General features: G+C 63.9%; 56 protein-coding genes and 6 tRNA genes (2 of these 62 running past the window's edge). 44 read left to right on the top strand and 18 right to left on the bottom strand.

The features are described 5' to 3' along the window. The 3 genes in view from AWB77_RS20765 to AWB77_RS20755 are tightly spaced (each overlapping or abutting the next) and all read left to right on the top strand, a layout consistent with a single transcriptional unit that may run on beyond the window. Positions 1-94, top strand: partial view of a (Fe-S)-binding protein gene (locus AWB77_RS20765; RefSeq protein ID WP_061136315.1) — the final stretch only. It extends 650 nt beyond the left edge of the window; only the last 94 of its 744 coding nucleotides appear in the window; its start codon lies off the left edge, out of view; the stop codon is at positions 92-94. After that, positions 91-1,482 carry a lactate utilization protein B gene (locus AWB77_RS20760; protein WP_061136314.1) on the top strand — a complete coding sequence of 464 codons (1,392 nt, stop codon included), beginning with the start codon at positions 91-93 and terminating at the stop codon, positions 1,480-1,482. Before AWB77_RS20765 ends, AWB77_RS20760 begins: the two co-directional genes overlap by 4 nt. Continuing rightward, a complete protein-coding gene (locus AWB77_RS20755; RefSeq protein ID WP_061136313.1) occupies positions 1,479-2,060 on the top strand; it encodes a LutC/YkgG family protein in 582 nt (193 codons plus the stop codon). The genes AWB77_RS20760 and AWB77_RS20755 overlap by 4 nt, the downstream gene beginning before the upstream one ends. 4 nt (positions 2,061-2,064) lie before the next feature. Here AWB77_RS20755 and lpxO read toward each other — a convergent pair whose 3' ends face one another. The 4 genes from lpxO to fdxA form a co-directional block, all read right to left on the bottom strand. Then, a complete protein-coding gene (lpxO, locus tag AWB77_RS20750) occupies positions 2,065-2,967 on the bottom strand; it encodes a lipid A hydroxylase LpxO (RefSeq protein WP_061136312.1) in 903 nt (300 codons plus the stop codon). Between the two features lie 179 nt (positions 2,968-3,146). After that, a tRNA-Asn gene (locus tag AWB77_RS20745) sits at positions 3,147-3,222 on the bottom strand. A gap of 78 nt (positions 3,223-3,300) precedes the next feature. Further along, positions 3,301-3,376 (bottom strand) — tRNA-Asn (locus AWB77_RS20740). A 126-nt stretch (positions 3,377-3,502) separates the two neighbouring features. Continuing rightward, positions 3,503-3,826 (bottom strand): ferredoxin FdxA, encoded by a 324-nt coding sequence (fdxA, locus tag AWB77_RS20735; protein WP_061136311.1) that lies wholly within the window; start codon positions 3,824-3,826, stop codon positions 3,503-3,505. Between the two features lie 291 nt (positions 3,827-4,117). On the opposite strand from fdxA, the gene pncB reads away from it, so the two are divergent. From pncB to AWB77_RS20710, 5 genes are all read left to right on the top strand, one after another. Further along, positions 4,118-5,308, top strand: a complete 1,191-nt coding sequence (pncB, locus tag AWB77_RS20730; RefSeq protein WP_061136310.1) for a nicotinate phosphoribosyltransferase — start codon at positions 4,118-4,120, stop codon at positions 5,306-5,308. Positions 5,309-5,442: 134 nt separating this feature from the next. After that, positions 5,443-6,114 carry a LutC/YkgG family protein gene (locus tag AWB77_RS20725; protein ID WP_061136376.1) on the top strand — a complete coding sequence of 224 codons (672 nt, stop codon included), beginning with the start codon at positions 5,443-5,445 and terminating at the stop codon, positions 6,112-6,114. A gap of 5 nt (positions 6,115-6,119) precedes the next feature. Then, a complete protein-coding gene (locus tag AWB77_RS20720) occupies positions 6,120-7,532 on the top strand; it encodes a sodium:proton antiporter (protein WP_061136309.1) in 1,413 nt (470 codons plus the stop codon). A gap of 9 nt (positions 7,533-7,541) precedes the next feature. Beyond that, the gene (locus tag AWB77_RS20715) at positions 7,542-8,525 is read left to right on the top strand and encodes a 2-hydroxyacid dehydrogenase (protein WP_061136308.1); all 984 of its coding nucleotides are present in this window, start codon (positions 7,542-7,544) and stop codon (positions 8,523-8,525) included. Further along, complete coding sequence (locus tag AWB77_RS20710) at positions 8,522-9,982, top strand: DNA recombination protein RmuC (protein WP_061136307.1); 1,461 nt, start codon at positions 8,522-8,524, stop codon at positions 9,980-9,982. The genes AWB77_RS20715 and AWB77_RS20710 overlap by 4 nt, the downstream gene beginning before the upstream one ends. 13 nt (positions 9,983-9,995) lie before the next feature. On the opposite strand, the gene AWB77_RS20705 is transcribed toward AWB77_RS20710, so the two are convergent. The 6 genes from AWB77_RS20705 to AWB77_RS20680 form a co-directional block, all read right to left on the bottom strand. After that, complete coding sequence (locus tag AWB77_RS20705) at positions 9,996-10,415, bottom strand: GNAT family N-acetyltransferase (protein ID WP_063936530.1); 420 nt, start codon at positions 10,413-10,415, stop codon at positions 9,996-9,998. 56 nt (positions 10,416-10,471) lie between these two features. After that, on the bottom strand, positions 10,472-10,747 hold the full coding sequence (locus AWB77_RS20700; protein WP_061136305.1) for a hypothetical protein: 276 nt from the start codon (positions 10,745-10,747) through the stop codon (positions 10,472-10,474). Positions 10,748-10,813: 66 nt separating this feature from the next. Next, entirely contained in the window at positions 10,814-12,118 is a 1,305-nt protein-coding gene (gene moeA / locus AWB77_RS20695) for a molybdopterin molybdotransferase MoeA (protein WP_061136304.1), read from the bottom strand. Between the two features lie 114 nt (positions 12,119-12,232). Then, positions 12,233-12,787: a molybdenum cofactor guanylyltransferase MobA gene (mobA, locus tag AWB77_RS20690; RefSeq protein ID WP_374728705.1), complete on the bottom strand. Its 555-nt coding sequence runs from the start codon at positions 12,785-12,787 to the stop codon at positions 12,233-12,235. Positions 12,788-12,869: 82 nt separating this feature from the next. Further along, complete coding sequence (gene moaA, locus AWB77_RS20685) at positions 12,870-13,976, bottom strand: GTP 3',8-cyclase MoaA (RefSeq protein WP_061136303.1); 1,107 nt, start codon at positions 13,974-13,976, stop codon at positions 12,870-12,872. A 215-nt stretch (positions 13,977-14,191) separates the two neighbouring features. After that, positions 14,192-17,539, bottom strand: a complete 3,348-nt coding sequence (locus AWB77_RS20680; protein ID WP_061136302.1) for an Rne/Rng family ribonuclease — start codon at positions 17,537-17,539, stop codon at positions 14,192-14,194. A 482-nt stretch (positions 17,540-18,021) separates the two neighbouring features. Between AWB77_RS20680 and AWB77_RS20675 the strand changes: the two genes are divergently transcribed. Genes AWB77_RS20675 through AWB77_RS20655 form a run of 5 tightly spaced genes read left to right on the top strand, consistent with a single transcriptional unit; the run spans position 18,022 to position 21,469 of the window. After that, complete coding sequence (locus tag AWB77_RS20675; RefSeq protein WP_157694846.1) at positions 18,022-18,459, top strand: hypothetical protein; 438 nt, start codon at positions 18,022-18,024, stop codon at positions 18,457-18,459. Further along, positions 18,452-19,450: an RluA family pseudouridine synthase gene (locus AWB77_RS20670; protein ID WP_061136300.1), complete on the top strand. Its 999-nt coding sequence runs from the start codon at positions 18,452-18,454 to the stop codon at positions 19,448-19,450. The genes AWB77_RS20675 and AWB77_RS20670 overlap by 8 nt, the downstream gene beginning before the upstream one ends. Then, positions 19,451-20,110 carry an HAD-IA family hydrolase gene (locus AWB77_RS20665; RefSeq protein ID WP_061136299.1) on the top strand — a complete coding sequence of 220 codons (660 nt, stop codon included), beginning with the start codon at positions 19,451-19,453 and terminating at the stop codon, positions 20,108-20,110. Continuing rightward, positions 20,107-20,481, top strand: coding sequence for a Rieske (2Fe-2S) protein (locus AWB77_RS20660; RefSeq protein ID WP_061136298.1), 375 nt, complete (start codon positions 20,107-20,109; stop codon positions 20,479-20,481). The genes AWB77_RS20665 and AWB77_RS20660 overlap by 4 nt, the downstream gene beginning before the upstream one ends. A gap of 25 nt (positions 20,482-20,506) precedes the next feature. Beyond that, positions 20,507-21,469, top strand: coding sequence for a S49 family peptidase (locus AWB77_RS20655; RefSeq protein ID WP_061136297.1), 963 nt, complete (start codon positions 20,507-20,509; stop codon positions 21,467-21,469). 3 nt (positions 21,470-21,472) lie between these two features. On the opposite strand, the gene AWB77_RS20650 is transcribed toward AWB77_RS20655, so the two are convergent. Further along, positions 21,473-22,192, bottom strand: coding sequence for an SAM-dependent methyltransferase (locus AWB77_RS20650; protein ID WP_061136296.1), 720 nt, complete (start codon positions 22,190-22,192; stop codon positions 21,473-21,475). Then, positions 22,189-22,809, bottom strand: a complete 621-nt coding sequence (locus AWB77_RS20645) for a Maf-like protein (RefSeq protein WP_061136295.1) — start codon at positions 22,807-22,809, stop codon at positions 22,189-22,191. The genes AWB77_RS20650 and AWB77_RS20645 overlap by 4 nt, the downstream gene beginning before the upstream one ends. Before the next feature lie 317 nt (positions 22,810-23,126). Here AWB77_RS20645 and AWB77_RS20640 point away from each other — a divergent pair, with 317 nt between their 5' ends. From AWB77_RS20640 to nagZ, 22 genes are all read left to right on the top strand, one after another. Next, positions 23,127-23,750 (top strand): DUF177 domain-containing protein, encoded by a 624-nt coding sequence (locus AWB77_RS20640; protein WP_061136294.1) that lies wholly within the window; start codon positions 23,127-23,129, stop codon positions 23,748-23,750. A 119-nt stretch (positions 23,751-23,869) separates the two neighbouring features. Next, on the top strand, positions 23,870-24,049 hold the full coding sequence (rpmF, locus tag AWB77_RS20635; protein WP_035501683.1) for a 50S ribosomal protein L32: 180 nt from the start codon (positions 23,870-23,872) through the stop codon (positions 24,047-24,049). Positions 24,050-24,187: 138 nt separating this feature from the next. Continuing rightward, complete coding sequence (gene plsX, locus AWB77_RS20630) at positions 24,188-25,360, top strand: phosphate acyltransferase PlsX (RefSeq protein WP_061136293.1); 1,173 nt, start codon at positions 24,188-24,190, stop codon at positions 25,358-25,360. Further along, complete coding sequence (locus AWB77_RS20625) at positions 25,360-26,349, top strand: beta-ketoacyl-ACP synthase III (RefSeq protein WP_061136292.1); 990 nt, start codon at positions 25,360-25,362, stop codon at positions 26,347-26,349. The genes plsX and AWB77_RS20625 overlap by 1 nt, the downstream gene beginning before the upstream one ends. A gap of 120 nt (positions 26,350-26,469) precedes the next feature. Continuing rightward, on the top strand, positions 26,470-27,402 hold the full coding sequence (fabD, locus tag AWB77_RS20620) for an ACP S-malonyltransferase (protein ID WP_061136374.1): 933 nt from the start codon (positions 26,470-26,472) through the stop codon (positions 27,400-27,402). A gap of 11 nt (positions 27,403-27,413) precedes the next feature. Continuing rightward, the gene (gene fabG / locus AWB77_RS20615) at positions 27,414-28,154 is read left to right on the top strand and encodes a 3-oxoacyl-ACP reductase FabG (protein ID WP_061136291.1); all 741 of its coding nucleotides are present in this window, start codon (positions 27,414-27,416) and stop codon (positions 28,152-28,154) included. Between the two features lie 249 nt (positions 28,155-28,403). After that, positions 28,404-28,643, top strand: a complete 240-nt coding sequence (gene acpP / locus AWB77_RS20610; RefSeq protein ID WP_004197638.1) for an acyl carrier protein — start codon at positions 28,404-28,406, stop codon at positions 28,641-28,643. 143 nt (positions 28,644-28,786) lie between these two features. Continuing rightward, on the top strand, positions 28,787-30,025 hold the full coding sequence (fabF, locus tag AWB77_RS20605; protein ID WP_061136290.1) for a beta-ketoacyl-ACP synthase II: 1,239 nt from the start codon (positions 28,787-28,789) through the stop codon (positions 30,023-30,025). Between the two features lie 31 nt (positions 30,026-30,056). Further along, positions 30,057-30,512 carry a protein YgfX gene (locus tag AWB77_RS37325; RefSeq protein WP_061136289.1) on the top strand — a complete coding sequence of 152 codons (456 nt, stop codon included), beginning with the start codon at positions 30,057-30,059 and terminating at the stop codon, positions 30,510-30,512. Positions 30,513-30,607: 95 nt separating this feature from the next. Next, positions 30,608-31,207 (top strand): RNA polymerase sigma factor RpoE, encoded by a 600-nt coding sequence (gene rpoE / locus AWB77_RS20595; protein ID WP_008342103.1) that lies wholly within the window; start codon positions 30,608-30,610, stop codon positions 31,205-31,207. A gap of 80 nt (positions 31,208-31,287) precedes the next feature. After that, positions 31,288-31,923 carry a sigma-E factor negative regulatory protein gene (locus tag AWB77_RS20590; RefSeq protein WP_061136373.1) on the top strand — a complete coding sequence of 212 codons (636 nt, stop codon included), beginning with the start codon at positions 31,288-31,290 and terminating at the stop codon, positions 31,921-31,923. Between the two features lie 4 nt (positions 31,924-31,927). Then, a complete protein-coding gene (locus AWB77_RS20585) occupies positions 31,928-32,971 on the top strand; it encodes a MucB/RseB family sigma factor regulatory protein (RefSeq protein ID WP_061136372.1) in 1,044 nt (347 codons plus the stop codon). Positions 32,972-32,993: 22 nt separating this feature from the next. Further along, the gene (locus AWB77_RS20580; protein WP_061136288.1) at positions 32,994-34,541 is read left to right on the top strand and encodes a DegQ family serine endoprotease; all 1,548 of its coding nucleotides are present in this window, start codon (positions 32,994-32,996) and stop codon (positions 34,539-34,541) included. A gap of 5 nt (positions 34,542-34,546) precedes the next feature. Then, on the top strand, positions 34,547-34,807 hold the full coding sequence (locus tag AWB77_RS20575; protein ID WP_061136287.1) for a glutaredoxin family protein: 261 nt from the start codon (positions 34,547-34,549) through the stop codon (positions 34,805-34,807). A 133-nt stretch (positions 34,808-34,940) separates the two neighbouring features. Next, a complete protein-coding gene (gene lepA, locus AWB77_RS20570; protein ID WP_061136286.1) occupies positions 34,941-36,731 on the top strand; it encodes a translation elongation factor 4 in 1,791 nt (596 codons plus the stop codon). 44 nt (positions 36,732-36,775) lie between these two features. Further along, complete coding sequence (lepB, locus tag AWB77_RS20565) at positions 36,776-37,669, top strand: signal peptidase I (protein ID WP_061136285.1); 894 nt, start codon at positions 36,776-36,778, stop codon at positions 37,667-37,669. Between the two features lie 162 nt (positions 37,670-37,831). Then, on the top strand, positions 37,832-38,944 hold the full coding sequence (gene rnc / locus AWB77_RS20560; RefSeq protein ID WP_061136284.1) for a ribonuclease III: 1,113 nt from the start codon (positions 37,832-37,834) through the stop codon (positions 38,942-38,944). A gap of 59 nt (positions 38,945-39,003) precedes the next feature. After that, on the top strand, positions 39,004-39,903 hold the full coding sequence (gene era / locus AWB77_RS20555) for a GTPase Era (protein WP_061136283.1): 900 nt from the start codon (positions 39,004-39,006) through the stop codon (positions 39,901-39,903). 3 nt (positions 39,904-39,906) lie between these two features. Continuing rightward, entirely contained in the window at positions 39,907-40,794 is an 888-nt protein-coding gene (gene recO, locus AWB77_RS20550) for a DNA repair protein RecO (protein WP_061136282.1), read from the top strand. Further along, positions 40,791-41,564, top strand: a complete 774-nt coding sequence (gene pdxJ, locus AWB77_RS20545) for a pyridoxine 5'-phosphate synthase (protein ID WP_061136281.1) — start codon at positions 40,791-40,793, stop codon at positions 41,562-41,564. The genes recO and pdxJ overlap by 4 nt, the downstream gene beginning before the upstream one ends. Before the next feature lie 12 nt (positions 41,565-41,576). Continuing rightward, positions 41,577-41,993, top strand: coding sequence for a holo-ACP synthase (gene acpS, locus AWB77_RS20540; RefSeq protein WP_061136280.1), 417 nt, complete (start codon positions 41,577-41,579; stop codon positions 41,991-41,993). 38 nt (positions 41,994-42,031) lie between these two features. Next, complete coding sequence (gene nagZ, locus AWB77_RS20535) at positions 42,032-43,063, top strand: beta-N-acetylhexosaminidase (protein ID WP_061136279.1); 1,032 nt, start codon at positions 42,032-42,034, stop codon at positions 43,061-43,063. A 680-nt stretch (positions 43,064-43,743) separates the two neighbouring features. Here nagZ and AWB77_RS20530 read toward each other — a convergent pair. The 4 genes from AWB77_RS20530 to earP all read right to left on the bottom strand — a co-directional run bounded on the left by AWB77_RS20530 (position 43,744) and on the right by earP (position 47,908). After that, the gene (locus tag AWB77_RS20530; RefSeq protein ID WP_061136278.1) at positions 43,744-45,141 is read right to left on the bottom strand and encodes a sigma-54-dependent transcriptional regulator; all 1,398 of its coding nucleotides are present in this window, start codon (positions 45,139-45,141) and stop codon (positions 43,744-43,746) included. Positions 45,142-45,313: 172 nt separating this feature from the next. Continuing rightward, a complete protein-coding gene (locus tag AWB77_RS20525; RefSeq protein ID WP_061136277.1) occupies positions 45,314-45,673 on the bottom strand; it encodes a BON domain-containing protein in 360 nt (119 codons plus the stop codon). Between the two features lie 267 nt (positions 45,674-45,940). Beyond that, positions 45,941-46,498 (bottom strand): elongation factor P, encoded by a 558-nt coding sequence (efp, locus tag AWB77_RS20520; protein WP_061136276.1) that lies wholly within the window; start codon positions 46,496-46,498, stop codon positions 45,941-45,943. A gap of 252 nt (positions 46,499-46,750) precedes the next feature. Continuing rightward, the gene (earP, locus tag AWB77_RS20515; RefSeq protein ID WP_061136275.1) at positions 46,751-47,908 is read right to left on the bottom strand and encodes an elongation factor P maturation arginine rhamnosyltransferase EarP; all 1,158 of its coding nucleotides are present in this window, start codon (positions 47,906-47,908) and stop codon (positions 46,751-46,753) included. Positions 47,909-48,008: 100 nt separating this feature from the next. Here earP and uvrC point away from each other — a divergent pair, with 100 nt between their 5' ends. The 7 genes from uvrC to AWB77_RS20480 all read left to right on the top strand — a co-directional run bounded on the left by uvrC (position 48,009) and on the right by AWB77_RS20480 (position 52,209). Further along, positions 48,009-50,123: an excinuclease ABC subunit UvrC gene (uvrC, locus tag AWB77_RS20510; protein WP_061136274.1), complete on the top strand. Its 2,115-nt coding sequence runs from the start codon at positions 48,009-48,011 to the stop codon at positions 50,121-50,123. Between the two features lie 107 nt (positions 50,124-50,230). After that, positions 50,231-50,827, top strand: coding sequence for a CDP-diacylglycerol--glycerol-3-phosphate 3-phosphatidyltransferase (gene pgsA / locus AWB77_RS20505; protein ID WP_061136371.1), 597 nt, complete (start codon positions 50,231-50,233; stop codon positions 50,825-50,827). A gap of 164 nt (positions 50,828-50,991) precedes the next feature. Then, positions 50,992-51,067 (top strand) — tRNA-Gly (locus AWB77_RS20500). 89 nt (positions 51,068-51,156) lie between these two features. Beyond that, positions 51,157-51,232, top strand: a tRNA-Gly gene (locus tag AWB77_RS20495). Positions 51,233-51,321: 89 nt separating this feature from the next. Beyond that, positions 51,322-51,397: transfer RNA gene (locus AWB77_RS20490), tRNA-Gly, on the top strand. Between the two features lie 93 nt (positions 51,398-51,490). Beyond that, a tRNA-Cys gene (locus AWB77_RS20485) sits at positions 51,491-51,564 on the top strand. A gap of 150 nt (positions 51,565-51,714) precedes the next feature. Then, positions 51,715-52,209 (top strand): GNAT family N-acetyltransferase, encoded by a 495-nt coding sequence (locus AWB77_RS20480; protein ID WP_061136273.1) that lies wholly within the window; start codon positions 51,715-51,717, stop codon positions 52,207-52,209. Here the strand turns inward: AWB77_RS20480 and AWB77_RS20475 are convergent. Then, positions 52,204-53,073, bottom strand: a complete 870-nt coding sequence (locus AWB77_RS20475; protein ID WP_061136272.1) for a cytochrome c oxidase assembly protein — start codon at positions 53,071-53,073, stop codon at positions 52,204-52,206. The two genes, AWB77_RS20480 and AWB77_RS20475, sit on opposite strands and share 6 nt — an antisense overlap. Positions 53,074-53,075: 2 nt before the next feature. Further along, positions 53,076-53,690 carry an SCO family protein gene (locus tag AWB77_RS20470; protein WP_061136271.1) on the bottom strand — a complete coding sequence of 205 codons (615 nt, stop codon included), beginning with the start codon at positions 53,688-53,690 and terminating at the stop codon, positions 53,076-53,078. A gap of 263 nt (positions 53,691-53,953) precedes the next feature. On the opposite strand from AWB77_RS20470, the gene otsB reads away from it, so the two are divergent. Both otsB and otsA read left to right on the top strand, forming a co-directional pair. After that, on the top strand, positions 53,954-54,706 hold the full coding sequence (gene otsB, locus AWB77_RS20465) for a trehalose-phosphatase (protein WP_061136270.1): 753 nt from the start codon (positions 53,954-53,956) through the stop codon (positions 54,704-54,706). Next, a protein-coding gene (otsA, locus tag AWB77_RS20460; protein ID WP_061136269.1) for an alpha,alpha-trehalose-phosphate synthase (UDP-forming) crosses the window boundary here: on the top strand, positions 54,703-55,280 show its 5' end (the start). 802 nt of this gene lie beyond the right edge of the window; only the first 578 of its 1,380 coding nucleotides appear in the window; it begins with the start codon at positions 54,703-54,705; its stop codon lies off the right edge, out of view. The genes otsB and otsA overlap by 4 nt, the downstream gene beginning before the upstream one ends.

Here is a 55,280-nt window from a genome sequence, read left to right as displayed (position 1 = left end):
GTGTCTCATGCATCAGCAAGGCTGCGCCGAGCGCATGAAAGCCGATGCGAAGTTCATCCATATCGCGCAGGTTCTGAACGGAGCGCGCGCATGAGCAAGAGCGTACGAATCGATCACGCGAAGGCGGCGGGCGCGTTTCTGCAGAAGCCGGATCACGTCGCGTTCCATGACAAGCGTCTTTGGGACTTGCGCAGCAAGCGCGACGCGCAGGCGCACGGCATTCCCGAATGGGAGACGATGCGCGATCTCGCATCGGCGATCAAGGAACATACGCTGTCCAATCTCGCCGATTACATCGCGCAGTTCGTCGATCAGGCGGAGAAGAACGGCGTCGTCGTGCACTTCGCGGCGAACGCCGAGGAGCACAACGCGCTCGTCTACCAGTTGATGAGCGAGCGCGGCATGACCTCGCTCGTGAAGAGCAAGTCGATGCTCACCGACGAGTGCTACATGCGCGACTATCTGGAGCCGCGCGGCATCACGGTGATGGAAACCGATCTCGGCGAACGCATCCAGCAGCTCGATCATCAGGACCCGAGTCACATGGTCGTGCCCGCCGTGCACAAGCTGCGCGCGGACGTGGCGGAACTGTTCGGCAAGACCATCGGCACCGATCCGCACAACAGCGACATCCACTATCTCGCGGAAAGCCAGCGCATGAACACGCGGCCGTATTTCGTGCGCGAGAAGACGGCCGGCATGACCGGGTGCAATTTCGCGGTCGCGGAGACGGGAACGGTGGTCGTATGCACGAACGAGGGCAACGCGGATTTGTCGGCGAACGTACCGCCGCTGCATATCGCGTCGATCGGCATCGAAAAGATCATTCCGACGATCGCCGATCTAGGCGTTTTCGTGCGGATGCTGTCGAGAAGCGCGCTCGGCTCGCCGATTACGCAGTACACGTCGCACTTTCGCGCGCCGCGTCCGGGCACGGAGATGCACTACATCCTCGTCGATAACGGCCGCTCCGAGCGTCTCGCGATGGACGACTTCTGGTTCTCGCTCAAGTGCATCCGCTGCGGCGCGTGCATGAATACGTGTCCGGTGTATCGGAGGAGCGGCGGGCTGTCGTATGGCGGCACGTATTCGGGGCCGATCGGCGCCATCATCAATCCGACGCACGATCTGAAGCGCTACAGCGCGCTGCCGTTCGCCTCGACGATGAACGGCAGCTGCACGAACGTGTGTCCCGTTAAGGTGAACATCCACGAGCAGATTTACAAGTGGCGCGAAGTCATCGCCGAAAAGCACGAGGTGCCGTTCGTGAAGCAGGAAGTGCTGAAGATGGCGGGGCGTCTGCTCGCGAGCCCGACGCTTTATCGCGCGACGGTCGCATCGCTCGGCGGCGCGCTGAAGCGTCTGCCCAACTTCGTGCTCTACAACCCGCTCAACATCTGGGGACGCGGGCGCGATCTGCCCGAAGCGCCCGCCGAGACTTTCCACGAGTGGTACAAGAAGAACAGGAAGCCCGATCAATGACGACTCGCGACGCTTTTCTGGCGAAGATTCGCGCGGCGCAGCCCGCAGCGCGCCCGCGCCCCGACGTGCCTGTCTTCCCCGCGCCCGAAGGCGATCTGAAGGCGCGCTTTACCGCCGCGCTGACGGCGATGGGCGGAACGTGCGTCGAAGCGGCCAGTCTGGACGACGTGAACGCGCTGATCTCGTCGCGCTTCGCCGATGCGAAGGTGATCGCATCGGCGGTGCCGGGCGTCGGCGGCACGCGGCCCCTTTCGTCCGACACCGTTCCCGCATCCCTCCAGGATGTCGACGTGGGCATCGTGCGAGGGCGCTTCGGCGTCGCGGAAACGGGCTCGGTGTGGTTCAGCGAGCGCGAGTACGTGGTGAATTCGATCGGCTATCTGTCGCAGCATCTCGTCGTGCTGCTCGATCCCGCGCTGCTCGTCGAAGGCTTGCAGCAAGTGTATCGACGGGACGATTTCGAATCGGCGCGCTATGCGGTGCTCGTGACCGGACCATCGGCGACGGCGGATATCGAAGGCGTGCTGATTCGCGGCGCGCAGGGCGTGCGCTCGCTGACCGTCGTGTGGCTCGCATGAAGTCTCAGTGCTTCCAGAAAATCGCGACGGCAATGCCGCCGAACAGCAGCCACTTCACGATGTAGTAGACCGTCCGGTTCCACGCCTTCAGGCGCTTGCCGACGAGCCGGACGGAATATAGATACTTGAACGCGCGATTCAACCCGCCGGTGCGGTCGCCGATTTCGTTCGGCGAGGCGGCGGCGCGCATCAGAAAACCGCCGACGACATGATTGAATGCCTGCGCCCAGCGGTATTTCATCGGCCGCTCGATGTCGCAGAAGAGAATGATGCGGTCCTTGTCCGTCCGGTTCTCGGCCCAGTGCAGATAGGTTTCATCGAAGACGACCGCCTCGCCGTCGCGCCACGAATAACGCTCGCCATCGACGACGATCGCGCAGCCGTCTTGGTTCGGCGTGACGAGCCCGAGGTGATAGCGCAGCGAACCCGCGTACGGATCGCGATGCAGCGTCAGCGTGCCGCCGGGCGGAAGCATCGCGAACATGGCGGCCTTGACGGTCGGGATGGTCTGCAGGATCGCGAGCGTGTTCGGGCACATCGCGACCGCGGACGGATGCGGACGGTCATACCACTTGAGATAGAAGCGCCGCCAGCCGCGCCGGAAGAAAGAATTGAAGCCGATGTCGTTGTACTTGTCCGCCGCCTGGATTTTGCTCGCTTCGTGCAGCGCGAGGGCTTCGGCGCGGATCGTTTCCCATTGCGCGCCGAGCGGCGCGAGTTCGGGAAAGAGCGACGGCTGCAGATAGGGCGTCGAGGGCACGCGCGAGAACAGATAGACGAAGCCGTTCAGCGGCGACATGAACGTCGAATGATCTGAAAGTTGCCGGAAGAAGCCGTGCCGGACTTTGCCGCGCCAGTGCGTATAGGCCGCACACGCGATAAAGATGAACAACAAAAGCCAGCGCATGTCGTTGCTCCTTCTTGCTCGATCGCTGCCATCTGTCTGCTTTTGGAAATTATGCGGCGGCTGCCAAAAGACTGCTTAAACGACTGAACGCGAAGCGTTCCGACAGCGGCGTAAAAGGTCGAGAGGGCGCAAAAACAAAAAGCCCAGTCGCATTGACTGGGCTTTTGGCTGAAGCTCTTTGGCTCCCCGACCTGGGCTCGAACCAGGGACCTACGGATTAACAGTCCGGCGCTCTACCGACTGAGCTATCGGGGAACAACTGATACATCTGCAACTGAGAAAAAAACCCAGCCGATCGACTGGGTTCTTTTAAAACCGACTTGCTGGAGTTCTTGGCTCCCCGACCTGGGCTCGAACCAGGGACCTACGGATTAACAGTCCGGCGCTCTACCGACTGAGCTATCGGGGAACATCTACAGCAGAGAAGCGAAATTATAGGGGGCGATTTCGCGCGTGTCAACGATCAAACTTCATTCGATATGACACGCGATACAACTTTGCACCAGGCGCTAGTGCCGCCCCGAGTATCGCTGAATCAGCGTTCGAGCAGGTTCAGCTTTTCCTTGACGTCCTTGAACTCGTCCGCTTCGGGCAGCGATCCCTTGGTCTTCGTGATGCTCGGCCAGTTGCGCGCGAGTTCCGCGTTGAGTTCGGTGAAGTGCTGCTGATCTCCGGGGACATCTTCTTCGGCGTAGATCGCATTGACCGGGCACTCGGCCACGCAAACGGCGCAGTCGATGCACTCGTCCGGATCGATCGCGAGAAAGTTGGGACCTTCGCGGAAGCAATCCACCGGGCACACGTCCACGCAATCGGTGTACTTGCACTTGATGCAGCTTTCGGTCACAACGTGAGTCATTCAGGCTCCTGCATGCGGAATTCGTGGGGGCGGCGCCCTGGGCGGCTGCGTAGGCCGGGAGGTGCGTCTGCCGAAACGCATATTGTAGCGTAACGGTAAAAGCGGGCACGAGCCGCACGAAGCGCGCTTTATATTGATTCGTGATTTATGTATGCACGGCTCCGCAAATGGGTGGCGCATGGTCATCCCTTCGCGCACATTCGGGTAACATGGCCCTAAAGGCATGAGGCTTCGCGCCGGCGGCAAGGCCAGAGCGCGCGGTCCATTCGCGTGGATGTTCCCGTCAGAACCATGATCATCAATTCGCTGCTCGACACCGACCTCTACAAGTTCACGATGATGCAGGTGGTGCTGCATCACTTCCCGGCGGCGCACGTCGAATATCGCTTTCGCTGCCGCACGCCGAACGTCGATCTCGTGCCGTACATCGACGAGATCCGCGACGAAGTGCGCCAGCTCTGCAACCTGCGCTTCAAGGAAGAAGAGCTGGACTATTTGCGGCGCATGCGCTTCATCAAGAGCGACTTCATCGACTTCCTCGCGCTCTTTCATCTGAACGAGAAGTCCATCCGCATCGCGCCGTCGCCGAAGAAGAACGGCGAGATCGACATCGAGATCGAAGGGCCGTGGCTGCACACGATTCTCTTCGAGATTCCGGTGCTCGCGATCGTCAACGAGGTCTACTTCCGCAACACGCAGCGCAAGCCCGAGTACGAGACCGGCCGCGAGCGCCTGCGCGACAAGATCAAGCTGCTCGCCACGCCGCCTGAATATTCCGATTGCAAGATTGCCGACTACGGCACGCGCCGCCGCTTTTCCGGGCAATGGCACGAGGAAGTCGTGCTGACGCTGAAGGAAAAGCTCGGCGCGCAATTCGCCGGCACGAGCAACTGCTTTTATGCGATGAAGCACGGCCTTCGACCGCTCGGCACGATGGCGCACGAGTATCTTCAGGCCTGTCAGGCGCTGGGCCCGCGTCTGCGCGACTCGCAGATCTTCGGCTTCGAGATGTGGGCGAAGGAATATCGCGGCGACCTCGGCATCGCGCTGTCTGACGTCTACGGCATGAAGGCGTTCCTGCGCGACTTCGACATGTACTTCTGCAAGCTCTTCGACGGCGCGCGCCACGACTCCGGCGATCCCTTCGACTGGGGCGAGCGCCTCATCCGGCATTACGAGGAAAACCGCTGCGACCCGCGCACGAAGGTGCTCGTCTTCTCCGACGCGCTCGATATCCCGAAGGTGCTGCAACTATACGAGCGCTTTCGCGGCCGTTGCCAGCTCGCATTCGGTGTCGGCACGAATCTAACCAACGATCTCGGTTATCAGCCGCTGCAGATCGTCATCAAGATGGTTCGCTGCAACGGTCAGCCGGTCGCGAAACTTTCGGATTCGCCCGGCAAGAACATGTGCGACGACAAGGCGTATCTCGCCTATCTGCGCCAGGTCTTCGGCATCGAGCAGCCGGTCGGCGACGACTGAGCGACGCGCGTTCGTGCATCCGGCCTATGCCGTTCGGCCGAGGTTCGCGTGCCGGGGCCGCTCGCTATAATTCGAACGCGTCGCCGGCCTGTGCGGCGCACGAATGTCAGGCACGCCAATACGAGGACGGCACCATGGATACATCGGCCGCGCGCCGCAATATTCTCGCGCGCATTCGCAGCGCGCAGGGCCGTCGCGGCACCGCCACGGATGCCGAACGCGAGGCCGCGCAAGCGTATGTCGAGCGGCATCCGGCAGGTCCGCGTCCGCCGTTGCCTCAGTCGCGCGACGAGCTGATCGCACGCTTCACGCTCGAAGCCGAGCGTCTGTCCACGACCGTCGCTGAAGTCGAAGCGCTCGTCGACGCGCCCGCCGAAGCCGCGCGCTATCTCCAATCGCTGAATCTTCCAGTCGATGCCGTCGCGTGGCCGGCGCTCGTCGGTCTTCCGTGGACGCAAGCGGGTATTCAGGCGGCGTTTCGCAAGCCCGCCGACGCCGATCTGGTCGGCATCACCGGCTGTTTCTGCGCAACGGCCGAAACCGGTTCGCTCGTGCTGCTTTCGGGCGGCGAGACGCCCGCATCCGGCGCGCTCCTGCCGCAGACGCACATCGCGATCGTGCCTGCATCGCGCATCGTCGCGGCGCATGAAGACGCTTTCGCGCTGATGCGCGCCGAGCGGGGCGAGCTGCCGCGCGCGGTGAACTTCGTGTCGGGGCCGTCGCGCACCGGCGATATCGAGCAGACCATCGTGCTCGGCGCGCATGGGCCGTATCGCGTGCATGTGATCGTCGTGCGGGGAGCGTGAGTCAGATGCGGCGTCTGGTTTTTTGCGCGCCATGCGCAATGCTGGCGCTGATCGCGGCGCCAGCCGCCGCCGCGATGCCCGACGGCGCGACGCTGCCCGCGACGTGGAGCATTCCGTTCGTCGGCATTCTGCTGTCCATCGCGATGTTTCCGCTCGTCGCGCCGAAGCTCTGGCATCACCACTACGGCAAGATCGCGGCCGCGTGGGCGATCGCGTTTCTTGCGCCGTTCGCGCTTGCCTTCGGATTCGGCGCGGCGGGCAGCGTGCTCGTCCACGCGATGCTCGAAGAGTACGTGCCGTTCATCGTTTTGCTGGCGTCGCTCTATACGGTCGCGGGCGGCATATGCGTGCGCGGCAATCTGCACGGCTCCGCGCGTCTGAACACCGGCCTGCTCGCGCTCGGCACTGCGCTCGCGAGCGTCATGGGCACGACCGGCGCGGCCATGCTGCTGATCCGTCCGCTTCTGCGCGCGAACGACAATCGCAAGCATGTCGTGCACGTCGTCGTGTTCTTCATCTTCCTTGTCGCGAACGCGGGCGGCTCGCTCACGCCGCTCGGCGATCCGCCGCTGTTCCTCGGCTTTCTGAACGGCGTCGGCTTCTTCTGGACGACACTGCATCTCGCGCTGCCGATGCTCTTCGTCTGCGCCATCCTCCTCGCGGTCTTCTATGCGCTCGACACGTACTACTGGCGCCGCCACGACACGCGGTCCACGTTTCTCGATCCGACGCCCGACTCGCCGCAGCTCGGCATCGACGGCAAGATCAACTTCGCGCTGCTCGCGGTGATCGTCGTGCTCGTGCTGATGAGCGGCGTGTGGAAGCCCGCCATCGCGTTCGATGTGTTCGGCACGCATGTCCAGTTGCAGAACCTCGTGCGCGACGTGCTGCTCGTCGCCGTGCTGCTGGCTTCGCTCGTTCTCACGCCGAAAAGCGCGCGCGCGGGCAACGCGTTCGCCTGGGCGCCCATCGCGGAAGTGGCGAAGCTGTTTGCGGCCATCTTCATCACCATCGCGCCCGTCATCACGATCCTGCGCGCGGGCGAGGCGGGCGCGTTCGCGGGCATCGTGCGGGCGGTGTCGGACGCGCAGGGCAAGCCCGTCGACATCGCGTATTTCTGGGCGACCGGCCTCTTGTCCTCGTTTCTCGACAACGCGCCGACCTACCTCGTCTTCTTCAATCTCGCGGGCGGCGATGCCCGCGCGCTCATGACCACCGACGCCACGACGCTCGCCGCCATCTCCGCGGGCGCGGTTTTCATGGGCGCGAACACGTATATCGGCAACGCGCCGAATTTCATGGTGAAGGCGATCGCGGAATCGCGCGGCGTGCGCATGCCGAGTTTCTTCGGCTTCATGGCGTGGTCCGGCGTGATTCTCTTGCCGCTTTTCGCCGTTATGGGCTGGCTATTTTTCTAGGAGCAACCGATGAAGAAGAAAGTGCTGGTAGCGCGTCCCACCTTTCCCGATGTGATCGAGCGCCTGCAACAGTATTTCGATGTCGACGTGAATCGCGGCGACGTGCTCCCGCAGGAAGAATTCGCGCGCCGTCTCGCCGACAAGGACGGCGCCTTCACGGCGGGCGAATCGGTCGGCGACAAGGAACTGGCGGGCGCGCCGAATCTGAAGGTCGTGTCGAACATGGCGGTCGGCTACAACAACTTCGACATGCACGCGTTCGACGCGCATGGCGTGCTCGGCACCAACACGCCGAACGTGCTGAACGAAACCACCGCCGATTTCGGCTGGGCGCTGATGATGGCGGCAGCGCGGCGCGTCACCGAATCCGAACATTTCCTGCGCGCGGGCAAATGGGAGAAATGGTCCTTCGATTCGTTCCTCGGCACCGATGTGTACGGCTCGACGCTCGGCGTGATCGGCATGGGGCGCATCGGGCAGGCGCTCGCTCGGCGGGCGGCCGGCTTCAACATGCGCGTGATGTATCACAACCGCTCGCGGGTCGCGCAGGAGATCGAACGCGAGCTGAACGCCGAGTATGCGTCGAAGGAAGACTTGCTCAGGCGCGCGGATCATGTCGTGCTCGTCGTGCCTTATTCGAAGGAGAGCCATCACACGATCGGCGCGCCCGAGCTCGCGCTGATGAAGCCGACGGCAACGCTCACGAATATCGCGCGCGGCGGCATCGTCGACGATGCGGCGCTGATCGCGGCCTTGCGCGACAAGCGCATCGCGGCTGCAGGCGTCGATGTCTTCGAGGGCGAGCCGAAGTTCAATCCGGATTTCCTGCTGCTCGACAACGTCGTGCTGACGCCGCATATCGCGAGCGCGACGGAAGCCACGCGCCGCGCAATGGCCAATCTCACGGCCGACAACCTCATCGCCGCGCTCGGTGAAGGACCGCGCGCCGGCAATCCGCCGAACCCGATCAATCCGGACGTACTGAAGAAATGATGGAATTGCTGGTTGGCGCGCTCGCCGTGCTGGCGATCGCGCTGGTAATCGCGCTCGTCGCGCTCGTCATGTCGATGCGGCGCAACTCGAACGCGGTCATCTTCGACGAGTTCGAAGCGCTCACCGACCGCGTCAACGACATGGGCGAGGCCCACGCGCGCGCGCAGGAGCGGCTCGAACGCGGGCTGCGCGGCGATATCGCGGAGAGCGCGCGCGTGTCGCGGATGGAATCGCAAAGCGGCTTCACGCAATTCCATCAGACTTTGTCGACGCAACTGGCGAACATGTCGAACGTGCAGAACGCGCAGTTCGATGCGCTCGCGCAGCAACTCGCGCAACAGAGCCAGCAGGCGCGCGAGGAGCAGGGCAATGCACTCAAGCGCTTCGCCGATTCGATCTCGCTGCATCTCGCGCAGTTGTCCGAAGCGAACGAGCGGCGGCTCGGCGAAGTCCGCGCGACACTCGAAGCGCGCCTGAAGGACATCGAGGCCAACAACGCGACGAAGCTCGAGGAAATGCGGCGCACCGTCGACGAGAAGCTTCACGCGACGCTGGAGCAACGGCTCGGCGAATCGTTCAGGCTCGTGTCGGAGAGGCTCGAGCAGGTGCATCGTGGGCTCGGCGAGATGCAGACGCTTGCTGCGGGCGTCGGCGATCTGAAGAAAGTGCTGACCAACGTCAAGACGCGCGGCATCTGGGGCGAAGTGCAGCTCGAAGCGCTGCTGGAGCAGTTGCTGACGCCCGACCAGTACGCGAAGAACGTCGCGACGATTCCGAAGAGCAACGAGCGCGTCGAGTTCGCGGTCAGGCTGCCGGGTCGTCACGACGCGCCTGGCGCGCCGGGCGATGCGGCCACGCCCGTCTGGCTGCCGATCGACGCGAAGTTTCCGCGCGAAGACTACGAACGCCTGATCGATGCGCAGGATCGCGCGGACCCGGTGGGCGTCGAGGATGCGTCGCGCGCGCTGGAAGGCCGTTTGCGCGCGGAAGCGAAGTCGATCGCGCAGAAATATGTCGCGCCGCCCTACACGACCGACTTCGCGCTGCTTTTCCTGCCGACCGAAGGGCTCTACGCCGAAGTGCTGCGCCGTCCGGGCCTGACCGATTCGTTGCAGCGCGAGTTCCGCGTGACCGTCGCCGGGCCGACCACGCTGACCGCGCTCCTCAACAGCTTGCAGATGGGCTTTCGCACGCTCGCCATCGAGAAGCGTTCGAGCGAGGTGTGGCAGGTGCTCGGCGCGGTGAAGACCGAGTTCGGCAAGTTCGGCGACGTGCTGGCCAAAACCAAGTCGCAGCTCGAAACCGTCACGCGATCGATCGAATTGGCGCAGACGCGCACGCGGCAGATGGGCAAGCGCCTGCGCGATGTCGAGGCGTTGCCGGGAGAACAGGCGGCGGGGTTGCTGGGCGATGTCCTCGGCGATGCGTCATCGCCCGAAGGCGACGACGAGCCTTGAACTGAAAGACGCGTTACGAGGCGAGGCGTTCGAGCGGCTCGCCCGTCACGCGCACGATGCGCCAGTCGGGCAGCACCGTCGCGCCCATCTTCTCGTAGAAGTCGATGGCATTCTGGTTCCAGTCGAGCACCGACCACTCGAAGCGGCCGCACTGACGCTCGACCGCGAGCGCGGCGAGTTGCTTCAGCATCAGCGTGCCGAGACCGCTGCCGCGCATCGACGGACGCACGTAAAGATCTTCGAGATACAGGCCGCGCTTGCCGAGGAAGGTCGAGAAGTTCTGGAAGAAAAGCGCGTAGCTGACGACTTCGCCTTCGACTTCCGCGACGAGCGCTTCGGCCGCCGGACGCGCGCCGAACAGCGCGTCATGCACGCCTTCTTCCGTCGCGATGAACAGGTGCGTGAGCTTCTCGAACTCCGCGAGTTCGTACATCAGCGCGAAAATCGCGGCGACGTCGGCGGGCGTGGCCGCGCGAATGAGCGGGGCGCTCACGCTTCCTCCGGCGCGTCGGACAACACGATTTCGATGCCGCCGAAGCGCGAGGCCACCCAGTTGTACGCGTGGCACGCGATCCACAGCAGGATGAAGCCGAGAATCGCGTTGAGCAGCAGCGCGCTCGTGACCGTGCTCACTTCCACCGAGCCGAATCGCACGAACGCGACCACCACGCCGAGCAGCACGATGGGCACGCTGAAGGTCAGATACACGAGGATCAGCGCCTTGGCAGTCTGTCCCGGTGCGATGAATGAGATCTGCTTTTTCATGGAAGGAAAGCCCCGTCTATCGATGTAGGAATGTTTGCACTGGCGACATCCGTTTGTGACGCCAGATCAGATCAGGCCGTCGAACGGCACGATTTCGACTTCGTCGCCGGCATCGACGTCGCCGCGCGCGTGTTCGAGCACGATGAAGCAGTTGGCATTGCTCATCGAACTCAGCACGCCGGAACCCTGCGGGCCAGTCGTGACGACGCGATAGCGGCCTTCTTCGTCGCGCGTTGCGATGCCGCGCTGGAATTCGGTGCGGCCGGCGCGCTTTTTCATCGGCTCGGCGGCGCGCGCGCGAACGACCGTGAGCGGTGCGCGCGTCGCGCCCGACATCGCCAGCAGCGCCTCGCGCACGACGAAGTAGAACGTTGCCATCACCGCGACCGGATTGCCCGGCAAGCCGAAGAACAGCGCCGATTCGCCCGTGCCCGCGCGTTCGCCCGACCAGAGGCGGCCGAACGCGAGCGGGCGGCCCGGGCGCATCGCGATCTTCCAGAAGGCGACGTCGCCGAGCGAATTCATCAGCTCGCGCGTGAAGTCCGCATCGCCGACGGACACGCCGCCCGAACTGATGACGACATCGGCGCTTTGCGTCGCCTGGCGCAGCGCCTTTTCGAGCGACGCGCGGTCGTCGCGCACGATGCCGAGATCGACCGTGTGCACGCCGAGCCGTTTGAGCATCGCGAAGAGCGTGTAGCGATTGCTGTCGTAGAGGCTGCCGGCGTCCAGCGGTTCGCCGACCGAGCGCAATTCGTCGCCCGTCGAAAAGAACGCGACGGTTATGCGCTTGCGGACTGAAACTTCGCCGATGCCGAGCGATGCGAGCGAACCAAGGTCCGATGCACGCACGACGCGTCCCGCGAAAAGCGCGGGCTTGCCCTTCGCGAGATCCTCGCCCGAAAGGCGACGGTTCTGGCCCGCGCGGATCGTCGCCGTCGCGAAGCGGATTGCATCGCCTTCGCGCGCGACGAGTTCCTGCGGCACGACCGTGTCGCAGCCCGGCGGAATGAGCGCGCCCGTCATGATGCGCACGCACTGGCCCGCATCCGGCGCGCGCTCGAACGGCCGGCCCGCGAGCGCGGTGCCCGCGACCGTCAGATCGACCGTCGCATCGCCGCGCGAGAGCACTTCGCCGGAAAACGCGTAGCCGTCCATCGCGGAATTATCGTATGCGGGCACGTCGATGGGCGAGATCACGTCCTCGGCGAGCACGCGGTCGAGCGCGTCATGCAGGCCCACGCGCTCGACTTTCGTATCCCGCGCGCGCGGCAAGGCCCACTGACGCACGATTTCCTGCGCCGCATCGACGGGCAGCGCATTCGGATCGTAGTGGGCGACGCAGGCGGAAAATTCCTTGGGCGTGGTCATGAATCTGCGTGGAACGCGGCCGGTGTCCGGCGAAGGAGCAGCCTCGAGGCCGCGCGGTGGTTGAGCGCCCGCGGTAGCGGACGTGAACATGAACGAACTGTCGAGTCGAATGAATCAGCGGCGTTGCAGATCGGCAAGCTGCTGTAAATCATTGATATTGTAAAACGCGCGTTCGTCGTGAAATCGGACTTCCAGCGCCTTGTGGCGCGCGTACCACGCGCGGACCTTGCGTTCTCCGGCGTCGAGCCAGGCGTCGAGATCGTCGGCGAGCGACGCGCGCAGAAGCGCGAAAACCGGATGCGCCGTGACCTCGCCCGACGCATCGATTGTTGCCGCATACGCAACGCTGCCGCCGTGCGTGTCGAGCGATTGCATCAGCGCAGCGCCGATGTGTGCGTCGAGGAACGGGGCGTCGCACGGCGCGGTGAGGACGAATTCGGTCGAGGCGGCGTGCAGCGCGGCGGCAATGCCGGCGAGCGGTCCAGGATAGTCCGCCCGCGCATCGGTGACGACGCGCGCTCCGAACGGTGCGCCGATGCGCTCGTATTCTTCGATCGACCGGTTTGCGCTGATCAGCACCGCGCCCGCCTGGGGCGCGATGCGCCGCAGCACGTGCAGGGCGAGCGGCTCGCCGTGGAAGTGCTGCATGCCTTTGTCGACGCCGCCCATGCGCGAGCCGCGCCCGCCCGCGAGCACGAGCGCGGTAACGCTGGACGATGTATGGATGATCGGCACGAACGATCCGCTGCGCTCAGCCGCCGATGTAGGACATCTCGACGCGACGCGCATCCTCGCGCGACGGCGCCGATGCGCTGCCGCGCAGTTGCGAGTAGCGGTCGCCCCGCGCTTCCCAGATACGCGCGATGGCAGTGGCGACGTCCTCGTCGCTGGCGCCGCTGCGGATCAGCCCGCGCAGATCGTGACCGGCCACGGCGAAAAGGCAGAGGTAGAGCTTGCCTTCCGTCGACAGCCGCGCGCGCGTGCACGAGTCGCAGAACGCGCGCGTCACGCTGGAGATGACGCCGATTTCACCGCCGCCGTCCCGATACGCCCAGCGCTGCGCGGTTTCCGCAGCGGTGTGGGCTTCGAGCGGTTCCAGCGGAAAGTGCGCGCCGATGCGCTCGATCACCTGCGCCGACGGCAGCACTTCGCTCATGTTCCAGCCGTTCGACGCGCCGACATCCATATATTCGATGAAGCGCAGGACCGCGCCGCTGCCTTTGAAGTGGCGCGCCATCGGCACGATTTCCTGGTCGTTCGTGCCGCGCTTCACGACCATGTTCACCTTGATCGGATCGAGCCCAGCGGCCTGCGCCGTTTCGATGCCGTCCAGCACGTCGGCGACGGCGAAATCGGCGTCGTTCATGCGGCGAAAAAGAGCATCGTCGAGGGCGTCGAGACTCACCGTCACGCGCGACAAGCCCGCGTCTTTCAGCGACCGCGCCTTTCGCGCGAGCAGCGAGCCGTTGGTGGTGAGCGTGAGGTCGAGCGGACGGCCTTCGGGCGTGCGCAGGAGCGCAAGCCGCTCGATCAGGAATTCGATGTTCTTGCGCAATAGCGGCTCGCCGCCCGTCAAACGGATCTTCTCGACGCCATGCGCGACGAACACGCGCGCGAGCCGTTCGATTTCCTCGAACGAGAGCAGGGCGGCGTGCGGGAGGAACTGGTAGTCCTTGTCGAACACTTCGCGCGGCATGCAGTACACGCAGCGGAAGTTGCAGCGGTCCGTCACCGAGATGCGCAGATCGCGTAACGGGCGCGCCAGGGTGTCGGTGAGCAACCCGGACGGCGACGCCGCGACGCCGGAAATATCCGGGAGCGCGCTGACATCGGCGAGAGGAATGATGCGTCGGGACATGAGTGCTCGGGGATCGGCTCGGCCGCTGCGGCCTTGTTCGAATAATGGTTGAGTCGTTCCATTCTAGCGGAACCAGGGCTTTGAGACGCGCTGTGACGGAGTCGCGGTTTTCCCGCAGTGGCAAGTTGCCTGGGACAAAAAAAACGCCATCGATATGGAATCGATGGCGTTTTATCTATCCGGTTCGTTGGAGCGAACCGGTCACCCACGCACGCTTAGTGGACGTGCTTGCTGGTTTCCACTTGCTGCATCGGCGTGGTGTCGGCCGGCGGAAGCGCCTTGCGCTCGCGCGGCACGCGCGCCGCTGCCGGCTCGCGCGCGGCGGCTGCGTTCGCTTCGCGCAGCTTGCCTTCGTCGGTGTTCACCCAGACGAGGCCCGCGCGCTCCAGCATCGGTTGCAGGGCTTCGGCTGCGATCGGCGTCGACGTCGCGGGCGCGGCGGGAGCGGCAGGCTTCACCGGCTCTTCGACGATGGCGGCCGGCGCTTCTGCTTGCGCTTGCGCGCTTGCAACCGGCGTCACCGGTTCGACGGCCGTCGCTTCCGGCGTCGGCGCGACTGCCGCCGTTTTCACCGGCTCGGCGATCTCGGCGGGCGCGTCGGATACGGCTGCGACAGGCTCGACGTGCTCGACTTTTTCGACGTGCTCGACGTGCTCGACGTGCGCCGGCTGTGTTTCCACCGGCTTCGGCTCTTCGGATGCGACAGGCGCGGGTGCGAACGGATCGGCCGAACTCGTCTCGGCAACCTTCGGCGACGGTCCAAACGGATTTTCGACCGCCGGCGCCGGAGCGGGCTTGGCGAAGAGATCGAAGTTCGTCGGCTCGGGCGATTGCGCCTTCAGTTCGAACGGCTCGGTTTCGGCGGCCTTGGCGACCGGTGCTTCTTCCGTTGCTGCGGTTGCGGCGGGCGCTTGTTCATGCGCCTTGGCCTCGACTGGCTGAGCAAAGGTCTGTTCCGCAGGCTGCGTCACCGATTGCTCGACCGGCTGCGGCGCGGCAGGGCGCGTTTCGCGACGCGCGGCCGCTTCCTGCGCGGCTTCCGCATCGAACACGCCGACTTGCGCCGAGACGCTTTCCGCCGAACCTTCCGCTTCCGCGACATCGGCCGCGTGATTCACCGTCATGCCATCTTCATCGCGCTCGCGACGACCGCCGCGACGGCCACGACGACGGCGACGGCGCTCTTCGCCATCGCGTGCGGCAGCCTGATCGGCTGCTGCGTCGATGCCGGCCAGTTGCGCATCGGCGTTGGCTTGCGCCGTTTCGACGATCTCCGACGGCACCGTTTCGCCCTGCGTCAGTGCTTCGACGGCGGCTTCCGGTTGCGGCTTGCGACGCTCGCCACGTTCCGCGCGATCCGGCCGCTCACCACGCTCGGCGCGTTCGCCACGCTCGGCGCGTTCGCCACGGTCGGGGCGCTCGCGGCGTTCCTGACGTTCGGCGCCTTCCGGACGCGGTGCGCGTTCGGCGTTGCGATCGCGCGCTTCACGCGGCTCGCGTGCCTCGCGCGGTTCGCGTGCTTCACGTGCTTCGCGGCCTTCACGCGGCTCGCGTGCCTCACGCGGTTCACGAGCCTCGCGCGGCTCGCGGACTTCGCGCAGCTCACGCCCTTCACGGCCGCCGCGCGCTTCGCGGTCTTCACGACGGCCACCCTGGCGCGCCGTGCCATTGCCGCCCGGCGCCGCGCCTGCTGCCGCGCCTTCGCGTCCGGGGCCGCCACTGCGGCGATTGCGGTTGCGATCGCCGCCGCCCGTGCGTTCACCGCGCTCGCGCGGTGCGCGCGTGGCCGGTTGCGCCTCGACCGGTGCCGGTGCGGGCGCCGCTGCGGGCTGGATGCCGAACAGATTCTTGATCCACGCGATGAAACCGCCGCTCGCGGCGACCGGCGCCACGACGGGCGCGGCTTCCACCGGCGCGGGCTTCACGGGCGCGCTCGGCGCGGGCTTTTCGGGCGTGATGCCCTTTACGGCCGCTTCCTGCTTCGGCTTCACTTCCTCGGTGCGCTTGCTGTAGCCGGTCTCCGACTCCAGTTCGCTCGCCGCTTCGACGGCCATCTTCCACGACGCGCGCGGATCGTCCAGACGTGCATCGTCGTGACGCAGGCGTTCCAGCTTGTAATGCGGCGTCTCGAGATGCTTGTTCGGGATCAGAACGACGTTGACCTTGAAGCGCGACTCGATCTTGTTGATTTCCGAGCGCTTTTCATTCAGCAGGAAGGCGGTCACCTCGACCGGCACCTGGCAATGGATCGCCGCGGTGTTTTCCTTCATCGCTTCTTCCTGAATGATCCGCAGCACTTGCAGCGCGGACGATTCGGTATCGCGGATATGGCCCGTGCCGTTACAACGCGGGCACGTCACGTGGCTGCCTTCGGAGAGCGCCGGACGCAGGCGCTGACGCGACAGTTCCATCAGGCCGAAGCGCGAAATCTTGCCCATCTGTACGCGGGCGCGGTCGTGCTTCAGCGCGTCTTTCAGACGCTGCTCGACTTCGCGCTGGCTCTTGGCCGACTCCATGTCGATGAAGTCGATCACGATCAGGCCGCCGAGATCGCGCAGACGAAGCTGACGCGCGACTTCGTCGGCGGCTTCGAGATTGGTGCGCGTCGCGGTTTCCTCGATGTCCGCGCCCTTGGTCGCGCGCGCCGAGTTCACGTCGATGGCGACGAGCGCCTCGGTGTGATCGATCACGATCGCGCCGCCCGAGGGCAGCGGCACCGTGCGCGAGTACGCGGTTTCGATCTGATGCTCGATCTGGAAGCGCGAAAAGAGCGGCACGTCGTCGTGATAGCGCTTCACCTTCGAGAGGTTGTCGGGCATCACGATTTCCATGAAGGCGCGCGCCTGATCATGGATGTCGGTCGTGTCGATGAGAATTTCGCCGATATCCGGCTGGAAATAATCGCGAATCGCGCGGATGACGAGGCTCGATTCGAGATAGATCAGCATCGGCTGGCCAGCGATGCCGCTTTGCGACGCGGCTTCGATCGCGCGCCACAGTTGCATCAGGTAGTTCAGGTCCCACTGCAGCTCTTCAGCCGAACGGCCGATACCCGCCGTACGCGCGATGATGCTCATGCCTTCCGGCAATTCGAGCTGCGCCATGGTTTCGCGCAGTTCCTGGCGCTCGTCGCCTTCGATCCGGCGCGAGACGCCGCCGCCGCGCGGGTTGTTCGGCATCAGCACGAGGTAGCGGCCGGCGAGCGAAATGAACGTGGTCAGCGCCGCGCCCTTGTTGCCGCGCTCTTCCTTCTCGACCTGAACGATGAGTTCCTGGCCTTCGCGCAGTGCGTCCTGGATGCGCGCGGAGCGCATCTCGACGCCGTCGCGAAAATACTGGCGGGCGACTTCCTTGAACGGCAGAAAGCCGTGGCGGTCTTCGCCGTAGTTGACGAAGCAGGCTTCGAGCGACGGCTCGATGCGGGTGACGACTCCCTTGTAGATATTGCCTTTGCGCTGTTCGCGCCCGGCGGTTTCGATGTCGATATCGATGAGCTTCTGCCCATCGACGATGGCGACGCGCAATTCCTCTTGCTGCGTCGCGTTAAACAGCATTCGTTTCATGAAACGGCTCCAGAATGGCTCCGTCCTCCCTCATCTTGCGAATCGGCGCCGGTGACTGACGAACGTCAGGCGCGCGAAGCGGGAAGGTGGGCGGGCCACGCTTTTTGTGTGTTGTCACAAAAGCACGCGGAGCGGGACTTCTGGCGGGAGAATTGCCGAAAGCAGGCCGCGGCGCCCGAATCGGGGCGGCCGCGCCGTGGGGCGCATTGCAGAACAACTGCGAGACGTTCGACGTGCCGCACGGCTCGTGGCGAGGATGAACGGCGGCGCTGCGGTTTTCGCGTCTCAAAATGGACGCGCCAAACCGGCTCGCGCTCTTGCAAAGAGCCTGATTCCTCCCAACGGCGGCTGCCGGAAGAGCGGTCTCGCGCAAACGACGCGATGCTTCGTGACCGATCCTCTTTGCTGCCAGCCGCGCCGGCGCGAATCGCGGGCCCCGACTGCACCCGATTGATCCCGGGCGCTCCCGCCGCTACGCGGCCGTGTGTCTCGTCTCGTTTGCGGCGTCGTCGCGCTTCGCAGAAATCAGCGCAGCAGCAGTTTCGCCGGCAGTTGTTCGCAAAACCGGCGAGCGTCGATTTGCCTTTTTCTCCCGCGCGATGGCAGGGTCGATTGAGGCTGGCCTCCGGTTTTGCTGCCGGACGCCGTCGCTTCTCGCCGATAAAATTCTTTTTGACCAAAAATCCGTTACCGTCGGCGATCGACTCGACCGAACGCGCCTGTGGGCGCCGTCCCTGCCGGTGATATCGCCGTGCGTGCAACTTGCTGCTCTCGATTTTCAGGGTGAGCAACCGACCTTGGGCGCAAGTAAAATGATGGTTTATCGCTTGCACCTATACAGTCTGATCAATCTCGGCCGCTGCTTGATCGTAAGCGTCGACCTTTTCAGGCTGCTCGCAAATTATATTCAGAATGAATGAGTTAGGCAAAACATCCCATAAACAGGTCGCAAGCGAACAGGTGTCGATGATCGAAGTCGACGAAACGGCCGCCGGCCAGCGGATCGATAACTTTCTGCTGCGCGTCTGCAAGGGCGTCCCGAAAAGCCATATTTACCGCATTCTCCGAAGCGGCGAAGTGCGCGTGAACAAGGGCCGTATCGACGCGGCGTACCGGCTCGAACTGGGCGATCTCGTGCGCGTACCGCCGATCCGCATCGCGCAGGCCGACGCCGCGCCGGTGTCGTCGAACGCGCCCGCCGCCGAATTCCCGATTCTCTTCGAAGACGACCACATGATCGTCATCGACAAACCTTCCGGCGTCGCGGTGCATGGCGGCAGCGGCGTGGCGTTCGGCGTGATCGAGCAATTGCGCAACGCGCGGCCGCACGCGAAATTCCTGGAACTGGTTCATCGGCTGGACCGGGAGACATCGGGCGTGCTGATGCTCGCCAAAAAGCGCGCCGCGCTCGTCGGGCTGCACGAGCAGATTCGCGAGAGTCGCGTCGACAAGCGCTATTACGCGTGCGGCCACGGCGACTGGCAGAGCGACTGGGGACGCAGGCGCATCGTGAAGGCGCCGCTGCACAAATACGTGGCGGCAGACGGCGAGCGGCGCGTGCGCATCCAGGAGAACGGCTTGCCGTCGCACACGGTCTTCAATCTGATCGAACGCTGGGACGACTACGCCTGGGTCGACGCGGAACTGAAGACCGGCCGCACGCATCAGATTCGCGTGCACATGGCGAGCATCGGACTGCCGATCGCGGGCGACGCCAAATACGGCGATTTCGCGCTGAACAAGGAACTGGCGCGTCCGAGCGCGAAACCGTCGCTGAAGCGCATGTTTTTGCACGCTTATCGTCTGAGAATCACGCATCCGGCAACCGGCGAGCCGCTGCAGTTCGAAGCGCCGCTGCCCGCCGAATGCCGGCGGTTCATCGAACAACTGAAAAACCGAGAGACAGAATAAATGGCGCGGCAGCAATTCGATCTGATCGTTTTCGACTGGGACGGCACATTGATGGATTCGACCGTCCACATCACGCGCAGCATTCAGGCGGCGTGCCGCGACCTCGGGCTGCCGGTGCCCGCCGACGAGTCCGCGAGCTACGTGATCGGCCTTGGCCTGAAGGACGCGCTGCAGATCTGCGCGCCGACGCTCGATCCGTCCGACTATCCGCGCCTCGCCGAGCGTTATCGCTTCCATTTCCTGACGATGGGCCAGAAAACCGAGCTGTTCGACGGCGTGCGCGAACTGCTGCAGGAACTGCGCGATCTCGGCTATTTTCTCGCGGTCGCGACCGGCAAGAGCCGCGTCGGGCTCAATCGCGCGCTGGACGAATCGCGTCTCACGAGCCTTTTCGACGGCACGCGCTGCGCCGACGAAACCTTCTCGAAACCGCATCCCGCGATGCTTCAGGAACTCACGCGCGAACTCGGGCAAGACCTCGGGCGAACGGTGATGATCGGCGACACGACGCACGATCTGCAAATGGCGATCAACGCGGGCGCGGCGGGCATCGGCGTGGGCTACGGCGCGCATCCGGCCGATTCGCTCGCGGCGCTCAAGCCGCAGTTTTGCGCCGACAGCGTCGCGTCGCTCGGCGGCTGGCTGCGGGAGCACGCATGACCGGGCCAGTGCGGGTATGCGCGTCGGATGAACTCGTCGACGGCGGCGCGGGCGTGCGCGTCAACGCAGCCGAAGCGAGCGGCGATGCCGTGGTCTTCTTCGTGCGATACGGCGGCGAGGCGTTCGGCTATCTGAACCGCTGCGCGCACGTGCCGATGGAGCTGGACTGGAACGAGGGCCAGTTCTTCGAAAGCTCGGGCCTATACTTGATGTGCGCGACCCACGGGGCGATCTATGAACCCGACACCGGCAAATGCGTCGGCGGTCCGTGCCGCGGCGCGCGTTTGCGGGCCGTGAAGGTCGAAGAGCGCGACACGCCGGAAGGCCGCGCCGTCTTCTGGCTGCCCGACGACGCGTTGCGTCCCGCCTGATTCCCTTTCTGAACATCCACAACGCATGTCCGACAATCTTCCGCCGCGCAGCAACGACAACTGGGAGCGCGAGGCGCTCGAACGCATCGCGCTTGCCGCCATCCGCGAGCAGCGTGCCGCGCGCCGCTGGCGCATCTTCTTTCGCTTCGTGTTTCTCGGCGTGATCGCGCTGATCGCGTGGGGCATTTTCGATTTCACCGGAGACCGCGTCGCGAAGGCGGGCAAGCACACGGCGCTCATCGACCTGCAAGGCGAAATCTCCGCGAATAGCGATGCCAGCGCCGACAACATCGACGCCGCGCTCCAAAGCGCGTTCGAGGACGAGAACACGGCGGGCGTGATCCTGCGCATCAACAGCCCGGGCGGCAGTCCGGTGCAGGCGGGCATCATCAACGGCGAGATCCGGCGGCTGCGCGCGAAATATCCGAAGACGCCGCTGTACGTGGTCGTCGACGACATGTGCGCGTCGGGCGGGTATTACGTCGCGGCGGCGGCGGACAGGATTTACGTCGACCGGGCGAGCATCGTCGGCTCGATCGGCGTGCTCATGGACGGTTTCGGTTTCACCGGCCTGATGGACAAGCTCGGCGTGCAGCGCCGCATGCACACGTCGGGCGCCAACAAGGGCGCATTCGACCCGTTTTCGCCGGAATCGCCCGCGATGAACGCGCACGCGCAGGACATGCTCGACCAGATTCACACGCAGTTCATCGACGCGGTGAAACTCGGGCGCGGCAAACGTCTGAAGGATAATCCCGATCTCTTTTCAGGGCTGTTCTGGACGGGCGAGAAGAGCGTCGAACTCGGTCTTGCCGATGGCTTTGGCGACGCCAATTACGTTGCGCGCGAGGTCATCAAGCAGCCGGACATCGTCGATTATTCGCAGAAGGAAAGCATCAGCGAGCGCGTGGTGCGGCGCTTCGGCGCTTCCGTGGGCGATGCGGCCGTGCGCGCGCTCACGCTCGGCGGCAAGCTCCAGTTGCGCTGAGTCCTACGACGCGAGCAGCAGGAAGATCGCCGGCCGCTTGTGCAGATCCGGCGCGGCCTGCTTCTTCCAGTCGGACGCCGTGCGCGTCACGATGTTTTCGCCCGGCAGAGTCAGATCGACCGCGACGCAGATCAACGTCGATGGCGCGCAGGACACGACGAGCGTGTCGAGCATCGCCTTGTTGCGATAGGGCGTCTCGATGAAAATCTGCGTCTGATTCGCCTTGCGCGACAGTTGCTCCAGCTCGCGCAGGCGCTTCGCGCGCTCGCCGGCATCGACCGGCAGATAGCCGTTGAACGCGAAGCTCTGGCCGTTCATGCCCGAGGCCATCAGCGCGAGCAGGATCGAACTTGGTCCGACGAACGGCACGACCTTCACGCCGCGCTGATGCGCGCGCCGCACGAGCAGCGCGCCCGGATCGGCGACGGCGGGGCAGCCGGCCTCCGACACGAGGCCCGCGTCCGTGCCCGCCAGAATCGGCGCGAGCAGCCGGTCGATCTCGGCGGGCGGCGTGTTGACGTTGAGTTCGCGCACTTCGATTTCCTGAATCGGCCGTTCGGTGCCCACTTTCTTCAGGAAAGCGCGCGTCGTTTTCGCGTTTTCGCCGATGTAGTACGCGAGCGCGGCGGCCTGCGCGCGCACCGGTTCGGGCAGCACGTGCGCGAGCGCAGCGGCGTCGCCGTCGCCGAGTGTGTTCGGGATCAGATAAAGAATGCCGCTCATGCCGCCTCCAGAACCGGAAAGCCGGCGTTCGCGAGCATGCCGGTCAGCGCGATGAGCGGCAAACCAATGAGCGCGGTCGGATCGTCGGACTCGATCGCTTCGAGCAATGCGATGCCCAGGCCCTCGGCTTTGGCGCTGCCCGCGCAGTCGTAGGGCGTTTCGGCGCGCAAGTACGTCTCGATCTGCGCGTCGGAATAGCGGCGGAATCGCACGCGCGTGACGATATCGGCGGATTGCGCGTGGCCCGTGCGGCTGTCGAAGAGACACAGCGCGCTGTGAAATTCGACGCTGCGTCCGCGCATCGCCTGAAGCTGCGCGACGGCTTTTGCGTGCGTGCCGGGCTTGCCGATCTGCTGCCCGTCGAAGGTCGCGACCTGATCGGAGCCAATGACGAGTGCGCCGATGCCGTCATCGCCGATCCGTTCGGCGGCGGCACGCGCCTTGGCGATCGAGAGCCGCACGGCGGTCGATTCGGGCGTTTCGCCGGCGAGCGGCGTTTCGTCGATATCGGGCGAAACGGCGTCGAACGGAATGCGCAGGCGTTCGAGCAGTTCGCGCCGGTAAGGTGAACTGGACGCCAGAATCAGGCGCGGCGGCGTTTTCGGAGCTTCGGACATGGAGCGGGGCGGACAAAAAAAGGTGTAAAAACGACGGGCTGCGCTTCTGCTCTTAAGTATTTGACTCGAAAGAACAAAGCCGATATGATTTTGGGCTTTTCATCGGTACGTGCGTGGATGAAGGCTCACCCCGACGCCGATGAAGCCGGTCGAGCCTCAGCGTCAGGCAGCACGAATGCACGAGTAAGCACGAATGCCGGCCAGATGCAAATTCGGGCAAGCCACGCCTGCATCGAAGCTGCATTTAAGTCGAGCCGCGGTGCATACTGAGCACTCACCGGTAGCATCAACCCAAGCAAGGCCAAGCAGGAGCGCACATGACTCAGAATCCTGGCAAACCTGTGAGCCCCGCCGATCTGCGCGCGCTCGACATTTTCGAATTCGCCAAGAGCGGCAGGCAGGCGGCCGGCGCGCTGCGCGTGTCGCAGATGCCGCGCATGTTAGCCGAAGTGCCGGCCGATGTGCCAGACCGCGATACCGTATTCACCTGGCAGGGCGAGGGCTCGACCCAACCGGAACTGCAGGACGACGGCACGGAAGCGCCGCAGCCGTACCTTCGTCTCGCGGTGCACGGTTCGGTGTGGCTCACGTGTCAGCGCTGCCTTCAGCCGTATTCGCAACATCTCGATGTCGATGCAACCTATCGGATCGTGGCGACGGAAGAAGAGGCGGACGAATTTCCGCTCGACGACGATGAAGTCGAAGTGATCGTAGGCTCGCGCCAGTTCGATCTCGTCGACTTGATCGAAGAGGAGTTGTTGCTGTCCTTGCCGCTCGTGCCCAAGCACGGCGTGTGTCCCGAGACGCATGAAAGTCTGCTTCCGGGCGCGGCGGGCGACGAGCCGGACGAAAGCGGTGCGGCGGACGAGGACGAAAAGCCGAATCCTTTTGCCGTCCTGGAAAAGCTCAAACCGGGCGGTTCCGACGGCAAGAAGCACTGAGATGATTTTGTAGCACGCAACAAACTGGTAGCGCGATGTGCGCACCCGATGGCCGAACGGCCGAGGGCTGTCGGCGGATCGGGCTGTGTTAGAATTCGCAAAATTTTTCTGGAGTAATCATGGCAGTTCAGCAAAACAAGAAGTCGCCGTCGAAGCGCGGCATGCACCGTTCCCACGACTTCCTCACGACGGCTCCGCTGGCTGTCGAGCCGAGCACGGGTGAAGTGCATCTGCGCCACCACGTGAGCCCGAACGGCTACTATCGTGGCAAGAAAGTCATCAAGACGAAGAACGACTAAGCGTTCATTGACGCTCGTTGCGCCCGCTGAATCCGTTCTGCGGGTGCGTGGGCGCAACTCGCTCTTGATACTTTCCCGGTACGACGAGAACGCGGCATTTCATTGCCGCTTTTTTGTGTCCGAAAATCGTCGCTTTCCATGACTGTAAAGATAACCATCGACTGCATGGGAGGCGACCACGGTCCGGCCGTAACCGTCCCCGCTGCCGTCAGTTTCGTGCGCTCGCATCCTGACGCGCATCTGATGCTCGTCGGTCTCGAGCAGCCCATTCGCGCCCAGCTCAAGAAGTGCAAGGCTTCCGACGAGCCGCGTCTTTCCGTCGTCGCCGCCAGCGAAGTCGTCGCGATGGACGATCCGGTCGAAGTCGCGCTGCGCAAGAAAAAGGATTCGTCGATGCGCGTCGCGTTGAACCTCGTCAAAGAGGGCGAGGCGCAGACCTGCATTTCCGCTGGCAATACCGGCGCGCTCATGGCAGTGTCGCGCTATGTGCTGAAGACGCTCGCGGGCATCGAGCGCCCGGCCATCGCGTTCGCGATGCCGAGCCAGAAGGGCTACACCACCGTGCTCGACCTGGGCGCTAACGTCGATTGCGAACCCGGGCATCTGCTGCAATTCGCCGAAATGGGCCACGCGCTCGTATCGGCGATCGAAGGGCGAGAGCGGCCGACCATCGGCCTGCTCAACATCGGCGAAGAAGTCATCAAGGGCAACGAAACGATCAAGCGCGCGGGCGAACTGCTGCGCGCGAGCACGCTCAATTTCTACGGCAACGTGGAAGGCAACGACATCTATAAAGGCACGACCGATGTCGTCGTGTGCGATGGCTTCGTCGGCAATGTCGCGTTGAAGACCTCCGAGGGTCTCGCGAAAATGCTCGCCGACATGATCAAGGAAGAGTTCAGCCGCAACTTCGCCTCCAAGCTGATGGCGCTCGTCGCGCTGCCCGTGCTCAAGCGTTTCAAAAAGCGCGTCGATCCCGCGCAATATAATGGCGCGGCGTTGCTCGGCCTGCGCGGCCTCGTCATCAAAAGTCACGGTTCGGCCGAGGCCTTCGGGTTTGAGTGGGCTATCAAACGCGGGTATGATGCCGTCAAAAATGGCGTGCTCGAACGTCTGGTGCGCGCGATGGAAGAGAACGCTCCGGCCGCGCGCGAGGCGGACTCGAACGTTTCCGCATCGGCGGCGGATCGGTCCGTCGAGCAGAGCGCTTCATCGCCCGCTTCACAGCCAGACTCACAGCCAGACTCACAGCCAAACTCGCAGCCGAACCCGCCGGGCGAGTCCGGAACTGCGCTACATTCGAAGGCATAATGGCTCAATCCAATCTTTACTCTCGCGTGCTGGGCACCGGCAGCTATCTGCCGTCCGAGCGTGTCACGAATCAGGATCTGGCGGATCGTCTCGCAAAGCAGGGCGTCGAGACGAATGACGAATGGATCGTCGCGCGCACCGGCATTCATGCGCGCCACTTCGCCGCGCCGGACCAGACCACGAGCGATCTCGCGCTGATCGCGTCGCAGAAGGCTATCGAAGCGGCGGGCATCGATCCTCAATCGATCGATCTGATCATCGTCGCGACCTCGACGCCGGACTTCGTGTTTCCGAGCACGGCGTGCCTGCTTCAGAACAAGCTCGGCATCAAGAACAACGGTGCGGCCTTCGACGTGCAGGCCGTGTGCTCCGGCTTCGCCTACGGCGTCGCGACGGCGGACAGCTTCATTCGCAGCGGCATGAATCGCACGGCGCTGGTCGTCGGCGCGGAAACGTTCTCGCGCATCCTCGATTTCAACGATCGCACCACGTGCGTGCTGTTCGGCGACGGCGCGGGCGCGGTCATCCTGCAAGCCTCCGACGAGCCGGGCGTGCTGTCGAGCGCGTTGCACGCGGACGGCAGCTATTCCGACATTCTCTGCACGCCGGGCAACGTGAACGGCGGCGTGGTTCAGGGCAGCGCGTTCCTGCACATGGACGGCCAGGCGGTGTTCAAGCTCGCGGTCAACGTGCTCGAAAAGGTCGCGCTCGAAGCGCTCGACAAGGCGCAGCTCACGCCGGAAGACATTAACTGGCTCATCCCGCATCAGGCCAATATCCGCATCATGCAGAGCACGGCGCGCAAGCTGCGGCTGCCGGCGGAGCGCATGGTCGTGACGGTCGGCGAGCACGGCAACACGTCGGCGGCGTCGATTCCGCTCGCGCTCGACGTCGCGGTGCGCGACGGCCGCATCAAGCGCGGCGACAACATTCTCATCGAAGGCGTGGGCGGCGGCTTCACGTGGGGCGCGTCGGTCATCCGCTACTGATCCGCCGATCAAATCCCTCTACCTATTCGTAACTGATCCCTCTTCATCGCCGGCTTCGCGCGCTCGCTCAGCGCGCGGTCCGTGAAGGCATCGCGGATCATTCCAATCAACGAGGACGATATGAAATTTGCGTTCGTTTTCCCCGGACAGGGTTCGCAGTCGATCGGCATGCTCAATGCATTCGCCGATCACGCCGTCGTGCGCGAAACCGTGCAGCAGGCATCCGATGCGCTCGGACAGGATCTCGGCAAACTGATCGCCGAAGGTCCGGCCGAAGAACTGAATCTGACGACGAACACGCAGCCCGTCATGCTGACGGCGGCGTACGCGATCTATCGCGTGTGGGAGAAGGAAACCGGTCCGAAGCCGGCGCTCGTCGCGGGCCACAGCCTGGGCGAATACACGGCGCTCGTCGCGGCAGGCGCGCTCGATTTCGCGGACGCCGTGCCGCTCGTGCGTTTTCGCGCGCAGGCGATGCAACGCGCCGTGCCGGTAGGCGAAGGCGGCATGGCCGCGGTCCTCGGTCTCGACGACGACACCGTGCGCGCCGTGTGCGCCGAAGCGTCGTCGGCGGGTGTTGTCGAAGCGGTGAACTTCAACGCGCCCGCGCAGGTGGTCATCGCCGGCGCGAAGGCGGCCGTCGAGAAGGCGTGCGAAGTGGCAAAGGCGAAGGGCGCGAAGCGCGCGCTGCCGCTGCCGGTTTCCGCGCCGTTTCACTCGTCGCTGCTCAAGCCCGCGTCGGACAAACTGCGCGAGTATCTCGCCAAGATCGACATCAAGGCGCCGCAGATTCCGCTGATCAATAACGTCGATGTCGCGATCGTCTCCGATCCCGCCGCGATCAAGGACGCGCTGGTGCGTCAGGCCGCCGGCCCGGTGCGCTGGGTCGAATGCGTTCAGGCGATGGCAAAGGACGGCGTCACGCACGTCATCGAATGCGGTCCGGGCAAGGTGCTCGCGGGTCTGACGAAGCGTATCGACGGCGCGCTCGTCGGCGGTTCGATCTTCGATCCGGCATCGCTCGAAGAAACGCGCAAACTGATCGCAGGCTGAGGACGAACATCATGAATCTGGACAAGCAAGTAGCTATCGTCACGGGCGCGTCGCGCGGAATCGGGCGCGCGATCGCGCTCGAGCTCGCGAAGCAGGGCGCGACGGTCATCGGCACGGCGACGAGCGAGAGCGGCGCGGCGGGCATCGGCGAAGCGTTGCAGCAGGCGAGCGGCAAGGGCCGCGGCGCGGTGCTGAACGTGAACGACGCCGCCGCGGCAGACGCGTTCATCGACGGCATCGTCAAGGAATTCGGCGGGCTGAACGTGCTGGTGAACAACGCGGGCATTACGAAGGATCAACTCGCGATGCGCATGAAGGACGACGAGTTCGACGCCGTCATCGATACGAACCTGCGCGCCGTATTCCGTTTGTCGCGCGCGGTGCTGCGCCCGATGATGAAGGCGCGCGGCGGCCGCATCATCAACATCACGTCGGTGGTGGGCTCGTCGGGCAATCCCGGCCAGGCCAACTACGCAGCGGCAAAGGCCGGCGTCGCCGGGATGACGCGTGCGCTCGCGCGCGAGATCGGCAGCCGCGGCATCACCGTGAACTGCATCGCGCCGGGTTTCATCGACACCGACATGACCAAGGTTCTGCCGGAAGAGCAGCGCACCGCGCTCACCGCGTCTATCCCGCTCGGCCGACTGGGCAGCCCGGAAGATATCGCGCATGCTGTGGCGTTTCTGGCGTCGCCGTTTGCCGGCTACATCACGGGTACGACGCTGCACGTGAACGGCGGCATGTACATGTAAGGCCTCGATAGGCATTTCGCAGAATTTCGCTTAATATCCGCGCCGGGACGGGCGCGCAAAATGCTCGAATCAGCATCGTGCGCACCGCTTTCGCGCGACAGTGAAGAATCGATGCAAGGCCGCCGGCAGCCACTTGATGAAGCGCACCGGACGGCGGAGCATGGAACTGACGCGCCGTATTTTGCGGGTCCAAACCTGATAAAATGCGCGCACTTGTATTTTTGAACTTTTTTCCCCTCGGAGGGCTGCATGGACAACATCGAACAGCGCGTGAAGAAGATCGTCGCCGAACAACTGGGCGTGGCGGAAGCCGAAATCAAGAACGAAGCATCGTTCGTGAACGATCTGGGCGCTGACTCGCTCGATACGGTCGAACTCGTCATGGCGCTGGAAGACGAATTCGGCATGGAAATTCCCGATGAAGAGGCCGAAAAGATCACCACGGTTCAGCAAGCGATCGACTACGCTCGCGCAAACGTCAAGGCCTAAGGCCGGACGCGCCAGCGACTCATCGCTCGAACAGCGGATGCTTCGTCGCTGCAAACCGATTTGACAGCCACAGGGCACACAGGGCGCTTTCCTGTGGCCGCTGTGGCTTTTGTTTTTCGTCATTTTATGGATAAGGGGTTACCGTGAGCCGTCGTCGAGTTGTTGTTACAGGCCTGGGGCTCGTTTCGCCTGTCGGCAATACTGTTGCCGACGGCTGGGCCAATCTGGTCGCGGGCAAGTCGGGCATCGCCAATATCACGAAGTTCGACGCGACGAATTTTTCGACGCGTTTCGCCGGCGAGGTGAAGGGCTTCAACATCGAGGATTACATGCCCGCCAAAGAGGCCCGCCATATGGATACCTTCATCCATTACGGCTTCGCCGCGGGCGTCCAGGCCATGCAGGACAGCGGCCTCGAAATCACCGATGAAAACTCGGAGCGCGTAGGCGTGGTGGTCGGCTCGGGCATCGGCGGTCTGCCGATGATCGAAGTCACGCAGACCGAACTGCTCAATCGCGGTCCGCGCCGCATCTCGCCGTTCTTCGTGCCGGCGTCGATCATCAACATGATCTCCGGCCATCTGTCGATCCGCTTCGGCTTCAAAGGCCCGAACCTGTCGATGGTCACCGCCTGCACGACCGGCCTGCACTGCATCGGCGAGGCATCGCGCCTGATCGAGTACGGCGACGCCGACGTGATGATCGCGGGCGGTGCGGAGGCCACGGTTTCCCCGCTCGGCATCGGCGGCTTTGCGGCGGCGCGCGCGCTGTCGCAGCGTAACGACGATCCCGCCACCGCGAGCCGTCCGTGGGACACCGACCGCGACGGCTTCGTGCTCGGCGAAGGCGCGGGCGTGATGGTGCTCGAGGAGTACGAGCACGCGAAGAAGCGCGGCGCGAAGATCTACGCCGAAGTGCTCGGCTACGGCATGAGCGGCGACGCGTATCACATGACCGCGCCGCCGGAAGACGGCGACGGCGGCCGCCGCGCGATGGTCAACGCGATGAAGAACGCGCAGGTCAACGCGGATCAGGTGAACTACGTCAACGCGCACGGCACGTCGACGCCGCTCGGCGACATCGCGGAAACCATCGGCATCAAGCGCGCGCTTGGCGATGCGTCGAAAAACGTCGTCGTCAACTCGACCAAGTCGATGACCGGCCACTTGCTGGGTGGCGCGGGCGGGCTGGAGTCGGTGTTCACCGTGCTGGCGATCCACAATCAGGTGTCGCCGCCGACCATCAACATCTTCAACCAGGATCCGAAGTGCGACCTGGATTACTGCGCGAACACCGCGCGGGAAATGAAGATCGACGTGGCGGTGAAGAACTCGTTCGGCTTCGGCGGCACGAACGGCTCGCTCGTCTTCAAGCGTCACTGAGCCCGGCGCGCTCGTCGTCACGGAGATCGATATGGCGGGCGCGTGGGTGGATCGGCCGCATCGTGACGCAAGCGTCGCGCTGCGGCCTTCGCGTTTCTTGCGAAGCGCGATAGTCGGGTTCGGGGCCGTCGCGGGTGCGTCGGTATTCCAATGCGTTTTCGCTCACGTCGAGCACGCCGGGCCTGCCGTCGTCGCCAGCGCAAGCGTGCTTGCCACGCTCGGGCTCGCGTCGTATCGATGGATGCGCGCCCAGCCATCCGCGATCACGCTGCTTTCCGACGGTCTCGCGATCAGCCACCGCGGCGGCGAAACGCGGCATACGCGCATCGCGGGCCTCGCGCAGTGGAGCGGCAAGCTTCTCGCGCTGACGCTCGTCGATACGCGTGAGCGGCGCAAAACGCTCCTCGTCGCTGCCGATTCCATCGACGCCGACACCTTCCGCCGGCTCTCCGTGCACGCTCGCCGCGCCGCCGCGTCTCACCTGTAACGACTGTAACGGCGCATGAGCGTTCCGGTCCCCTTACAGGCGGTAACGCTACAATAGCCGTCCGCGCAACACCCCAAGTTAAACGGATTTCCCAGGTGAGCGAAAAAGAAATCGACCAATTGCTGGTCGAACGTGTGCAGAAAGGCGACAAGGCCGCGTTCGAACTGCTGGTCGCCAAATACCACCGCAAGATCATTCGACTGATCTCGCGCCTCGTGCGCGACCCCGCCGAGGTCGAGGACGTCGCCCAGGACGCCTTCATCAAGGCTTACCGCGCGCTGCCGCAGTTTCGCGGCGAATCGGCGTTTTACACCTGGCTTTATCGCATCGCTGTCAATACGGCAAAAAACTATCTTGCAACTCAAGGCCGCCGCGCTCCCACTTCTACCGAAGCCGATGCGGAAGAAGCGGAAACTTTCTCCGACGCGGACCAACTAAGGGATATCAACACGCCCGAGTCGATGCTGATGAGCAAGCAGATCGCCCAGACGGTCAATGCCGCCATGGCATTGCTGCCCGAGGAACTGCGCACCGCCATCACGCTCCGGGAGATTGAGGGACTGAGCTACGAAGAGATCGCCGAGATGATGGATTGCCCCATCGGCACCGTCAGATCGAGAATTTTTCGTGCTCGGGAAGCCATTGCGGCAAAATTGCGTCCGTTGTTGGACACTCCCGAAGGCAAGCGCTGGTAGGCGGCGAAAACTCTCGGGGCAAGGGCGCGATATCTGGGTTGGTGGTGTCACAACGGGGTGTGGTCAAGATGGGGAGCATCATGGGGTCGGTCTCGATGCAAAATCAAGCACAGGCGGGTTCGCGCGGCGAACGCATGTCGGCATTCGTCGACGGTGAATCGCTCGATGAAATCGGAAGCATCAGCCAGTTTCTCGCGGACCTGGAAAGCGACGAGCGCGCGGCATGGTCGGCATATCACCTGATCGGCGACGCGCTGCGTTCCGACGATCTCGCGGTCAGCCCGGCGCGCAGTAGCGCATTCATGGCCGCGTTCTCGGAGCGCTTCGAAGCCGAGGCGCACGTGCTCGCGCCGGCCGCATTGCCGGCGGTGGCGGCGAAAGCGCGGGGCGGCGTGTTGCGCCGTCGCGTGATGCCGGCCTTCGCGGTCGCTGCGGCGGCAGCCACGCTGACGTGGATCGTCGTGCCGCAACTGCAGGGTGTCGACAGCCATTCCGGCGCGCAAGTGGCGAGCGTCGCTCAGGCGGATTCGGTGCAGCGCGTGGCGCTCGCATCGGTGCCGGCGGTAACCGCGCGCACGCCGATCGTCGAGGCGAACATCATCCGCGACGCGAATCTCGATCAATATCTCGAAGCGCATCAGCAGTTCTCCCAGCAGCCCTCGATGCCCGGTTCGATGCCTCTGATCCGCGCGGCGGCTACAACGCAAGGCCAATAATTTGATGCTGAGTGTGCGGTTGAATAAAACAAGATATTGGGGGCGGCTGCCGGCGTTGATGTTCTGCGCAGCCGCGTTGTTGACGGCGGCAACGAACTCGTTCGCTCAGGGAGACGATCCCGCCGCCGCTCGCAAATCCGCCGCCACTCTGCTCAACCGCATTCACGAAGCGGCCCAGCAGCAGAATTACGAAGGCACGTTCGTCTATCAGCGCGGCGCGACGGTGCAGTCGTCGCGTATCACGCACGTCGCCACGCGCGGCGACGGCGAATACGAATCGCTCGAAAGTCTCGATGGCGCGCCGCGCAAGATGCTGCGCCACGACGACGACATGTTCACGTTCGTGCCCGAGCGGCACCTGCTCGTCGTCGAGCATCGGCAGAATCGGGATTCGTTCCCGGCGCTGCTGTCGACGAGCGGCGATCAGGTGCTCTCCGTCTACGAGCCGAAGCTGTTGGGCACGGACCGCGTCGCCGGCATCGAAAGTCAGGTGCTGGAGCTCGATCCGAAAGACGCCTATCGTTTTGCCTACAAGTTGTGGGCCGACGCTAAAACTGGCTTGCTGCTGCGCGCGCAGACGCTCGATCCGGACGGGCAAGTCCTCGAACAGCTTTCCTTCTCTCAAGTACGCATCGGCGGGCCGATCGACAAGTCGCCGATCGCGAACGGCATCCGCAGCACGTCGGGCTGGACTGTCGTGCGGCCGCCCGTGCAGCCGGTCGACATGGAAGCGCAGGGCTGGCAACTGGCGCCGAACATCGCGGGCTTTCGCAAGATTCGCGAACTGCGCCGCCCGATGGCATCGAGCCAGCAGGGACAGCCGCCGATTCCCGTCGATCAGGCCGTGTTCTCCGACGGTCTCGCGACCATCTCCGTTTTTGTCGAGCCGGTGGAGAAAAGCACGCGCAAGGAAGGCGCGGGCAATAGCGGCGCCACGCATGTTCTGGTGAAGCGTCGCGGGGATTTCTGGATCACCTTGCTGGGCGAAGTGCCGCAAGCCACATTGCAGCAATTTGCTTCTACCATAGAATACAAGCCTTCCAAGTAATCCAGATCCCGGCCTCCAACCTATGAGTAACTTCTCGCTGCGCAAGTTCATCGCGGCTGCGGCGCTCGCCGTGTGCCTGCCGTTCGTATCGCAATCTGCGTCGGCGGCGCCCACGGTGAACTTGCCGGACTTCACGACGCTCGTCGACAAGGTCGGACCGTCGGTCGTGAACATTCGCACGACTTCGCGCGTCGGCACGGGCAGCGACTTGCGCGGCCTGCCACCGGGTCTCGATGAAGGCGACATGTCCGAGTTCTTCCGGCGCTTCTTCGGCATTCCAATGCCCGGCCAGCCTCCGCGTGGCGGTGGCGGCGGTGGAGGCGGCGGCAACAATGGCGGCGGCAGTCAGGGCGATCAGGGCAAGGGCGGCAGCCGCAACGCACCGGACGACAATCAGGACAACTCGGAGCAGAGCAGCGGCGTCGGCTCGGGCTTCATCCTGTCGACGGACGGTTACGTGATGACCAACGCGCACGTCGTCGACGATGCGGACACCATCTACGTCACGCTCACCGACAAGCGCGAGTTCAAGGCGCGCCTCGTCGGCGTCGACGAGCGCACGGACGTGGCCGTCGTGAAGATCAGCGCGTCGAATCTGCCGGCGATCACCATCGGCGATTCGAACAAGGTGCGCGTCGGCGAATGGGTGCTCGCGATCGGTTCGCCGTTCGGTCTCGACAACACCGTGACCGCGGGCATCGTCAGCGCGAAGGGGCGCGATACCGGCGATTACCTGCCGTTCATCCAGACCGATGTCGCCGTGAATCCGGGTAACTCGGGCGGCCCGCTCATCAACATGGCGGGCGAGGTGATCGGCATCAACTCGCAGATTTACAGCCGCACGGGCGGTTTCATGGGCATTTCGTTCGCGATTCCGATCGACGAAGCCATGCGCGTGGCCGATCAGCTGAAGGCGTCGGGCAAGGTGGTGCGCGGGCGCATCGCGGTGGCGATCGGCGAAGTGACGAAGGACGTCGCGGATTCGCTCGGCTTGCCGAAGGCTCAGGGCGCGCTCGTATCGAGCGTCGAAGCGGGCGGCCCCGCCGACAAGGCGGGCGTGCAGCCGGGCGACATCATCCTCAAGTTCAACGGCCAGAACGTCGAGACCGCGACCGATCTGCCGCGCATGGTCGGCGACACGAAGCCTGGCACGAAGACCACGCTCACGATCTGGCGCAAGGGCCAGACGCGCGATCTCTCGATCACCGTCGCCGAAATGCAGCCGGACAAGGTCGCGAAGACCGAACAGAAGAAGGCGCCGCAGCCGAAGGAACGCGCGAGCAATTCGCTCGGCATCGCGGTGAGCGACATTCCGGCGGAGCAGCGCAAGGCGCTCAAGCTGCCGTCGGGCGGCGTGCAGGTCGATGCAGTCGAAGGGCCGGCGGCGCGCGCGGGCTTCCAGAAGGGCGACATCATCATGCGCATCGGCGACACGGATATCACGAGCGCAAAGCAGTTCCAGGAGCTCGCGCAAGGTCTCGACGCCAGCAAGATGGTCGCGATTCTCGTGCGACGCGGCGACAACACGCAGTTCGTGCCGCTGCGCCCGCGCGTGCCGGCGCAGAAGTAAGCGCGATGACTTCGAAGCCAGACGCGCCTTTCATCCTGTACGGGCGCGCCTGGTGTCATCTCTGCGATGAGATGCGGGCCGCGCTCGAGCCGATCGCCGCGCGGTACGGCAGGCCGATCGAGTGGATCGATATCGACGAAGATCCGCGGCTCACGGCCCGTTATGACGAGCTCGTGCCGGTGCTGATGCTCGATGACGTCGAGCTGTGTCACTATCGGCTCGACGCCGACGCCGTCCACGCGGCGCTGCTGGCGCGCGAGCCGTGAGGTCCGCCGAGGCGAAATCCGCCGGGACAACCCCGTTTTCGGCTAAAATGCTGAAGTTTTCCCAAAATTTTCAAGGCGTGCTCCGCATGGGTGAGGGCGCGCCTTTTTCGCTTTTTTCGGCTTGCGGCACTGAATGGACCATATTCGTAATTTCTCGATCATCGCGCACATCGACCACGGCAAGTCGACGCTCGCCGACCGCATCATCCAGTTGTGCGGCGGCCTGTCCGACCGCGAGATGGAAGCGCAGGTGCTCGATTCGATGGACCTCGAGCGCGAGCGCGGCATCACGATCAAGGCGCAAACCGCGGCGCTGACCTACAAGGCACGCGACGGCAAGGTTTACAACCTGAACCTCATCGACACGCCGGGACACGTCGACTTCTCGTACGAAGTCAGCCGTTCGCTGTCCGCGTGCGAAGGCGCGCTGCTCGTCGTCGATGCGTCGCAGGGCGTCGAGGCGCAGACCGTCGCGAACTGCTACACGGCCATCGAGCTCGGCGTCGAAGTCGTGCCGGTGCTCAACAAGATCGACTTGCCGGCGGCGAATCCGGAGAACGCGATCGCGGAAATCGAGGACGTCATCGGCATCCAGGCCGAGGACGCCGTGCATTGCAGCGCGAAGACCGGTCTGGGCGTCGAGGACGTACTCGAGTCGCTGATCGCAAAAGTGCCGCCGCCCAAGGGCGATACGGACGCGCCGCTGCAGGCGCTCATCATCGATTCGTGGTTTGACAACTACGTCGGCGTCGTGATGCTGGTGCGTATCGTCAACGGCACGCTGAAGCCGAAAGACAAGATCAAGATGATGGCGACCGGCGCGCAATATCCGGTCGAGCACGTGGGCGTGTTCGCGCCGAAGTCGACGAACCTCGCGCAATTGTCGGCGGGGCAGGTGGGCTTCGTGATCGCGGGCATCAAGGAACTGACGGCCGCGAAAGTGGGCGACACCGTCACGCTCGCGAACCGCGCCGCCGAAACGCCGCTGCCGGGCTTCAAGGAAGTGAAGCCGCAGGTGTTCGCGGGTCTCTATCCGGTCGAGGCGAACCAGTACGACGCGCTGCGCGAATCGCTCGAAAAGCTGAAGCTCAACGACGCGTCACTGCAATACGAGCCGGAAGTGTCGCAGGCGCTCGGCTTCGGCTTCCGTTGCGGCTTTCTCGGCCTTCTGCACATGGAAATCGTGCAGGAGCGGCTCGAGCGCGAGTTCGACATGGACCTCATCACCACGGCGCCGACGGTGATCTACGAAGTCGTGCAGCGCGACGGCACGACCATCTCCGTCGAGAATCCGGCCAAGATGCCGGAGCCGCCGAAGATCGAGGAAGTGCGCGAGCCGATCGTCACTGTGAACCTGTACATGCCGCAGGAATATGTCGGCTCGGTCATCACGCTGTGCACGGCCAAGCGCGGCTCGCAGATCAACATGCAGTATCACGGCCGTCAGGTGCAACTGACCTACGAAATCCCGATGGCGGAAATCGTGCTCGATTTCTTCGACCGGCTGAAGTCGACGTCGCGCGGCTATGCGTCGATGGATTACGAGTTCAAGGAATATCGCGCGGCAGATGTCGTCAAGGTCGATATGCTCATCAACGGCGACAAGGTCGACGCGCTTTCGGTCATCGTGCACCGTTCGCAGAGCCAGCATCGCGGGCGCGAAGTGGCGTCGAAGATGCGCGAGCTGATTCCGCGTCAGATGTACGACGTGGCGATCCAGGCGACCATCGGCTCGAACATCATCGCGCGCGAAAACATCAAGGCGCTGCGCAAGAACGTGCTCGCGAAGTGCTACGGCGGCGACATCACGCGCAAGAAGAAGCTGCTCGAGAAGCAGAAGGCCGGCAAGAAGCGCATGAAGCAGGTCGGCTCGGTCGAAATCCCGCAAGAGGCTTTCCTGGCGATTCTGCGCGTCGACGAATGACGCGGGCGCCGCAAGGCAAACAACGATAACAACCGAAGCGTTTGATGAATTTCGCACTGATTCTTTTGATCCTCGTCGTGTTGACGGGTATTGCGTGGGTGCTGGACAAGCTGGTGTTCCTGCCGCAACGGCGCCGCGCCGCCGAGGCCGCGGTGGTCGAGTTCGACCGCCAGCAGGAGCGCGTGGGCGAGCGTTTCGCCGATGAAAACGCCACGCAGACGCGCGCCCGCCTGCGCGACGACAAACTGCGCCAGCCGTGGTGGCTCGAATACACGGCGAGCTTCTTTCCGGTGATCCTCGCGGTGTTCGTGGTGCGCTCTTTCATCATCGAGCCGTTCAAGATTCCGTCGGGCTCGATGGTGCCCACCTTGCTCGTCGGCGACTTCATCCTGGTGAACAAGTACGAATACGGCCTGCGCCTTCCGATCACCAACACGAAACTAACCAACGGCAGCCCGCTCAGGCGCGGCGATGTCGTGGTGTTCCGCTATCCGAAGGACGAATCGGTCGACTACATCAAGCGCGTGATCGGCCTGCCGGGCGATACCGTCGCGTACGAAGACAAAAAGCTCACGATCAACGGCAAGCCGGTGCCGGAAACGCCGCTGCCCGATTATTTCGACGACGAGCGCATCGGTTACGCGAAGCAGTTCGAGGAAGATCTCGACGGCCGCAAGAACGCGATCCTGAACAACCCGCAAGTGCCGCCGTTCGTCGTCGGCGCGGACGATTTCCCGTTTCGCGACAACTGCAACTACAACGCGCAGGGCGTGACGTGCAAGGTGCCGCCGGGCAACTACTTCATGATGGGCGACAACCGCGACAACAGCGCGGACAGCCGCTACTGGGGCTTCGTGCCGGACAAGAACATCGTCGGGCGCGCGTTCTTCATCTGGATGAACTTCAGTAATCTGAAGCGAATCGGCTCGTTCCAGTGACATACATGACGCCGGCTCGTCTCGTCGAGACAGCCAGCGTCGACAACGATAAAACAAGCTTCGAAACGGCGTGAAGAAGCGCGGCTAACACCGTCTCGCCACGCAATTTCCGGCGTGGACCGGCGGAATCGTCCGCCTCGGCGCCCGCGTTATACTCTCTCCATGCCATCTTCTCCGTTGGAAAGCCGGCTGCGGTACGAATTTCGCAATGCGGAATTGCTGCGCCAGGCGATGACCCACCGCAGTCACAGCGCCACGCACAATGAACGGCTCGAATTTCTGGGCGACTCCGTTCTAAATTGCGTGGTAGCTGCGCTTTTGTTCCAGCGATTCGGCAAACTCGACGAAGGCGACCTGTCGCGCGTGCGCGCCAATCTAGTCAAACAGCAGTCGCTCTACGAAATCGCGCAGGCGCTGAACGTGTCCGAATGCCTGCGCCTCGGCGAAGGCGAACTGCGCAGCGGCGGCTTTCGCCGTCCTTCGATCCTCGCGGACACGCTCGAAGCCATCTTCGGCGCGATCTTCCTGGACAGCGGTTTCGACGCCGCGTACACCGTCATCAAGCGGCTCTATACGCCGGTGCTCGATCACATCGATCCGCGCACCATCGGCAAGGATGCGAAAACGTTGCTGCAGGAATATCTGCAGGGCCACAAGATCGCGCTGCCGACCTACACGGTCGTCGCGACGCACGGCGCCGCGCATAACCAGCAGTTCGAGGTCGAATGCGCGGTGCCGAAGCTCGACGTGAAAGTGTCGGGCTCAGGCGCAAGCCGTCGCGCCGCCGAGCAGGCCGCCGCGAAGAAGGCGCTCGACGAAGTGATGGCCGCCGCCCCGACGCTCGGCGTCAAGCCCAAGCGCAAGGGCGCGCGCGCCGCGAAGCAGGTAGAACCGGAAGTGGTGCCCGGCGTCACCGGCGTCCAGGCGGCGCTCGATCTGCGTTCGCCCGACCGGCGCGAGCGTCATCATGGCGCGCCGGGTGCGCAGCAAGGCGCGCAGGAACGTCCGGCAACCGCGCCGCTCGCCGTGATTCGGGCGACGCACGTCGAGCCGTCGGCGGGCGCGTATGCCGCCGCCGACAAGCCGGAACGCGCCGTGATCCACAAGCCGGAAAGAGCGGCGAAGAGCGAAGTAACGCCGTCGCCCGAGCGAAGCGCGAGCGCCGAGAAGCCCGCATCGTCCGACGAACGCGACGACGACACCGGCACGCGCAACGCCGCCACGCCGGATGCGCCCGCGGGCCGAGTCGTGCGCGCCGCCGACGCCGGCCACTGACGCGCGCCGCCGCGCCCATCGCGCGTCCGCACCCCAACGATCTCTTGCCGCATACATCTATGAGCGCTCCTACTTCTTCCGGTTTCCGCTGCGGCATGGTCGCGATCGTCGGCCGTCCCAACGTCGGCAAGTCGACGCTGATGAACGCGCTCGTCGGCCAGAAGGTGAGCATCACGTCGCGCAAGGCGCAGACTACGCGCCACCGCATCACCGGCATCAATACCTTCGACGACGCGCAGTACATCTTCGTCGATACACCCGGTTTCCAGACGCGCCACAGCGGCGCACTCAACCGTTCGCTCAACCGCGCGGTGACCTCGACGCTCACATCCGTCGACGCGATCCTCTTCGTCATCGAAGCGGGCCGCTTCGGCCCCGACGACCAGCGCGTGCTCGACCTGATTCCGGCCGGCACGCCCACGTTGCTGATCGCGAACAAGCTCGATCGCGTGGGCGACAAGGATTCGCTCTTTCCGTTCATGCAGCAGATGTCGGCGTTGCGCGATTTCCGCGAGATCGTGCCGCTTTCCGCGAAGAATGCCGATGACATCAAGCGGCTCCTGTCCGTCGTGAAGCCGTATCTGCCGGAAGGCGAGCCGATCTACGGCGAGGACGATCTGACCGATCGCAGCGAGCGCTTCCTCGCCGCCGAAATTCTGCGCGAGAAGGTCTTCCGCTGGACCGGCGACGAACTGCCGTACACGAGCACCGTGCTCATCGACAAGTTCGAGACCGAAGGGCGTCTGCGCCGCGTGTTCGCGACGATTCTCGTCGATCGCGATACGCACAAGGCGATGATCATCGGCCAGAAGGGCGCGAAGCTGAAGCAGATCAGCACCGAAGCGCGGCTCGACATGGAAAAGCTTTTCGACGGCCCCGTGTATCTCGAAACCTTCGTCAAGGTGAAGAGCGGCTGGGCGGACAACGAAGCGGGCCTGCGCGCGTACGGCTACGAGTGATGCATGGACGACGGCCCGAACGACGCCCGGATGGTTCCGCCCGCCGATGATCGTCCCGACGACGATTTCGACGCGGACGAGCGTCCGGCTGCGCGCGCCGTGCCGAAGCGCCGTCGAGCGGCGTCGACATCGCCGTCTGCGTCCGATACGCAGTCCGCGCCCAGAAAACCGCGTTCGGACTTTCGCGTCGCCGAGCAGCCGGGATTCGTGCTGCATAGCTATCCGTATCGCGAGACGAGCCTCATCATCGACGTACTTTCGCGCGATCATGGCCGCATCGCGCTCGTCGCGAAGGGCGCGAAGCGTCCTCATTCCGCGTTGCGCGGCGTCTTGCAGACGTTCCAGCCGCTGGGACTGTCGTGGACCGGCAAGGGCGAAGTCCGCACGCTGACGACCGCCGAATGGGTCGGCGGCATGCTGCCGCTCGCGGGCGACGCGCTCTTGTGCGGCTTCTACGTCAACGAGTTGCTCGTGAAGTTCTGCGCCCGCGAGGACGCGCATCCGGCGCTCTTCAATCACTATGTGTTGACGCTTTCGCGCCTTGCGCACGACGAGCCCGCCGCGCAGGTCTTGCGCTCGTTCGAATGCGTGCTGCTGCGCGAAACCGGTTACGCGATGAACCTCCTGCGCACCGTCGCGCGCGAGCTCGTCGTGGCCGATGCCCGCTATGTCTTCGATCCCGACCGCGGCGTGCGCGAAGCATCGGCCGATCTTCCCGCGCAATGGCCGGTGATGTCGGGGCAGACGCTCATCGACATGGAGCGCGACGACTACACGAACCCGCAGACCGCCGCGCAAAGCAAGACGCTGATGCGCTTCCTTCTGAATCATTACCTGGGCGGCACGCCGCTCGCCACCCGTCAGATACTGATCGACCTGCAAAAACTATGAGCTTCTTTCTCTCATCGCCTGCGAACGTGATCGATCTGGGCGTGAACATCGATCATGTCGCCACGTTGCGCAACGCGCGCGGCACGTCGTATCCCGATCCGATCCGCGCGGCGCTCGCCGCCGAGGAAGCGGGCGCCGACGCCATCACGCTGCATCTGCGCGAGGATCGCCGTCATATCGTCGATGCCGACGTGCGCACGCTGCGTCCGCTGCTGAAGACGCGCATGAATCTCGAGTGCGCGGTGACGCGCGAGATGCTCGACATCGCGTGCGAAATCAGGCCCCACGATGTCTGCCTCGTGCCTGAGAAGCGCCAGGAAGTGACGACCGAAGGCGGGCTCGACGTCGCGGGCCGCTTCGAGGAAGTGAAGGCCGCGTGCAAACAGCTTGCCGATGCCGGCGCGCGCGTCTCGCTTTTCATCGATCCGGACGAAACGCAGATTCGCGCTGCGAAGGAAGCGGGCGCGCCGGTCATCGAACTGCATACGGGACGCTATGCCGAAGCGCACGAAGCGGCCGCGCAGCAGCGCGAATTCGAGCGCGTGGCGGCGAGCGTGGATGTGGGTAACGCGCTCGGGCTCAAGGTGAACGCGGGCCACGGACTGCATTACACCAACGTGCAGGCGATCGCGGCGCTGCCGGGCATCGTCGAGCTGAACATTGGGCACGCGATCGTCGCGCATTCGATCTTCGCCGGCTGGGACAACGCCGTGCGCGAGATGAAGGCGATCATGATCGCGTCGCGTCTCGCGTCGACGCACGCACGCTAGAGCGGACACGTCATGGCGATCTATGGAATCGGCACGGACGTCGTGCAGGTCAGCCGCGTCGCGGCGGTGATGGAGCGCACGAAGGGCCGCTTCGCCGAGAAGGTGCTTGGGCCGGACGAACTGCGCGTCTATCACGCGCGCCGCGCGCGTTCCGAAGTGCGCGGCCTCGCGTTTCTCGCGACACGTTTTTCGGCGAAAGAAGCGTTCTCGAAGGCGATCGGCCTCGGCATGCGCTGGCCGATGACATGGCGCGCGCTGCAAACGCTCAACGAGCCGAGCGGCAAGCCGGTGTGCGTCGCGTCGGGCGAACTGGCCGAATGGCTCGCACAACGCGGCATCACATCGCAGGTGACGGTGAGCGACGAACGCGATTACGCGGTGTCGTTCGTGATCGCCGAAGTGCCCGAGTGCGCGCCCGACCGGTCCTGAATTCAATCCAACTCACGAAAAAAAGCCAATTGAATCCGATGAAACGCACTCCCGGCCCGGTCATGTTCGACGTTGCCGGCACGACGCTCTCCGACGCGGATATCGAGCGACTCACGCATCCGATGACGGGCGGCATCATTCTCTTCGGGCGTCATTTTCAGGACCGCGCGCAACTCGTCGCGCTGACCGACGCGATCCGCGCGGTGCGCGATGACATTCTGATCGCCGTCGATCACGAAGGCGGGCGCGTGCAGCGCTTTCGCACCGATGGCTTCACCGTGCTGCCCGCGCCGGGCAAGCTCGGCGACTTGTGGGACCGCGACGTGCTCGCCGCGACCAAGACGGCGACCGCATTCGGTTACGTGCTCGCGTCGGAGTTGCGCGCGTGCGGTATCGACATGAGCTTTACGCCGGTGCTCGATCTGAACTATGGTCAATCGAAGGTGATCGGCGATCGCGCGCTGCATGGCGATCCGCGCGTCGTCACGATGCTCGCGAAGAGCCTGAATCATGGTCTCGCGCTCGCGGGCATGGCGAACTGCGGCAAGCACTTTCCGGGACATGGTTTCGCCGAAGCGGATTCTCACGTCGCGCTGCCGACCGACGATCGTCCGCTCGACGAAATCCTCGCTGCCGATGTGCGTCCGTATGATTGGCTCGGGATGTCGCTGGCATCGGTGATCCCGGCGCACGTGATCTACACGCAGGTCGACGACAAGCCGGCGGGCTTTTCGCGCATCTGGCTGCAGGACATCTTGCGCGGCCAGCTCGGCTTTGCGGGTGCCATTTTCAGCGACGATCTTTCGATGGAAGCCGCGCGCGCGGGCGGCACGCTCACCGAAGCGGCGACGGCGGCGCTCGCGGCGGGCTGCGATATGGTGCTGATCTGCAATCAGCCGGAGGAAGCGGGCAAGGTGCTGGAACAGTTGCGCTATACGCCGTCGAAGGCATCGGAGCAGCGGTTGAAGTCGATGCGGCCTCGGGGGAAGGCGTTTCGGTGGAGTAAGTTGCAGGGTTCTGCGGAGTATCGCGGGGCTAAGGCTTTGATTGCGGCGATGCTTGGGGGGTGAGGACGGTTCTTTTATCGCCGGATCCCGGTTTCTTTTTGGTTTATTAGCACTGCCCCTGTGCGGGGCGGCACCTACTTTCTTTGCTGCTGCAAAGAAAGTAGGCAAAGAAAGCAGCTTCTCAGGCCCACTGTCACACGCAGTTTGGGTAGTACTCTCGTCCCAGGCGGCACTCGCCTAAGTGTCGCCCTCGAAGGCCCAACCGGGCTTGGATCGCGCACGGTCTGACTAGCCATAACGATGAGGGCGCTGGTTCAGCGCAAAATAGTTTCGGCACTGCGCTACGCGCTGCCGTCGGGTATGCAAGGGAAACCGGCGGTGCGCGCGCGATTGCACCTGTGCTTGCGCACGCGCGCGCCCTGTTGACCCATCGGCCGCGCAGCGGGCCGGAGCTATTTGGTGCTGAACCAATTTCTTTCGTGGTGCGATATTTGAGACCGTGCGCGATCCAAGCCCGGTTAGTCTTCCGATGGCACTCTTTAGGCGAGTGCCACCGTGGACGAGAGAACTACCCAACGTGCGTGTGACCGTGGGCTTGAAAAGCTGCTTTCTTTGGTTACTTTCTTTGCAGCAGCAAAGAAAGTGACTGCCGCCCCGCACAGGGGCAGTGCTAATAGACCACAAAGAACACGGGATCCGGCAATCAAAAAAGAAAGCACCCCAACCGTCCCCGACAAAAAACCTCAAGACGATTCCAACTTCATCCTCTGCAACTTGTTATAAAGCGTCTTGGGACTGATCCCAAGCAACGTCGCTGCACGATGCCGCGTCCCGCCGACCGCCTCGAGCGTCGCACGAATCAGCATATCCTCGACATCCGCGAGCGCGGTACCGACGGTCACCTGTACGCTGCTGCCATTCAATCCGCGACCGCCCAACCCACCGGGTTCATCGACACGCAACGTCTCGATCGTTTCCCCAGAGGCATGGTAAGCACGCCGCACACGCTCGCGCATTTCGCGCACATTCCCCGGCCATTCACTCGCGATGCACTCGCGAATAAACGCCGGGCTAATCCGCTTCGGTGAGCCGCTCGTAATCCCGGCGATGTGATTCTCGCGGTTCAGTTCATCGACGAGCGTTTCGGCGATCAGCGCGATGTCGTCGTCGCGATCGGCGAGCGGCGGCAGCATGATCGACGACGCCGACAGGCGCTGGAACAAATCCTCCCGCATCGTGCCGCTCGCAACCGCTTCGCGCATCGGCGTACGCGATGCCGCGATCAGGCGAAAGTCCGTCATGATGCGATTGCTGCCGCCCACGCGCATGAACGTCTGCGAATCCAGCGCGCGCAAAAGCGCTTCCTGTTGCGCCGCCGGCAGCGAGTCGATCTGATCGAGGAACAGCGTCCCGCCGCCCGCCTGCTCGAGCAGACCCGGCTCGCGATTCTCCGCACCCGCGAACGCATTGCGCTCGTGTCCGAAGAGAATGCTTTCCATCGAACGCTGCGAGCCATCGGGCGCGTGGCGGCTCGCGGAGCAATCGAACGTGACGAACGGACCCTTACGGCGACGGCTCAGTTGATGGATCGTACGTGCCGCGATCTTCTTGCCCGTGCCCGGATCGCCGCAGAGCAGCACGGCGGCTTCCGTCGGCGCGGTGTGTTCGATGAGATCGTAGACGTGCTGCATCGCCGCGCTGCGCCCGATCATGTCGCCGAAATGGCCCAGCTCGCGCAGCGTCGAACGCAGCGACTGGACTTCCTCGGTAAGCTCGTACGGACGCGGAATGCGCGCGAGCAGGCTGCGCAGACGCGGAATGTTCACCGGCTTCAGCAGATAGTCCCAGATGCCATGCCGCAAGCCTTCGATCGCACTCTCCACCGTCGCGTTGCCGGTCATCACGATGACGGGCAATGCGCCGTCCGGTGGTTGCGACGGCAGGCTCGGAAGCAGGTCGAGACCGCTGCCATCCGGCAAATTCAAGTCGATGAGCACGACATCGGGAATGAAGCGGGTCAGCGCAGAGCGGGCCTCGGCGAGCGTCGTCGCGGTATCGACGGAAAAGCCGTCTGCCGTGAGGATCGCGGAGAGGCCGGACAGGCTATTGGGATCGTCTTCGACAATCAGTGCGTGTGGCATGGCGGACCAACGTATCAAAGTGGACTGTAATGCGCCGCCTCCGTGAGAGCGCGGCGTGTCGTGGGCGGGAAGCGTCGATGCGGCGCCTGGTTTTATCGTCCGGCGCCCGGGTGCGTTTCCCGCTGCGTTTTTGTCCTGCGTTACTCGTTCGTCATCTCGTGCTGCAAGCGCGTCACCGCGGCCTGAGGTGCAGTTCGTTGCTGACCGACTGCACGCCCGGCACGCCGCGCGCCACCGCGAGCGCTTTCTGAATCTGCACCTCCGAATCCACGTACCCCGACAACTGCACGACTCCGCGATACGTCGCGACGCTCACCGGCAAAGGCTTTAGCCCCGGATCGGCGGCAATCGCAGCTTTCACGCGGGCGGCGAGCGTCGCGTCGTCGGGCGCTGTCTCGCTGCTTTTGCCCGTATTCGCCGATGCCGCCGGTGCCGTCGGATTCGACGTGCACCCAGCGATGAAAGCGAACCCAGGCAACGCAAGCGCCGCGACGATCAGAAACCGGCTCTGGATGAAAGGCGTGCTTTGCATGTCGGTTCTGAATTCTTGATCTGACGGTTCGAGCAGAAATCGTGCCACGCAGTTAAATTTGCCGATGCGCAGTACAACGGCGGGCGAGGCGCGAATTCCTGAGCCGATTTCCTGACGATGTAATCAGGGTGCGACCGGTAAAGTTTGCCTGAATTTGTCAAAAAATTCATGCAAAAGAAAAAGCGCCCGCGATGGGGCGCTTTTTCTGAAACGATTCGGCGGTGCGTCGCGCGGGCCGCCGAGCTTACGGCGCAATGCGCGTAAAGCTTACGCGCGGCTGCGGTATTCGTTCGTGCGAGTGTCGATTTCGATCTTGTCGCCGATATTGCAGAAGAGCGGCACTTGCAGTTCGAAGCCCGTGTTCAGCTTGGCGGTCTTCAGCACTTTGCCCGACGAGGTGTCGCCCTTGACGGCCGGTTCCGTATAGATGATTTCGCGAACCAGCGTGGTCGGCAGTTCGACCGAAATGGCCTTCTCGTTATAGAACACGACTTCGCACGCCATGCCGTCTTCGAGGTAATTGAGCGCGTCGCCCATCATTTCGGCTTCGACTTCATACTGGTTGTAGTCGGCGTCCATGAAGACGTACATCGGGTCCGCGAAGTACGAGTAGGTCACTTCCTTGCGTTCGAGCACGACGACGTCGAACTTGTCGTCAGCCTTGTAGACGGTTTCCATGCCGGCGGCCGTCAGCAGGTTCTTGAACTTCATCTTCACGACAGCGGCATTGCGGCCCGATTTGTTGTATTCGGCGCGCTGCACAACCATGGCATCGTTGCCGATCATGACGACGTTGCCGACGCGAAGTTCTTGTGCGGTCTTCATAAAACTAGGTCCTGTACGAATGGATTTGGCTTTGATGCCTGGAATTGAAGCGATCTGACGGCGGCGCTGCTTCGGGTTTTAATACCGCCGCCTGCGAGAGTTCGGGCCAGCGAGGGATCTGCCTCTGGGACCGACCTGCGCGGCGCAAAGTAGAAAATTGCGACCTGCTTCCTCGGATAACCGCTTATTTTAACTGAGTTTTTGCCTAATTGGCCAGTCGCGTGCGGCGCGCGAAAGGCGGCCGCGAGATATTCATCGGGCCATTCGCGCGGCGACATGAGCGACGAGATTGCCGGCAAGATCGCCGATGTCCTCGAGTTCCGCCGCCCATTTCACGGCGCGGCGCTCCAGCGTGTGCCGGTGCGCCCGGAATTCAGCCCAGTCCGGCATCCCGGCACCGTTCCAGGCGTGCCAGAATCGGGCGACGGCGTCGCGCGCGGACTTCTGAAGCGTGCGCGTGTAGTGCGCGAGCGCGGCGTCGAGCTTGGGCACGTGGGCGTCGTCGGCTTGCGGGTAGATGTGCCAGACGAACGGCTTCATCGCCCATTGCGCGCGCACGAAGGAATCCTCGCCGCGCACGAAGTTGATGTCGGCGGCCCACAGCAGTTCGTCGAAAAGCGGCTGTTCGACGAAACCCAGCGCATGCGCCCGCAACGCCCCCGCACGCGCCGACGCGCCCGCTGCGAAGGCCGGGATGCCGAAAAAGCGTGCGAGCGCGCCCGAGATGCGGCCTTCCGGAACGAGCAGCACGACGGGCGCATCGGCGTCGCGCCATTGCGCGAGGAGCCCGTCGACCGCCGGATTCTCGTACGCGAAGAGCGACACAACGGTTGCCTCGCCGCCGGGCCGCTCGATGCCGACACGCTCGTGCCACCACGCGTCGGCGTCGAAACGTGCGCGGCGCGCGTCGAGATCGCGTTCTTTCAGCACGCCGCCTGTGCCCGCGCCGAGTCCGGGAAAGAAGAAGCTCTTGTCGAGCGCATAGCGCGGGTGCGGCGACGGCCGCTTGTGGAAATCCGCGACCCAGTCTTCGCCGCTCAGATATTCGAAGTTGATCCAGACGGGCTTGGGATCGCGGCGCGCCATCGCGGCGATGTACGCATGCGGCAGTTCGCACGCAAACGCCTCGATCACGACGTCGGCGATGGCGAGCGTGTCGCCCGCATGCGCAGGCGCGCGCCAATGCTCGATCGTGACGCCCAGCGCGTCCTGGCGGGCGAGTGTCGCGTCGACTTGCGGACAGAGCGCATGAAAAGCCGTCAGATCGTCGACGAAAAGCCGCACGCGCCAGCCATGCTCCGCGCGCAGTTGCCGGGCGAGACGCCAGCACACGCCGATGTCGCCGAAATTGTCGACCACGGCGCAGAAGATGTCGCAGGCGATGTCCTGGTCGGCGGCAAGCGTAGTCATGGGGCGAGGGCGCAGGCGTTAATGTTCTAAACTGGCGATTCTAAGATAACGCTCATGGCGCGGCGCGCAGCCGCGCCGATGTTTTTCGTCCCCTTGCTGCATGACTGACACCGACGCTCCCCAACCGGATTTCGACCCGAAGAAGACGCTCGCGCAATTGCCGCATCTGCCCGGCGTGTACCGCTATTACGACGGCGACGGCAACGTGCTCTACGTCGGCAAGGCGCGCAACCTGAAGAAACGCGTGTCGAGCTACTTCACGAAGACGCTGCACTCGCCGCGCATCGCGATGATGGTTACGCGCATCCGCAAGATCGAGACGACCGTCACGCGCTCCGAAGCCGAAGCGCTGCTGCTCGAAAACAATCTGATCAAGGCGCTCGCGCCGCGCTACAACATTCTTTTTCGGGACGACAAGTCGTATCCGTTCCTCAAGCTCACCGGCCACACGTTTCCGCGCATGGCGTATTACCGCGGCGCGGTCGACAAGAAGAATCAGTACTTCGGGCCATTTCCGAGCGCGTGGGCGGTGCGCGAGAGCATCCAGATCCTTCAGCGCGTGTTCCAGTTGCGCACCTGTGAGGACTCGGTGTTCAACAACCGCACACGGCCTTGTCTGCTGCATCAGATCGGGCGCTGCACCGCGCCGTGCACGGGCCTCATCAGCGCGGAAGATTACGCGCGCGACGTGTCGAACGCGTCGCGCTTTCTGCTCGGGCGCCAGGGCGAGGTGATGAAGGAACTCGAGCAGAAGATGCACGCATTCGCCGCCGATCTGAAGTTCGAGCAGGCAGCGGCGGTGCGCAATCAGATGAGTTCGCTGTCGACGGTGCTGCATCAGCAGGCGATCGAAGTGGGCGGAGAAAGCGACGTCGATATCCTCGCGGTCGTCGCGCTCGGCGGCAAGGTATGCGTGAATCTCGCGATGGTGCGCGGCGGCCGGCATCTCGGCGACAAGGCATATTTCCCGGCGCACGTCGAAAGCGCGATGGCGCTTGGCGATGAAGACGAGTTGTCCGATGCAGAAGTCGACGCCGAAGCCGAAGCCGAACCGGCAGCGCCGGACGTTACCGAGCAAGCCGCACGAGCCGAGCAGCCCACGCAACCCCAATCCCAATCCGAACCCGAACCCGAACCCGAACCCGAACCCGACGAACCCCGCGAAGGCGCGCTCGAATCCGAAGTGCTTGAAGCGTTCATGGCCCAGCATTACATCGGCAATCGCGTGCCGCCGGTGCTCGTCGTGAGCCACGCGCCGTCGAGCCGCGAGCTCGTCGATCTGCTGATCGAGCAGGCGGGGCACAAGGTCACGCTGCTGCGGCAGCCGCAGGGACAAAAGCGCGCGTGGCTCTCGATGGCCGAGAACAACGCCAAGCTCGCGCTCGCGCGTCTGCTGTCGGAGCAAGGTTCGCAACAGGCGCGCACGCGCTCGCTCGCGGACACGCTTTCCATGGAGATGGACGATCTCGCGCAACTGCGCATCGAGTGCTTCGACATCAGTCATACGATGGGCGAGGCGACGCAGGCGTCGTGCGTCGTGTATCACCATCACAAGATGCAGTCGAGTGAATACCGGCGCTACAACATCACCGGCATCACGCCCGGCGACGACTACGCCGCCATGCGCCAGGTGCTCACGCGCCGCTACGAGAAGATGGTCGCGCAGGCCGCTGCGAACGCCAACGACGAAGCCGCGACGCTGCAAACCGACGCCGCCGCCGATCCCAACCTGACGCCCGACGCGGCCGAACCGGTCGCCGCGGGCGGCACGTTGCCGAACATCGTGCTGATCGACGGCGGCAAGGGGCAGGTCGAGATCGCCCGGCAAGTCTTCTCGGAGCTTGGGCTGGATCACGGCATGCTGGTAGGCGTCGCGAAAGGGGAAGGGCGCAAGGTGGGTCTCGAAACGCTCGTATTCGCCGATGGCCGCGCGGCGCTCGAACTCGGCAAGGAAAGCGCGGCGTTGATGCTCGTCGCGCAGATCCGCGACGAAGCGCACCGCTTCGCGATCACCGGAATGCGCGCGAAACGGGCAAAGGCGCGGCAGACCTCGCGCCTGGAGGAACTGGAAGGCGTCGGCGCGAAACGGCGTCAGCGGCTCCTGTCGCGCTTCGGCGGATTGCGCGGCGTGCAGGCGGCGAGCGTCGAGGACCTGGCGAGCGTCGAAGGCATCTCGCTCGCGCTCGCGCAGCAGATTTATCGTCAGTTGCATTGAACACGCGCGCCCGCATGCGCCGCGCCGCGTGGGTCATCGCCTTGTGACCGCGCAGTCGTCGCGGCACAATGGCGGCTCCTTACACGTCCACCCTCGCTGAAACGCCCATGCCGTTCAATCTACCGATCTTCCTGACGTGGCTGCGAATCGTGCTGATTCCGCTCGTCGTGGGCGTGTTCTATCTGCCGGACATGATGATGAGCCCGGAGCATCGCAATCTGCTCGGCATGGTCATCTTCGTGCTCGCCGCGCTCACCGATTGGTTCGACGGCTTTCTCGCGCGCAAGCTCAATCAGACCTCGTCGTTCGGCGCGTTTCTCGATCCCGTCGCCGACAAGCTGATGGTCACGGCCGCGCTGCTCGTGCTCGTGCAGTTGTCGCGCCTGAATGCGGTGATCGCGCTCATCATCGTCGGACGCGAGATCACGATTTCCGCGCTGCGCGAATGGATGGCGCAGATCGGCGCATCGAAGAGCGTCGCGGTGAATCAGCTCGGCAAGTTCAAGACCGTGTGCCAGATGGTCGCGATTCCGATGCTGCTGTTCTACGGGCCGCTGAAAATCGCCGGCACGCAATGGTCGATCGACACGCGCGTGTGGGGCCTTTGGCTCATCTACGTGGCCGCGTTCCTCACCGTCTGGTCGATGCTCTACTACATGAAGCTCGCGTGGCCGCAGATTCGTGAGCGCGGCGGCATGCTCTGACGCGCACGATGCGCTCGTCACGAATAATTGCGCCGAAGCGGAAAATTCCTCTCACAAAACAGTTGACAGCCCTCTTTGGCTTCTACATAATCTCGTTTCTCTGATGCACGGCGCGACGCGCAAGCGAAGCAAGAGGCGAAGGGTGTAGTAAAAAGCAGCTCAATGCGGGAGTAGCTCAGTTGGTAGAGCGCAACCTTGCCAAGGTTGAGGTCGCGAGTTCGAGCCTCGTCTCCCGCTCCAGATTTCAAAGGTTTCGATGTCATCGGCGCTGAATTGGCAAAGCGCAACGAAGCATCGAAAACCGTCAGTAAGTAGTGTCGCAGGATATTGCGGGAGTAGCTCAGTTGGTAGAGCGCAACCTTGCCAAGGTTGAGGTCGCGAGTTCGAGCCTCGTCTCCCGCTCCAGATTTCAAAGGTTTCGATGTCATCGGCGCTGAATTGGCAAAGCGCAACGAAGCATCGAAAACCGTCAGTAAGTAGTGTCGCAGGATATTGCGGGAGTAGCTCAGTTGGTAGAGCGCAACCTTGCCAAGGTTGAGGTCGCGAGTTCGAGCCTCGTCTCCCGCTCCAGTCAAAGGGGAAGCCAAGCTTCCCTTTTTGTTTGGTGAACTTGTTTGGTGGATCAGCCGGCATCATGACTGGTGAACGCCAAAAACCGCTTCTGGCGCGGTAGCAAAGCGGTTATGCAGCGGCCTGCAAAGCCGTTTAGACCGGTTCGACTCCGGTCCGCGCCTCCATCTGAAAAGCCCTGACTCGTCAGGGCTTTTTCTTTTTCTTTTTGTTTTTTGTTTTCGTGTTCTTCGTTGTTCTGGACCGGCGCGGCGCACGCCTTTCTGCGTCCTGTCGCGGCACGGCATAATGGCCACACTTTCGCCACACCGACTCCCATGACCGAGCAACTCTCCCGACTCGAATGGCGCTGGAAGCGCTTCGACGATCTGACGACCACCGAGGTGTACGACATGCTCGCGGCACGCAGCGCCGTATTCGTCGTCGAGCAGAACTGCGTGTATGGCGATATCGACGGGCTCGATGTCGACGCATGGCATCTGCTCGCGTATGGCGAGGGCGACAAGCGTCCCGCGCTCGCGGGCTATCTGCGCGTGCTGCTGCCGGGACATCCTGCGGAAGACGAGAAGGACGTACGCATCGGCCGCGTGCTGACGACCGCGAAGTTTCGCGGCTTCAAGCTCGGCAACGCGATGCTCGAGCGCGCACTCGAGCACATCCTGAAGCAATGGCCTGATCAGCCGGTCAGTCTGCACGCGCAGGCGCATCTGCAGCGCTTCTACGGCGCGTTCGGCTTCGTGCCGTCATCGGGCGTGCATGACGAAGACGGCATTCCGCACGTATGGATGCGCCGTCCCGGCTTCGCGTCATGAAGCAGCCGCGTTCGTGCCGCCGATGCGCGCAGGCGTGCCGCGCTCCCGAAGCAGACGCGAGCGCGCCGACAGCCGCAGCCAGTGGCGCAGCGCGATCAGCGCGCCGATGACGCTCATCATCGAGCCGGGAATCCACAGCAAGAGTCCGCCGATCTGCTGATCGCGCATCGGCGTGATCCACGTGAACGCGCGGCCGCAGATCGAGTAGATCGGATACAGCTCGTGCGGCGTGAAGAAGATGTACGCGCCAAGGATGATCTGCGGCGGAATCGCAGCGATCACGACGAGAACCCGTCTGCCGGGGGCGAGCCGCGCGGGCGGGGCGGGGCGCGGGTCGAGAATCAGCCACCAGAACAGCAGACCGTCGATCACCATGCTCCAGTTCATCACGCGATAGAGCCGGTAATCGAGCATCGCCTTGAAGTGAATCGGCGAGAGCAGCCAGAAGTAGATCAGCCCGACGAACAGCGTGACCGCGATCACGGGATTGAACACGCTATCGAGAAAAACGCGCGCAATGCGTGTTTGCGCGGCCGGCCGCAACCAGCGCTGGCGCCAACTGAACGGTACGCCCGCGCGCAACGCCGCGCCCGGATAAGACAGCGCGATCAGAAACGGCCCGAGATGATGCAGCACGAGATGCTGCAAGCGATGCATGAAGAATTCGTGCTCGAAGAAGTAGTCGAGCCGCGTATGCAGCGCGACATATAGCGCGGTCAGGCCGAGCCAGAACGCGATGCGCCGCGAAACCGACACCTGTGCATGACGCGCGCCGCGCGCGAACAAAATCCCCGCGACGAGCACCGCGATCACGACCGTCGGCGACGGTTCCCACGGATCGAGCCAGTAGAGAAGCGTGCTCATCGTCAAGCATCCTTCGCGTGGATCACGCGCTTGAGATCGGCTGCGATGTCGTCGATCGAATCGCGGTCGGTCGCGAGCAGGCGCGCGTGACCGGCGGCATCGAAGATATAGACCGCTGAACTATGCGTCACTTCGTATGCGCCGTTCGGATCGCGCTTTTCCATCTGGTACGCCACGCGATAGCGCTGCGCGACTCTTTCGATCGCGCGGTTCGTGCCTGTCACGCCGACCGCGTGTCTTTCGTCGAAGGCGCGCACGTAGGACCGCAGGAGCGCGGGCGTGTCGCGCGCCGGATCGACCGAAACGAACACGATGCGCGTCGCGTCCGCATCCGTCCCGACGCGTTGCAGCACTTGCATGAGACGCGCCATCGTTTCGGGGCAGACGTCGGGGCAGTGCGTGTAGCCGAAATAGACGAGCGTCGTCTTGCCTGTGAACGACTGGCCGGTGACGGGCGCGCCGCCATCGTCGACGAGCGAAAAATCGAGATCCGGAAGATGACCGGAAACGTCCGTCAGATGCCACGGCACGGCCGGCTTCGAACAGGCAGCGAGGGCGCAGAGCGAGATAAGGACGGCGAGACGTCGCGCGGAAAAGGCGAGGAACGAAGCGTGCATCGGGAGTCGCGTTGCAGGATGATTCGATAGAAAGTCCGTCGCAAAATACACGCCTTTGCGGCGCCCGGCAGCGCATCATGTCGCGATCGGCCTATTTTCGAGACGATTTGCCGCACGACTCAAGCGCGCTGAAAGGGTTGTCGGCGACGGTTGTAAGCTAGGAGCTTTCTTAATCGAAAGCCTCGACGCGGTAAGATTCGCACGCGGCGCGTCGGCTACTGGGCCGCGCGCCACATCACAGGCAAACCACAGGCCAAAGATCGATGCAAATTCTTCCCGATTCCCTGTCTCTTGCCGAGACCGCTTTTTTCTTCGATTTCGACGGCACGCTCGTCGAACTCGCCTCGACGCCCGACGGCATTTTCGTGCCGCGCTCGGTGCCCGACATCCTCGCCGCGCTGCGCCGCGCGACCAACGGCGCGCTCGCGGTCGTATCGGGGCGCGGCATCGACAACATCGATTCGTTCCTGCAAATGACCGATCTGCCCGTCGCGGGCATGCACGGCGCGGAACGGCGCGACTCGAACGGCGACGTGCAGCGCATCGGCTTCAACGACGAGCGGCTGTTGCGCATGGAGCACGCCCTCGAGAAGGTCGTGAGCGCGAATCCCGGCATGCTGCTCGAAATCAAGGGCGCGGCGCTGGCGCTGCACTACCGTAACGCGCCCGACCGCGAGCCGGCGGCGCGCGCGGCGACCGAGGCGCTCGTTGCGCAATACGCCGATGCGTACGTGCTGCAGCCGGGCAAGATGGTCTACGAAATCAAGCCGAAGGATGTCGACAAGGGCCGCGCGGTGCGCGCGTACATGGCCGAGCCGCCGTTCACGGGCCGCAAGCCGGTGTTCATCGGCGACGATCTCACCGACGAAAAAGGCTTCGCGGTGGTGAACGAGTTCGATGGCCTGTCGATCAAGATCGGCCCGGGCGATACCGCAGCGCGCGCGCGCATCGAATCGGTCGAGCTGCTGCTGGACTGGCTGCAGGTCATCGCGGGCACGGCGGGGAAGCACGCGTGAGCCGGCTCATCATCGTTTCGAACCGCGTCGCGCCGATTTCCGAAGGCGGACCCGCGGCGGGGGGACTCGCGGTCGGCGTCTACGACGCGCTGAAGGAGACCGGCGGCATGTGGTTCGGCTGGAGCGGCGACGTGCTCGCGTCGCATCCCGAAGGCATCAAGCTCGAGGAACACGGGCCGGTAACGTTCGCGACGATCGGCCTCGTGAAGCGCGACTACGACCAGTATTACCGCGGCTTTTCGAACGCGACGCTGTGGCCTGCCTTCCACTATCGCCCGGACCTGATCGAATTCGACCGGCACGAATACGACGGCTATTGCCGCGTGAACCGCTGGCTCGCCGCGCAGCTCGCCCCGCTGCTCAAGCCCGACGACGTCATCTGGGTTCACGACTATCACCTGATTCCGTTCGCGCAGGCGCTGCGTGCGTTGGGCGTGAAGAATCGCATCGGCTTCTTTCTGCACATTCCGTTTCCGGCGACGCAGATTCTGCTGAGCGTGCCGCGTCATCGCGAACTGGTCGAGGCGCTTTGCGCGTTCGACCTGCTCGGTTTCCAGACGGAGCCGGATCTGCG

This window comes from Caballeronia fortuita, assembly GCF_001544835.2.
Taxonomy (GTDB): Bacteria; Pseudomonadota; Gammaproteobacteria; order Burkholderiales; family Burkholderiaceae; genus Caballeronia; species Caballeronia fortuita.
This window is presented reverse-complemented; position numbering and strand designations above follow the sequence as displayed.

Excerpts from the sequence above, each read along its gene's own strand:
- era (WP_061136283.1), top strand. The coding sequence starts at position 39,004 with ATGAGCGCTCCTACTTCTTCCGGTTTCCGCTGCGGCATGGTCGCGATC.
- AWB77_RS20705 (WP_063936530.1), bottom strand. The coding sequence starts at position 10,415 with ATGTACGAACTCGCGGAGTTCGAGAAGCTCACGCACCTGTTCATCGCG.
- pdxJ (WP_061136281.1), top strand. The coding sequence starts at position 40,791 with ATGAGCTTCTTTCTCTCATCGCCTGCGAACGTGATCGATCTGGGCGTG.
- pncB (WP_061136310.1), top strand. The coding sequence starts at position 4,118 with ATGATCATCAATTCGCTGCTCGACACCGACCTCTACAAGTTCACGATG.
- AWB77_RS20590 (WP_061136373.1), top strand. The coding sequence starts at position 31,288 with ATGGGGTCGGTCTCGATGCAAAATCAAGCACAGGCGGGTTCGCGCGGC.
- uvrC (WP_061136274.1), top strand. The coding sequence starts at position 48,009 with ATGACTGACACCGACGCTCCCCAACCGGATTTCGACCCGAAGAAGACG.
- rnc (WP_061136284.1), top strand. The coding sequence starts at position 37,832 with ATGCCATCTTCTCCGTTGGAAAGCCGGCTGCGGTACGAATTTCGCAAT.
- lepA (WP_061136286.1), top strand. The coding sequence starts at position 34,941 with ATGGACCATATTCGTAATTTCTCGATCATCGCGCACATCGACCACGGC.
- AWB77_RS20710 (WP_061136307.1), top strand. The coding sequence starts at position 8,522 with ATGATGGAATTGCTGGTTGGCGCGCTCGCCGTGCTGGCGATCGCGCTG.
- lpxO (WP_061136312.1), bottom strand. The coding sequence starts at position 2,967 with ATGCGCTGGCTTTTGTTGTTCATCTTTATCGCGTGTGCGGCCTATACG.
- fabG (WP_061136291.1), top strand. The coding sequence starts at position 27,414 with ATGAATCTGGACAAGCAAGTAGCTATCGTCACGGGCGCGTCGCGCGGA.
- AWB77_RS20470 (WP_061136271.1), bottom strand. The coding sequence starts at position 53,690 with ATGCACGCTTCGTTCCTCGCCTTTTCCGCGCGACGTCTCGCCGTCCTT.
- AWB77_RS20715 (WP_061136308.1), top strand. The coding sequence starts at position 7,542 with ATGAAGAAGAAAGTGCTGGTAGCGCGTCCCACCTTTCCCGATGTGATC.
- AWB77_RS20525 (WP_061136277.1), bottom strand. The coding sequence starts at position 45,673 with ATGCAAAGCACGCCTTTCATCCAGAGCCGGTTTCTGATCGTCGCGGCG.
- AWB77_RS20625 (WP_061136292.1), top strand. The coding sequence starts at position 25,360 with ATGGCTCAATCCAATCTTTACTCTCGCGTGCTGGGCACCGGCAGCTAT.
- AWB77_RS20700 (WP_061136305.1), bottom strand. The coding sequence starts at position 10,747 with ATGAAAAAGCAGATCTCATTCATCGCACCGGGACAGACTGCCAAGGCG.
- AWB77_RS20670 (WP_061136300.1), top strand. The coding sequence starts at position 18,452 with ATGAATGAGTTAGGCAAAACATCCCATAAACAGGTCGCAAGCGAACAG.
- fdxA (WP_061136311.1), bottom strand. The coding sequence starts at position 3,826 with ATGACTCACGTTGTGACCGAAAGCTGCATCAAGTGCAAGTACACCGAT.
- rpmF (WP_035501683.1), top strand. The coding sequence starts at position 23,870 with ATGGCAGTTCAGCAAAACAAGAAGTCGCCGTCGAAGCGCGGCATGCAC.
- moaA (WP_061136303.1), bottom strand. The coding sequence starts at position 13,976 with ATGTCCCGACGCATCATTCCTCTCGCCGATGTCAGCGCGCTCCCGGAT.
- lepB (WP_061136285.1), top strand. The coding sequence starts at position 36,776 with ATGAATTTCGCACTGATTCTTTTGATCCTCGTCGTGTTGACGGGTATT.
- plsX (WP_061136293.1), top strand. The coding sequence starts at position 24,188 with ATGACTGTAAAGATAACCATCGACTGCATGGGAGGCGACCACGGTCCG.
- AWB77_RS20640 (WP_061136294.1), top strand. The coding sequence starts at position 23,127 with ATGACTCAGAATCCTGGCAAACCTGTGAGCCCCGCCGATCTGCGCGCG.
- AWB77_RS20650 (WP_061136296.1), bottom strand. The coding sequence starts at position 22,192 with ATGAGCGGCATTCTTTATCTGATCCCGAACACACTCGGCGACGGCGAC.
- AWB77_RS20755 (WP_061136313.1), top strand. The coding sequence starts at position 1,479 with ATGACGACTCGCGACGCTTTTCTGGCGAAGATTCGCGCGGCGCAGCCC.
- efp (WP_061136276.1), bottom strand. The coding sequence starts at position 46,498 with ATGAAGACCGCACAAGAACTTCGCGTCGGCAACGTCGTCATGATCGGC.
- acpS (WP_061136280.1), top strand. The coding sequence starts at position 41,577 with ATGGCGATCTATGGAATCGGCACGGACGTCGTGCAGGTCAGCCGCGTC.
- earP (WP_061136275.1), bottom strand. The coding sequence starts at position 47,908 with ATGACTACGCTTGCCGCCGACCAGGACATCGCCTGCGACATCTTCTGC.
- mobA (WP_374728705.1), bottom strand. The coding sequence starts at position 12,787 with ATGGGCGGCGTCGACAAAGGCATGCAGCACTTCCACGGCGAGCCGCTC.
- AWB77_RS20585 (WP_061136372.1), top strand. The coding sequence starts at position 31,928 with ATGCTGAGTGTGCGGTTGAATAAAACAAGATATTGGGGGCGGCTGCCG.
- AWB77_RS20660 (WP_061136298.1), top strand. The coding sequence starts at position 20,107 with ATGACCGGGCCAGTGCGGGTATGCGCGTCGGATGAACTCGTCGACGGC.
- AWB77_RS37325 (WP_061136289.1), top strand. The coding sequence starts at position 30,057 with ATGGCGGGCGCGTGGGTGGATCGGCCGCATCGTGACGCAAGCGTCGCG.
- pgsA (WP_061136371.1), top strand. The coding sequence starts at position 50,231 with ATGCCGTTCAATCTACCGATCTTCCTGACGTGGCTGCGAATCGTGCTG.
- AWB77_RS20575 (WP_061136287.1), top strand. The coding sequence starts at position 34,547 with ATGACTTCGAAGCCAGACGCGCCTTTCATCCTGTACGGGCGCGCCTGG.
- AWB77_RS20530 (WP_061136278.1), bottom strand. The coding sequence starts at position 45,141 with ATGCCACACGCACTGATTGTCGAAGACGATCCCAATAGCCTGTCCGGC.
- AWB77_RS20580 (WP_061136288.1), top strand. The coding sequence starts at position 32,994 with ATGAGTAACTTCTCGCTGCGCAAGTTCATCGCGGCTGCGGCGCTCGCC.
- otsB (WP_061136270.1), top strand. The coding sequence starts at position 53,954 with ATGCAAATTCTTCCCGATTCCCTGTCTCTTGCCGAGACCGCTTTTTTC.
- AWB77_RS20680 (WP_061136302.1), bottom strand. The coding sequence starts at position 17,539 with ATGAAACGAATGCTGTTTAACGCGACGCAGCAAGAGGAATTGCGCGTC.
- nagZ (WP_061136279.1), top strand. The coding sequence starts at position 42,032 with ATGAAACGCACTCCCGGCCCGGTCATGTTCGACGTTGCCGGCACGACG.
- AWB77_RS20480 (WP_061136273.1), top strand. The coding sequence starts at position 51,715 with ATGACCGAGCAACTCTCCCGACTCGAATGGCGCTGGAAGCGCTTCGAC.
- AWB77_RS20665 (WP_061136299.1), top strand. The coding sequence starts at position 19,451 with ATGGCGCGGCAGCAATTCGATCTGATCGTTTTCGACTGGGACGGCACA.
- AWB77_RS20645 (WP_061136295.1), bottom strand. The coding sequence starts at position 22,809 with ATGTCCGAAGCTCCGAAAACGCCGCCGCGCCTGATTCTGGCGTCCAGT.
- acpP (WP_004197638.1), top strand. The coding sequence starts at position 28,404 with ATGGACAACATCGAACAGCGCGTGAAGAAGATCGTCGCCGAACAACTG.
- AWB77_RS20760 (WP_061136314.1), top strand. The coding sequence starts at position 91 with ATGAGCAAGAGCGTACGAATCGATCACGCGAAGGCGGCGGGCGCGTTT.
- AWB77_RS20655 (WP_061136297.1), top strand. The coding sequence starts at position 20,507 with ATGTCCGACAATCTTCCGCCGCGCAGCAACGACAACTGGGAGCGCGAG.
- AWB77_RS20725 (WP_061136376.1), top strand. The coding sequence starts at position 5,443 with ATGGATACATCGGCCGCGCGCCGCAATATTCTCGCGCGCATTCGCAGC.
- fabD (WP_061136374.1), top strand. The coding sequence starts at position 26,470 with ATGAAATTTGCGTTCGTTTTCCCCGGACAGGGTTCGCAGTCGATCGGC.
- AWB77_RS20475 (WP_061136272.1), bottom strand. The coding sequence starts at position 53,073 with ATGAGCACGCTTCTCTACTGGCTCGATCCGTGGGAACCGTCGCCGACG.
- moeA (WP_061136304.1), bottom strand. The coding sequence starts at position 12,118 with ATGACCACGCCCAAGGAATTTTCCGCCTGCGTCGCCCACTACGATCCG.
- recO (WP_061136282.1), top strand. The coding sequence starts at position 39,907 with ATGGACGACGGCCCGAACGACGCCCGGATGGTTCCGCCCGCCGATGAT.
- AWB77_RS20720 (WP_061136309.1), top strand. The coding sequence starts at position 6,120 with ATGCGGCGTCTGGTTTTTTGCGCGCCATGCGCAATGCTGGCGCTGATC.